Origin of the sequence: Flavobacterium terrigena (assembly GCF_900108955.1) — a bacterium.
GTDB lineage: Bacteria > Bacteroidota > Bacteroidia > Flavobacteriales > Flavobacteriaceae > Flavobacterium > Flavobacterium terrigena.
Map to the genome: position 1 here is coordinate 692,059 of NZ_FNYA01000001.1, position 44,663 is coordinate 736,721.

Annotated in this window: 39 protein-coding genes and 1 pseudogene (1 of these 40 running past the window's edge); 5 read left to right on the forward strand and 35 right to left on the reverse strand. The window is 30.8% G+C overall.

Translation table 11 applies throughout. From position 1 onward, the window contains the following. From BMX42_RS03360 to BMX42_RS03455, 21 genes and pseudogenes are all read right to left on the reverse strand, one after another. Window positions 1-168, reverse strand: the start of a protein-coding gene (locus BMX42_RS03360; protein ID WP_091308585.1) for a DegT/DnrJ/EryC1/StrS family aminotransferase. 963 nt of this gene lie to the left of the window's left edge; the window shows 168 of its 1,131 coding nt (coding positions 1-168); its start codon is at window positions 166-168; the stop codon falls past the left edge of the window. 1 nt (window position 169) lies between these two features. Beyond that, window positions 170-802 (reverse strand): acetyltransferase, encoded by a 633-nt coding sequence (locus BMX42_RS14455; protein WP_143055599.1) that lies wholly within the window; start codon window positions 800-802, stop codon window positions 170-172. Further along, window positions 791-1,378, reverse strand: a pseudogene (locus BMX42_RS14500) (sugar transferase); the annotation flags it as partial. The gene BMX42_RS14455 and the pseudogene BMX42_RS14500, both read right to left, overlap by 12 nt. A gap of 2 nt (window positions 1,379-1,380) precedes the next feature. Then, the gene (locus tag BMX42_RS03370) at window positions 1,381-2,514 is read right to left on the reverse strand and encodes a glycosyltransferase family 4 protein (protein ID WP_091308593.1); all 1,134 of its coding nucleotides are present in this window, start codon (window positions 2,512-2,514) and stop codon (window positions 1,381-1,383) included. Beyond that, window positions 2,514-3,830, reverse strand: coding sequence for a glycosyltransferase (locus BMX42_RS03375; RefSeq protein WP_091308597.1), 1,317 nt, complete (start codon window positions 3,828-3,830; stop codon window positions 2,514-2,516). Before BMX42_RS03375 ends, BMX42_RS03370 begins: the two co-directional genes overlap by 1 nt. Further along, window positions 3,827-5,338: an oligosaccharide flippase family protein gene (locus BMX42_RS03380; protein ID WP_091308600.1), complete on the reverse strand. Its 1,512-nt coding sequence runs from the start codon at window positions 5,336-5,338 to the stop codon at window positions 3,827-3,829. The genes BMX42_RS03375 and BMX42_RS03380 overlap by 4 nt, the downstream gene beginning before the upstream one ends. 3 nt (window positions 5,339-5,341) lie before the next feature. Further along, window positions 5,342-6,331 (reverse strand): acyltransferase family protein, encoded by a 990-nt coding sequence (locus BMX42_RS03385; RefSeq protein WP_091308603.1) that lies wholly within the window; start codon window positions 6,329-6,331, stop codon window positions 5,342-5,344. A 5-nt stretch (window positions 6,332-6,336) separates the two neighbouring features. After that, window positions 6,337-7,383, reverse strand: a complete 1,047-nt coding sequence (locus BMX42_RS03390) for a hemolysin activation protein (protein ID WP_143055596.1) — start codon at window positions 7,381-7,383, stop codon at window positions 6,337-6,339. A 2-nt stretch (window positions 7,384-7,385) separates the two neighbouring features. Next, a complete protein-coding gene (locus BMX42_RS03395; protein ID WP_091308615.1) occupies window positions 7,386-8,540 on the reverse strand; it encodes a glycosyltransferase family protein in 1,155 nt (384 codons plus the stop codon). Further along, window positions 8,527-9,576 (reverse strand): EpsG family protein, encoded by a 1,050-nt coding sequence (locus BMX42_RS03400; RefSeq protein WP_177169107.1) that lies wholly within the window; start codon window positions 9,574-9,576, stop codon window positions 8,527-8,529. The genes BMX42_RS03395 and BMX42_RS03400 overlap by 14 nt, the downstream gene beginning before the upstream one ends. A gap of 87 nt (window positions 9,577-9,663) precedes the next feature. Then, a complete protein-coding gene (locus BMX42_RS03405) occupies window positions 9,664-10,869 on the reverse strand; it encodes a glycosyltransferase (RefSeq protein WP_091308621.1) in 1,206 nt (401 codons plus the stop codon). 4 nt (window positions 10,870-10,873) lie between these two features. Then, window positions 10,874-12,013 (reverse strand): non-hydrolyzing UDP-N-acetylglucosamine 2-epimerase, encoded by a 1,140-nt coding sequence (gene wecB, locus BMX42_RS03410; protein ID WP_091308623.1) that lies wholly within the window; start codon window positions 12,011-12,013, stop codon window positions 10,874-10,876. A gap of 114 nt (window positions 12,014-12,127) precedes the next feature. After that, window positions 12,128-13,246 carry a polysaccharide biosynthesis C-terminal domain-containing protein gene (locus tag BMX42_RS03415; protein ID WP_091308625.1) on the reverse strand — a complete coding sequence of 373 codons (1,119 nt, stop codon included), beginning with the start codon at window positions 13,244-13,246 and terminating at the stop codon, window positions 12,128-12,130. Next, entirely contained in the window at window positions 13,246-14,289 is a 1,044-nt protein-coding gene (locus BMX42_RS03420; RefSeq protein ID WP_091308628.1) for a polysaccharide biosynthesis protein, read from the reverse strand. Before BMX42_RS03420 ends, BMX42_RS03415 begins: the two co-directional genes overlap by 1 nt. A gap of 10 nt (window positions 14,290-14,299) precedes the next feature. After that, a complete protein-coding gene (locus BMX42_RS03425) occupies window positions 14,300-15,583 on the reverse strand; it encodes a nucleotide sugar dehydrogenase (RefSeq protein ID WP_177169108.1) in 1,284 nt (427 codons plus the stop codon). A gap of 10 nt (window positions 15,584-15,593) precedes the next feature. After that, the gene (locus BMX42_RS03430) at window positions 15,594-16,982 is read right to left on the reverse strand and encodes a UDP-glucose 6-dehydrogenase (protein ID WP_091308630.1); all 1,389 of its coding nucleotides are present in this window, start codon (window positions 16,980-16,982) and stop codon (window positions 15,594-15,596) included. Window position 16,983: 1 nt separating this feature from the next. Further along, the gene (locus BMX42_RS03435) at window positions 16,984-17,976 is read right to left on the reverse strand and encodes an SDR family oxidoreductase (RefSeq protein ID WP_091308633.1); all 993 of its coding nucleotides are present in this window, start codon (window positions 17,974-17,976) and stop codon (window positions 16,984-16,986) included. A 5-nt stretch (window positions 17,977-17,981) separates the two neighbouring features. Continuing rightward, a complete protein-coding gene (locus BMX42_RS03440; protein ID WP_091308637.1) occupies window positions 17,982-20,459 on the reverse strand; it encodes an exopolysaccharide transport family protein in 2,478 nt (825 codons plus the stop codon). 9 nt (window positions 20,460-20,468) lie between these two features. Beyond that, entirely contained in the window at window positions 20,469-21,266 is a 798-nt protein-coding gene (locus tag BMX42_RS03445; protein ID WP_091308640.1) for a polysaccharide biosynthesis/export family protein, read from the reverse strand. A gap of 109 nt (window positions 21,267-21,375) precedes the next feature. Continuing rightward, a complete protein-coding gene (recR, locus tag BMX42_RS03450) occupies window positions 21,376-21,996 on the reverse strand; it encodes a recombination mediator RecR (RefSeq protein ID WP_091308644.1) in 621 nt (206 codons plus the stop codon). Between the two features lie 73 nt (window positions 21,997-22,069). Then, window positions 22,070-22,561 (reverse strand): hypothetical protein, encoded by a 492-nt coding sequence (locus tag BMX42_RS03455; RefSeq protein WP_091308647.1) that lies wholly within the window; start codon window positions 22,559-22,561, stop codon window positions 22,070-22,072. Between the two features lie 81 nt (window positions 22,562-22,642). On the opposite strand from BMX42_RS03455, the gene BMX42_RS03460 reads away from it, so the two are divergent. Next, the gene (locus BMX42_RS03460) at window positions 22,643-24,148 is read left to right on the forward strand and encodes a sodium:solute symporter (RefSeq protein WP_091308651.1); all 1,506 of its coding nucleotides are present in this window, start codon (window positions 22,643-22,645) and stop codon (window positions 24,146-24,148) included. Here BMX42_RS03460 and BMX42_RS03465 read toward each other — a convergent pair. Next, window positions 24,132-24,488 carry a CoA-binding protein gene (locus tag BMX42_RS03465; protein ID WP_091308654.1) on the reverse strand — a complete coding sequence of 119 codons (357 nt, stop codon included), beginning with the start codon at window positions 24,486-24,488 and terminating at the stop codon, window positions 24,132-24,134. The genes BMX42_RS03460 and BMX42_RS03465 overlap by 17 nt on opposite strands. Before the next feature lie 204 nt (window positions 24,489-24,692). On the opposite strand from BMX42_RS03465, the gene BMX42_RS03470 reads away from it, so the two are divergent. After that, the gene (locus BMX42_RS03470; protein ID WP_091308658.1) at window positions 24,693-25,334 is read left to right on the forward strand and encodes a MarC family NAAT transporter; all 642 of its coding nucleotides are present in this window, start codon (window positions 24,693-24,695) and stop codon (window positions 25,332-25,334) included. 96 nt (window positions 25,335-25,430) lie between these two features. Here the strand turns inward: BMX42_RS03470 and ctlX are convergent, their stop codons facing one another. Both ctlX and BMX42_RS03480 read right to left on the reverse strand, forming a co-directional pair. Beyond that, window positions 25,431-26,369, reverse strand: coding sequence for a citrulline utilization hydrolase CtlX (gene ctlX, locus BMX42_RS03475; protein WP_091308661.1), 939 nt, complete (start codon window positions 26,367-26,369; stop codon window positions 25,431-25,433). A 59-nt stretch (window positions 26,370-26,428) separates the two neighbouring features. After that, window positions 26,429-27,382 carry an arginase gene (locus BMX42_RS03480; protein ID WP_091308664.1) on the reverse strand — a complete coding sequence of 318 codons (954 nt, stop codon included), beginning with the start codon at window positions 27,380-27,382 and terminating at the stop codon, window positions 26,429-26,431. 184 nt (window positions 27,383-27,566) lie between these two features. Here BMX42_RS03480 and BMX42_RS03485 point away from each other — a divergent pair, with 184 nt between their 5' ends. Next, window positions 27,567-27,944 (forward strand): hypothetical protein, encoded by a 378-nt coding sequence (locus tag BMX42_RS03485; RefSeq protein WP_091308668.1) that lies wholly within the window; start codon window positions 27,567-27,569, stop codon window positions 27,942-27,944. Between the two features lie 39 nt (window positions 27,945-27,983). On the opposite strand, the gene BMX42_RS03490 is transcribed toward BMX42_RS03485, so the two are convergent. From BMX42_RS03490 to porU, 10 genes are all read right to left on the reverse strand, one after another. Further along, window positions 27,984-29,042 carry a mannose-1-phosphate guanylyltransferase gene (locus BMX42_RS03490; RefSeq protein WP_091308672.1) on the reverse strand — a complete coding sequence of 353 codons (1,059 nt, stop codon included), beginning with the start codon at window positions 29,040-29,042 and terminating at the stop codon, window positions 27,984-27,986. A 32-nt stretch (window positions 29,043-29,074) separates the two neighbouring features. Continuing rightward, entirely contained in the window at window positions 29,075-29,674 is a 600-nt protein-coding gene (locus BMX42_RS03495; protein WP_091308676.1) for a SprT-like domain-containing protein, read from the reverse strand. A gap of 19 nt (window positions 29,675-29,693) precedes the next feature. Next, window positions 29,694-30,050, reverse strand: a complete 357-nt coding sequence (locus BMX42_RS03500; protein WP_091308679.1) for a four helix bundle protein — start codon at window positions 30,048-30,050, stop codon at window positions 29,694-29,696. Window positions 30,051-30,077: 27 nt separating this feature from the next. Beyond that, complete coding sequence (locus BMX42_RS03505; protein WP_091308683.1) at window positions 30,078-30,761, reverse strand: SDR family NAD(P)-dependent oxidoreductase; 684 nt, start codon at window positions 30,759-30,761, stop codon at window positions 30,078-30,080. After that, the gene (locus BMX42_RS03510; protein ID WP_091308686.1) at window positions 30,751-31,731 is read right to left on the reverse strand and encodes a M28 family peptidase; all 981 of its coding nucleotides are present in this window, start codon (window positions 31,729-31,731) and stop codon (window positions 30,751-30,753) included. Before BMX42_RS03510 ends, BMX42_RS03505 begins: the two co-directional genes overlap by 11 nt. An 82-nt stretch (window positions 31,732-31,813) precedes the next feature. Further along, window positions 31,814-33,430, reverse strand: a complete 1,617-nt coding sequence (locus BMX42_RS03515) for a pyruvate dehydrogenase complex dihydrolipoamide acetyltransferase (protein WP_091308690.1) — start codon at window positions 33,428-33,430, stop codon at window positions 31,814-31,816. Window positions 33,431-33,433: 3 nt separating this feature from the next. Further along, complete coding sequence (pdhA, locus tag BMX42_RS03520; RefSeq protein WP_091308694.1) at window positions 33,434-34,435, reverse strand: pyruvate dehydrogenase (acetyl-transferring) E1 component subunit alpha; 1,002 nt, start codon at window positions 34,433-34,435, stop codon at window positions 33,434-33,436. A gap of 212 nt (window positions 34,436-34,647) precedes the next feature. After that, the gene (cdd, locus tag BMX42_RS03525) at window positions 34,648-35,130 is read right to left on the reverse strand and encodes a cytidine deaminase (RefSeq protein ID WP_091308697.1); all 483 of its coding nucleotides are present in this window, start codon (window positions 35,128-35,130) and stop codon (window positions 34,648-34,650) included. A 91-nt stretch (window positions 35,131-35,221) separates the two neighbouring features. After that, entirely contained in the window at window positions 35,222-36,418 is a 1,197-nt protein-coding gene (gene porV / locus BMX42_RS03530) for a type IX secretion system outer membrane channel protein PorV (RefSeq protein ID WP_091308700.1), read from the reverse strand. A gap of 95 nt (window positions 36,419-36,513) precedes the next feature. Next, on the reverse strand, window positions 36,514-40,401 hold the full coding sequence (porU, locus tag BMX42_RS03535; RefSeq protein WP_091308704.1) for a type IX secretion system sortase PorU: 3,888 nt from the start codon (window positions 40,399-40,401) through the stop codon (window positions 36,514-36,516). 191 nt (window positions 40,402-40,592) lie between these two features. Between porU and gldJ the strand changes: the two genes are divergently transcribed. Together gldJ and BMX42_RS03545 are read left to right on the forward strand one after the other, a co-directional pair. Continuing rightward, a complete protein-coding gene (gene gldJ / locus BMX42_RS03540; RefSeq protein WP_091308708.1) occupies window positions 40,593-42,323 on the forward strand; it encodes a gliding motility lipoprotein GldJ in 1,731 nt (576 codons plus the stop codon). A gap of 64 nt (window positions 42,324-42,387) precedes the next feature. Then, window positions 42,388-43,671 (forward strand): UDP-N-acetylmuramoyl-tripeptide--D-alanyl-D-alanine ligase, encoded by a 1,284-nt coding sequence (locus BMX42_RS03545; protein ID WP_091308711.1) that lies wholly within the window; start codon window positions 42,388-42,390, stop codon window positions 43,669-43,671. 53 nt (window positions 43,672-43,724) lie between these two features. Here BMX42_RS03545 and BMX42_RS03550 read toward each other — a convergent pair. Continuing rightward, window positions 43,725-44,663: GEVED domain-containing protein (locus BMX42_RS03550; protein ID WP_177169109.1), on the reverse strand; the 939-nt coding region annotated here is incomplete at its 5' end.

Sequence of the window (44,663 nt, forward strand, 5' to 3'; positions counted from 1 at the left end):
AGCACCAACAAAAACATCTTGAGTTAGATAGTTTTCTAAATCGGTTTCAAAATTATTCACATTCGGACCTAAAGGTGCTACCCAATTGGTATCAAACGCTTCGTTAACATATTTTTGTTCTGTTCCGCCCATATGTGGCGACGATAACCATATTTTTTCTTGTTGCATGTTATGCTTCTTTATATTTAATAATCTTGCCTGGCACTCCAACAACAACTGCATTATCCGGAATATCCTCAATAATTACAGTTCCAGCTCCAATCACCACATTTTTACCAATAGTAATACTTTGAATTACTGTTGCTCCAATTCCAACTTGAGTAAACTCACCTACTATCACATTTCCACCAAGAGTTGCATTTGGTGAAATATGAACATAATCGCCAAGTACACAATCGTGTTCAATAATTGCTCCAGTATTTATGATACAATGCTTACCTATTATAGCTTCAGGATTTACCACTGCTGTTGCCATTATTTGAGTTCCTTCTCCAATTTTTGCAAATTTAGAAACCACTGCACTTGAATGTATTGTCATAACGTAATTGGTGTTTAATCGTGAGGCAATTTTTTCTCTAATATAATTATCTCCAATAGAGATAATACATTTTTTATCTTTTAAAATATGAACATTTTCTAATTTTTCAATCGTATAAGTATATAAACTATCCGCTTTCGGATTGTCGTCTAATATTTTTCGAATACTATATTTTTTTTCACTTTCTAAAACATCAACCACAACTTTACAATGACCGCCGGCTCCAATTAAATAAATTTCAGGTAAGCTACTAAAAGGTTCAATTGTTGCAACATCTTTTGCAGAAATACCTTCACTTTTAATTACTTTTTTCACCGTTAGAAAAAGTATTTTTACATCTAACCAAAAAGAAATATTGTTGACATAATAAACATCCAATTCAAACTTTTTATCCCAAGAAATGGCATTTCTCCCGTTTACTTGCGCCCAACCTGTAATTCCTGGTTTTACATTGTGCCTTTGATTTTGAAATGCGTCATACAAATGTACATAATCCGTTAACAAAGGTCGAGGTCCAACAATGCTCATATCGCCTTTTAGCACATTTAATAATTGCGGAATTTCATCTAAAGATGTTTTTCTTACAAACTTTCCAATAGTCGTTAATCGTTCTGAATCTGGCAATAAATTACCTGAAGCATCTTTTTTATCGTTCATTGTTTTGAACTTGATAATACGGAATACTTTACAATTTTTCCCTGGTCGCGGTTGAATAAAAAACGGCTTTCCATTATTAGCAAAATACAACCCTATTGTTATAAATAAAATTATAGGCAACAAGAAAATAATTCCTATTGCAGCAAAAACAATATCAAAAAAAGGCTTAATTGTTTTATACATTTTTATTTTAAAACATGGTTGTAAATATACATTGTTTGCTTGATTAGTTTTTCTTTTTCAAAAACTTCTAATACTTTGTTTTTTCCAGCGACTTTCATTTTACTTGTTAGTTCTGAATTATCTAAAACAATTTCTATTTTATTTACAATTTCATCAATATTCGACAAATCGCAAGTAAAACCAGTTTCATTATTTAGGACCAATTCGGGCAAACCGCCTCTATTTGATGAAACAGTTGGGATTTCGAATAATAAACTTTCGAAAACGCCACCCAAATTTTCAGATTTCGACAAATATACAAAAGCATCAAAATTAGAAATTACCTCATAAACATTGGAATATTTTCCAGTAAAGATAATTTTGGATTGGCTGATTTTTTCCGCTTTTAATCTGATTTCTTGCTCGTATTTTTTATTGTTTCCAAAAGTAGCTCCTGCAATTACTAAAATCACATCGTTCCTTTTTTGAAGGATTTTGGCAAAAACTTCTAATAAAATTTCATGACCTTTTAAACCAGAATTTTCATAAAATTTTGGTGGATAAATGTATGAAGCCGTTCCAATTATTTTTGTATTCGAATCAATATCAAACTTGTTTTTAAAATCAGAACTCGTTACAGATTCTTTTGTTTCTAACAATTTTAGAACATCAATATAAGCGTAATTTAAAAATAATTTATTTGGAGAAATGTTTTTACTCAAATATTTGTTTAAAATATATTTTGAAGTGGCTATCCAATAATCGTTTTTCTGAGCGCTTTTTCTATCAAAAAAATTAAATAAAGGATTCTCTAAATGCAAAGGTCCAACTACCTGAAAAAGTCTTGGAATTTTCACATCTCTTAAAAAAAAGCGAGCGTATAAAGTCGTTTGTGTAAACCAACTATGAATAATATCTGGTTTGTCATTTAAAACAATTCTTCTAAATGCCAATCCGTTTGAAAATAAAGCAGAATTTAAAGCAAAATTAAACTCATACACATTACGACAAATTTCTTGGTATTCTTCAAAGTGTTTTCCGCCACTTGGAACAATAACACTGAAAGTTACATTTGGGTTTTGCCTCTTAACTTCTCTCATAAGATTTATTGCCCAAGATGCGCCTTCGCTTGTTTTTATTAAATGTAAAATGTGCATTATTTTCGATTTAATAAATTAATTTCCTCTTCAAAATTTCGCAAAACGATTTCTTTATTGTGTTTTTTCTGTGCGAATTTCCATGCTTCATTCCCAATTTGATTCAGTTTTCCTGGACTGGAAATAATTTCGTTTAAAACATTCTCAATTTCTTGAGTTTTATTTGCTGTAAAACCAATATTATTATCTTCTATATATTTTATAGATGCCGATTTTTCCCAACCAATGGCTAATATGGTTTTTCCTGCTTCTAAATAATCTACAATTTTTGTAGAAAAGGATAAAGCAGTTGCTTTCATTAAGTGTTTATCGAAAGATTCAACATGCAAAAGCACATCGCTATCAGATAAAATTAACGGAATTTGATCATAAGCAACTTTGCCCATTAAATGAACTGAATTGGAAGAAAGCAACTTGTTTTTGTCTTGTTCGTTAATTTCGTTTGCCGTATAAATGTACAATTCTGCTTTTGTTTCTGTTTTATTGATTTTCTTTAAAATATCAGCAAATTGAATTAAGGTATTTATTCTTCCATAAATTACATTTCCAGTATATACAATCTTTATAGGTTGATGCGTTTCAGAAATAATTGGTTCCTTTTTGAAACTTCCTGTTTTGTATAATAATTTAAATTCGGAGTTATAAATTTCGTGATATACTCTAGCTTGTTCTTCAATTATACAATAATTTAAATCGCTTAATCGAATCGTTTTGTTCATATACAATCGAAGTATAATTCTATTTATCCAATACAGTGGCGAAAAAGAATGTTGTCTAAAAGTGACTAAATCATCACAATGGAAAACCACCAATTTTGCATTGGTTTTTTTCTTTGCGTAATAGACTAATTTGTGTGTATAAAAGGAATCGTACGAAGTTGTAAAAATTACATCTGGATTAAATTCTGATAAAAAATTGTCTAGTTTTTTAGATTTCCAATTTACAATACTCCAAAGTAATTCTCTTAACCATAAAAAAAAGTGCCATCGGTATTTTCTGAAAAAATTATAGAATTTTTTTTCGCTTTCTTCGTTTTTTATTTCGCTAGTATGATTTTTTTGATTTTCTAATTCTTCGATTTTAAATGAATAACCTGCCGTATCAATTTTTCTCAACAGTTTTTTTACTAATAAACTTTCAGAAATTTTAAAGTAGTTTTTACAAATAGGATTACTAGGAATTTCATCTCTACAATAAAGGTTAGCAATACTATCAGCATCCCAATTTTGGAACATATTAGACAACGTATTACCACTATTATTTGTATCGTTCCAAGAATCTCTACTTATTACTAATACTTTTGGCTTCTTATTCATTTCAATTTATTAAGAATAGTTGCTTTTATAAAAGTTTTTTCCTCTTTATGCAATCCTAAAAACCAAATTACAAATAAATAAAAAGTGCTTAATAAAATGCCCGCAAAAATAAATAAAAACCACGAGTTTATGGTTATAAAACTGGAAATTGAATAGCCAAATAGCAATGTTAAAAACAAAGGAAAAAGAAACGAACTAAAACATTTTGTGAAAAAATGCACTATGTTAATTTTAAGTATTTTATGATAAATGACATTCATACCAATTACATGACAAAGCATGGTTGCAGTAAAAATCCCTATTCCGCAACCTAAAGCGCCGTAAGTTGGTGCTAAAACAAAAGATATAATGACACTTATTATGGAAGATGAAATAAAAATTATAGCTCTGTATTTAAGTTCATTAACCACAACCAGATACGTTTGCGCGATTTCTTGAGTTAGCGTTATAAAACCTGGTAAAACTAAGAACAACATTACTAAATAAGCATCGGAAAATTGAGTTCCCATCCAAAGTTGGATAAATGGTTTTCCTAAAGTAATGATTCCAATAAAAACCAAACCCATTAAAAACAGTTGAAATCGGCCAACTTTAATCATTAATTTGGTTACTTCTTCTACATTGTTTTCCAAGTTATGTAATTGTGTAACTTTTGGTAAAAACAATCCGTTTAAGGCGTGAGCCAATGTCCAAATGTAACCTTCAATTATAATGGCAATTGAAAAAATTGCGATTTGAGAAGTTCCAGAAACTATTCCTAAAATAACTGGTGCAATGTTTATTAATAAGCGTTGCGCAATAGCAATTACGGTTGTCCAAATCGAAAAGGAAAATATTTCTTTTAATAAAGTGGAATCAGAATAAGAAAAAGCAACTCGAATTGTTGTTTGTCTATAGAGATATGTCGTTTTAATTACAATAATTGATAAACCAACTATGGCATTTACTAGAATTAAAGCATACAATTGATACCCCATAAGAATGGCAAATATCATAAGTCCGATAGTTGCCACTTTACTAATAATTTCACAGCTTTTTAATACAATAAATTTTTCATAAGCAATTAGTACACCATCTAAAGTAAGAAAAGGAAAGGAAATTAAACTAAAAGCCCCAGCAATAAGATAAACTTCTTTAAAAAGGACAATTTCAGTAGCGTTTAGTTTGACAAAAATATTTTCTATGAAAAAGTACAACACAATTAAGATTACAAAAATTGCTGTATTTATACCTAAATATAATTTTGAAGTAATACCTAGAAGCTGATTGATTTTTGTTTGATTTTGCTCGGCTCTGTATTTGCTAATATATCTTGCGATGGCTTGACCTAAACCAAAATCCATCAGAAAATAAGAGATGAAAGAATTCACCAGAATATACAATCCGTAATTAGACATTCCGATATGGCGAATCATCCAAGGTGTATAAATAATACCAGCCAATATGTTAAAGGCTAGTGTTAAGTAAGAGATTATAGCTCCAATTTTTATTTGTTTATGGCTACTCATATCTTAACTTTTATTTTTTTTACTTCTAATTCCTAATAGCAATTCATATACATTATTAAGCTTTAAATAAGTTGCGATAATTGCTCCAATAATTAAAAAGAAGGTTATTAAACTTAATAATACCAATGGATTTATAAATTCCATTATTGGATGATTGAAAAAGAATTTTCTAAAAGGAAACACCAAAAATTGAGTTAAATAAATAGCAAAAGAAAGTTCTGAAACTTTATATACTATGGCGTTATGAAATATTTTTCGGGTTGATAATGCCAGAATTAAAACAAAACCAAACAAATCTGTAAAAAATGCTAATGAAGAAAAATAACCTCCATTTTTAGGTTCAATGTAAACCGATACTATTACAAAACAGATATAGAAAAATAATAAAATTAGCCATTTTGAACTTACAGTTTCAATCAAAATTTCCATTTTGTTTTTTAATAAAATCCCGATAGCGAAAAATCCTATCCAATTAAAAATATTGAAATAATTGTAAAAAATGAAATTCGGAAAGCAAATTTTCCAAAAGGAATCAATTAAACCAAAAGATGTCAGTAATAGTGAAACTAACGTTATTATTACCGAAAAGTATAAAAACTGTAATAATTTGAAGAAACTAAAAATAAAATAGCAACTCAACAAAACTGATAAATAATACAAATAGGTTTTATAGCCAATTATCCATAACAACCAATCTAAAAAATTAAATTTCAAACCAATTAAATACAATAACGTTCCAGTAAAAACCCAAGGAACAATAATTGTTTTTATTTTATTTTTAAAAAATAAGGTTCTTCCATATTTTTCAACATTATAATAATAACCACTAATGATTAAAAAAGTAACAACGCCAACTGCTCCAATTCGTTCTGTAAAAACACTTAAATAGTCATAAGACAGACTTCTTGAATGAGCCATAATTACAGAAATAATCGCAAAAGACCTTGCAACATTTAAAACAGCATTTGTTTCTATTTTGTCTTTTTTTATCACAATTATTACAATCCTAATCTGCGTTTCAAACCATTAAAAATACTTTTGGTTTCTCCTTTCATTAATCGATAAGAAATAGATTCTACTTGTCGGTATATTTGTACTAGTGGATAACCATTTCCCATAATTCTATCAATTCGTTTTTTATAATTTTTATCTTCAATTATATATTTTGGATGCTTTAATGGAAACTCAATTTCATAAGCTTTCATGTAAAATATTTTCTTAATTCCTTTTGGCAAAATATCCATAGAAGTTGCGCCATGCGTAGCATACGAATCGATACCAATATTAGAAATTAAATTATATTTTGGTACAATGTTTAATCTGTTATTTAATATCGCTGCTGAACCAAAAATAGATTCATAATGTGCTTTTCCGCTGTTTTTATGATCCGTACAATGTTTAATGTAGCTTTTATACAACTTCTCACCCATTTCATCTTTTATGTTTTGAAGTGCGTATGCATCGGATAAAAAATCGTAATTCTCTTCCCAAGATGCAAAAACTCTACGCCAAGATGCCCAACCAGTTATAGAACCTGAAGTGGAAAACGTATAACTATATGGCGTGTTTTCATAAACTTCCATTTGGTTCATTCCGCAAATCATGTTAATACGTTCATCGTACTTATATCTTTCTAACAATTCTTTACAATATGGAAAAAAAGCTTGCGAAGGGACATCGTCGTCTTCTAAAACAATTCCGCTTTCTTCATTTTCAAAAAACCATTTTTGTGCGATATATTCTGAAGGATCACAACCATAATTTTTCTCTTGATATTTATAAAAAACTTGGCAATCCCAATCGATATTCTCAGCTAATTCACGACATTTATTAATATTTTCAACATCATCTTGCCTACCTTCTCTTGCACCATCTTGATATAAATATAAACGAGAAGGTTTAGCAATGCGAATTTGTTCCATTACTTTTCCAAAAGGTTTTGGACGAGCAAAAAAGATAATTAAAACTGGAATATCAATTAAAAAATTATTCTTACTCATGCTTATATTATTGTCGTTTCGATGTTCGTGAATCTCTGATTTCATTATTATTTATGTAACAATATTTGAGTTAATTCTGTTTTAAAATCATCATCAAGTTCTTTCATTTTCTCAACTGATGAAGAAGTAAAACTAGTGTTTTTTATAGCTTGAGCAATACTTTCTGGAGAATCTGTAGTATAAAAAGTCACATTGTTTGCAATTTTTGATTGCGCAACAACAGAAACATAACCAGAAACTACTTGTAATCCCATACTCAAATAAGATAATATTTTACTCGGAAATGAGGTTTCCACAAAATTTCCTTCCATTTTTTGAGTGCTCAACCCTATATGACACATTTGACAATAACGAATATAATCGTCGCCAAATTTCTGGCCGTCAAAAACAATTTTGCATTTGCTTTGTGCATTTATTTCATCAATTCTCGTTTGCAATAATTCAGTTTCACCAAAACCGATAATGTGAATTTGATAATTTTCATCTAAAAACAAAGCCGTTTCAATAGCATTGAAAGCACCTAATTTTTCTGTATCGATTATTCCAGCATAAACCACATGAATTTTTCCATCGTTTAATGGTTGTTCTAATTTTGGGAAGACTTTATAATTACCATAAAAAACAGCATAAGGTTTAGTCGTCTTTATTTTTTTTGGTAAAAACTCTGTAGAAAACAAATAGGAATCGGCATTTTGAATTATTTTTTGTTCCAATTTATCAAAATATGGATGCAAAGAACTTACATCTGCATAAATCTCTTCTACATCTAAAATCAGTTGAAACTTTTTAATTTTCTTAGCTAATAAAATAGGTAAAGCCAACCAAGGAGAATGATATACCAATATTTTTTCGTTTTTTTTGGCATGCTTTATTAAAAAGAAAAACAACCAAAACAAACTAAATAAAATTTTTATATAACCAATAAATTTGTTTTTTGTTCCGAAACTAGGAGCGAAAACAAGGTTGAGTTTATTTTTAATTGAAGTTGTTTTTGAAGCTGTATATTTTGCAAAACTTGCCGAATCGTCATACCAAGATGGAGAAACGATTTTTACCTGCAAACCAATATCTAAAAGCACATTACTTACATAATCAACTTGTGAAACAGCTGCTACAGAAGAAACTCTTTTATATGATTGATTAGGAAAATCATAAAAACTGATATATAAAATATTTTCTTGCATACTTTTAATCTGATTCATAATAGTGTTCGCCTAATCGCATTTCTTGCCAAAAGAAGGCATACCGAATTGGGGCTGCGAAATTAGCTTTTAAATGCAAACTTATAAGTAAAATCATGGCGAAAATTGTGATATCGTTTTTTACTTTTCTAGAAACACTTTCAAATGAATTTAATATTTCTGGAATTAGTAAAACCATAAAAAATGAAAAGTATTGTACCAATCTTAAATACCCATGAATTTCATAAACGAAAGAAAGGAAAAAAACAGCAAATGAGAATGCAACAAAATAAAACCTCGCGTTTTTATTAGTTGCTATAATTTTATCATGTCTTAAAGCAGCCAACAAAGCAATTAATAACAAAAGGGCCACCAATGTTGTTGGTTTGTATTCATCATAATGTTCGTATTCGCTATACGATTCAGATAAACTTGTAAAAAAAGTAGTTATTCTTGCACTAAAAGTAAAGAGTATTGGAAAGGATAACAAAGAAGTCCATAATAACCATTTTGTCTTTTTAACAAGTGTAAACAAGGCAAACGGTATAAATATTAATACCGATTTATGAATAAATGATATGGCTAGAATAATGATAAAAAACCAAATAAAATGCGATTTTTTTCTTAATAAAAAGTAGGAAAACAAAACAAAAGCAGTAACAATAGTTTGTCTTATACCGGTAAAAGAATAGAAAGTATAAAACATGCAACTATAGATGATATACGCCATTACAACATCTCTTAATCTAGTCGTGTTCTTATATAAAAAATAGCCAAAAGCGCTAAAAAACAAAACGGCTATAAAGAATAAAAACACTTGATAATCATCAGAAAATATTTGAAATATCTTTTGAAAAACTAAATATCCAGGATCTTTTCCTTCATCAAACTTTAAAAAATTAAAAAATGCTTCGTAAATGTTTTTCCACGACATTTGTTTAACTTCTTCAAATCCAACGTAATATCCATACGTATCATCACCAACTGCAACATTTCTTAAACCCGATTGTAGAATAAGTGCGAAACATATAATTTTAATGTATTTTTTTCGCACCATATTGCTATTTTTCTCCGATTTATATCGATGCGAAAAAAAAAGCCCTACTAGGAAAGTAAAAAATATTATAATTAAGTTTACTACCATTTAATTTGTACTATGATATAAATTAATTGTTTTATTGATGTTGGGTTGCTTTAAAAAATTACACTTTACAAATGAAATACAATTTTGTGAATAATAATCTTTTGTGTTTGATTTAATACGATTAATACTTTCACTCATTTGCGAAATATTTTCTTTTTCCACTACATAGCCACAATTTTCTCCTACAATTTCTGGACAAGCTGTAGTGTTATAAACTATTACTGGTGTTCCGCAAGATAAGGCTTCTGCGATAACTTTTCCGAAAGTATCTTCTAAAGACAAATGCACATACACATCGGCAATATTGTACAATTCTGCCATTTTTTGTTTAGAACTGATATATCCAATTGGTATTACATTTTTAGGTATTTTGCAGTTTTTATCAATATTACCAACGATAATCAATTGAAACTCTTCAGATAAATTTGAAGCTAATTGGATTAAATTCAACCATTTTTCATCATCTTTTTGCCAATATGCACTCACAAAAAGCAAGGTGAATTTTGAAGTATTTATTTGTTTTTGAAATGAATTATCTTCTAATTTTATTGGTTTAAAAACCTCAATATCAATCCAATTATATATAGTTTTTATGTTTTTTTCTTTTAAAAACGATTGTCTAACTTGACTTTCCAACCAATTTGAAACCGTTATTATTTCAAGATTTGGCAAATTAGTTAACCATTCTTTTTTATCACGAAACATTTCTGAAGAATAATCTAAAAAAAGACTTGATGGATATTTTTGTACTTGTGGACAAGCATTACATTCCGTTTGCCATTTATAACAATTTGCAGAAGTATAATGCGCACATTTTCCTGTAAACGCCCAACAATCGTGTAAGGTATAAACGATTTTACCTTGGTAATTTCTTAAAAAAGAAAACAAAATAGGTAGGTTTAAATAATTACCATGTAAATTATGCAAATGAATTACGTCTGGTTTATATTTTTCTATAAAAGTAACAAGCTTAATTGTCCCGTTTTTAGTAAAATAGCCTTGTTTTCCGATAATTCGAGAACCTAAATTGTGTAAATGGTTTTCAATTTTTGTTCCTATTTTAAAATTATTCTTGTAAGATGCTGTTAATTGTCCGTAAGCAATATAACATTCATGACCTTCACTTTCTAAAGTAGCAGCAATTTCTTCACAGATAGAACCTGTGCTTCCATAACCAGAAACAGAATTTATTTGAAGGACTTTCATAAATTTATGCTTTTTTAGACCAAACTACACGATTTACATAATCGGTGTAACTCAAAATGATACGAACCATTTTTTCAGAAACATTTGGCATAGAATAATCGGTAACTTGGCGAAAATTACGTTCTGAACCTATTTTTTGAGTTTGTAATTGTACTAAACCTTGCATAATTCTTTCAGGCGAAAGTCCGACCATCATAACAGAAGCTTCTTCCATGGCTTCTGGTCGTTCATGTGCTTGACGAATATTTAAGGCTGGAAAATTCAAAATTGAAGATTCTTCAGAAATCGTTCCACTATCCGACAACACGGCAAAAGCATTCATTTGCAACGCATTGTAATCGTTGAAACCCATTGGTTTTAAAAACTGTACTTCCTCACGAACTTTTACATTTTGACTTTCAATCATGTTACGAGTTCGAGGATGCGTGCTCACAATAATTGGAAACTTATATTTTTCTGCAATTAAGTTTAAACTATCAATTAAGCCGTTGAAATTATCTGGATTATTGATATTTTCTTCTCTATGTGAAGAAACAACAAAATATTTTCCTTTTTCTAAATTTAAAGTGGAAAGAATTTCTGACGCTTGAATATTTGGCAAATAATGATTTAGAACTTCAAACATTGGCGAACCTGTTTTGATAATTCTATCAGCAGGTAAACCTTCACGAAGTAAATATTCTCGAGCAATATCGCTATAAGTCAAATTTACATCAGAAATATGATCTACAATTTTACGATTCGTTTCTTCGGGAACTCTTTGGTCAAAACAACGGTTTCCCGCTTCCATATGGAAAATAGGAATTTGGCGTTTTTTTGCTGGAATGGCACATAAACAACTGTTCGTATCACCTAAAACTAAAAACGCATCAGGTTGTATTTCTTCTAAAAGTGGATCGATTGCAATTAAAATTTGTCCGACTGTTTCTGTAGCCGTTTTTCCAGCTGCATTCAAAAAATGATCGGGTTTACGAATGCCTAAGTCATCAAAAAATATTTGATTTAATTCGTAATCGTAATTTTGTCCAGTATGAACAAGTATATGTTCAATAGCTTCGGAAGCGTCTAGAGCAGCCATTACTCGCGATAAACGAATAATTTCTGGTCGCGTTCCTACTACTGTTATAAGTTTTAGTTTTTTCATATCTTTTTTTTAGGGATAAGGGAAAAGTCAAAAGTAATAAGTATCATTAAAACTCCACATCTTTTTTTACTTTTTACTTGTCTCTTTTTACTTTTGCCCTGTCACTTATGGCTTTTATACTTCTTCGAAATACGTGTCAGCATCATTTGGATTGAAAAATTCATTTATCCAAAAGTTGGTGTATAAAATATCATCTCCTATGTTTTTGATATTATGCGTGTACCAAATTGGCATATCCACGTAAGCTGGTTCGTCGCCATTTAATTCGAAATTTAAAACTTCATTGGTTCCGATTTTTCGCAATTGAATTAAAGCTTTTCCTTTGATAACCGCAAAACGTTCAATTTTTCTAGTATGAAAATGATTACCCCTTGTAATGTTTGGTTTGGTTGTGGAAAAAGAAACTTGTCCGCCAACTTCTAATCGAATAATTTCTACAAAACTTCCTCTGTCGTCTGTATGCTGCGTCAGTTTCACAGGAAAATGAGTAGCAATATCCATATAACATCTAAAAGTATTGAATAAGTTTAATTCGAAAACCGATTGTAAAGTTGGAATACTTCCTTTATCTTGATATTCTGATTTATAATTTTGTAATAAAACTAAGATTTCAGAAACTTTCTTTTCAGATGTGTGTTGAATTTCTAACTTTCGCTGATTATTTTTTGTTCGAATTTGGTTGATAATTTCCTGAACCAATTCGTCTACATAAATCAGTTTTAAATTACCATCAACATCAATTTTTGGAATTTCATTATGCGAAACTTGATGACAAAATGTGGCAACAACCGAATTATAAAAAGGTTTTCCAAAAGGTCCGAAAACATTTGGAATGACTAATCCCGTAAAAGTAGCTTGTTTTTTTTCTGCCCAGTTGGCAATTACTTCTCTACCTTCTTTTTTTGATTTTCCGTATAAATTATCACGTTCTTCTTGACTTGAAGAAGAAAGTAAAACATGTGGTTTTGATTGGGTTCTTTCCAAAGAAGCGACTAATTTATGAACCAAATTCACATTCGTTTCATAAATTACTTCTTGGCTTTCGTGTCGATTCATAGCTGCTAAATGCACAATGACATCGCATTGAGAAACGAAATTATCTAAATCAGTTTCAGATTCAAAAAAATTGCGTTGAAATTCTACACGTAAAAATTCATCAGGGAATAAACCCAATGAATTATAAAGGTGTTTACCAACGAAACCATCTTGACCTGTGATTCCAACTTTGATCATTATAAATCAAAATATTTATTGATTTCTTCTCCGTAAATATCTTTTCTTATCAATGGCAATTTCAACAACAATTGTTTCATTGCTTCAACATCAAAAATCTCTGTATTATTAGAATGATATTCTTCCAATTCTGTTAATTTTATATCACCTTCAGAAAAATATTGTTCGTAATTTAAATCTCTATTATCGGCTGGAATTCTGAAATAATTCCCACAATCTTCTGCTTTAACCATATCTTCACGATTGACTAAAGTTTCGAATGTTTTTTCACCATGTCGTGTACCAATAATTTTAATTTCAGAATTAGAATTGTATAATGAGTTTAAGGCTTTTGCCAATACTTCTATTGTACAAGCTGGAGATTTCTGTACGAATAAATCGCCTTGATTTCCGTTTTCAAAAGCGTATAAAACCAAATCTACCGCGTTTTCTAATGTCATCATAAAACGCGTCATATTTGGATCGGTAATCGTAATAGGTTTACCCGATTTAATTTGTTCTACAAACAAAGGAATCACCGAACCACGTGAAGCCATTACGTTTCCGTAACGTGTGCCACAAAAAATAGTTTTAGTATCGTCTAAGTTACGAGATTTGGCCACCATCACTTTTTCCATCATTGCTTTAGACATTCCCATTGCGTTGATTGGGTAAGCCGCTTTATCTGTACTTAAAACCACTACTTTTTTTACTTCATATTTTTCAGCAATTGAAAGTACATTATCCGTTCCGATAATATTCGTTTTCACAGCTTCCATTGGGAAAAACTCACAGGAAGGCACTTGCTTTAAAGCTGCAGCGTGAAAAATATAATCGACACCTTTTATCGCTGCATCAATACTATTAACATCACGAACATCTCCAAGGTAAAATTTGACTTTATTGTTGTTGACTTTCTTACGTAAATCGTCTTGTTTTTTTTCGTCACGACTTAAAATTCGGATTTCTCTAAAATGATCGGTATGTAAAAACTGACTTAAAACCGCATTTCCAAAGGAACCCGTTCCGCCAGTAATTAATAATATTTTGTCTTTAATTTGCATAGTTTATTTGTTACAATCTTCCGTCAACTTCAGCTGTAAGAAAACCTTTTACATCATAAATGACATTATTACTTTTTGTTAACGAATTAATATCTAAAGTATTAAAAACGTCATGAGAAACGCCTAAAATTACCGCATCAAATTGAGATGTTGGTACTATTTTAGTGGTTACAATTCCGTATTCATGAAGAACTTCTTCAGGTTTTGCCCAAGGATCGTAAATCGTAATATTTATTCCGTATTCTTTTAAAGCATGAACAATATCTACAATTTTTGTATTTCTTACATCAGGGCAATTTTCTTTAAAAGTAACTCCTAGAAGTAATAATTCTGCTTTATGTAAAACGATTTCTTTTTTAATCATTAGTTTCACAACTTCAGACGCTACATATTCTCCCATGCTGTCATTCATACGGCGACCCGCTAAAATAATTTCTGGATGATAACCCGCTTCCATTGCTTTTTGAGCCAAATAATAAGGATCCACACCAATACAATGTCCGCCCACTAAACCTGGTTTAAAAGGAAGGAAATTCCATTTTGTACCGGCAGCTTCTAACACATCTTGTGTATTGATATCTAAAATGTTGAAAATTTTTGCTAATTCATTTACGAATGCAATATTGATATCACGTTGTGAGTTTTCTATAACTTTTGCCGCCTCAGCCACTCTAATTGTTGGTGCTAAATGTGTTCCAGCAGTGATGACACTATTGTATAAAGCATCTACTTTTAAACCAATTTCTGGAGTTGAACCAGCGGTAACCTTTAAAATTTTATCTACAGTATGTTCTTTATCACCTGGATTTATTCTTTCTGGAGAATAGCCAGCGAAAAAGTCGACATTAAATTTTAATCCAGATAATTTTTCTAAAACTGGTACACATTCTTCTTCCGTAACACCAGGATAAACGGTTGATTCGTAAATAACAATATCACCTTTTTTCAATACTTTCGCAACCGTTTCACTTGCTTTATAAAGTGGTGTTAAATCGGGTTTGTTGTGTTTATCAACTGGAGTTGGAACGGTAACAATGTAATAATTACAATCAGCAATGTCTTCTAATTTATTTGAACAATGCAAATAATTAGTTGTAAGTTGTGAATTGTGCGTTTTTAAAACAGATTTCAGTAAATCTTCCTCAACTTCTAAGGTTAAATCGATTCCGTCATTTAATTCGGAAATTCTTTGCTCATTAATATCAAAACCAATTACAGGATACTTTGTAGCAAACAATCTTGCTAAAGGCAAACCCACGTAACCAAGTCCAATTACAGCTATTTTTATTTCCATATTCTATTAATTACGAACCAATTGCTTGATAAATAAATCCGATTTTTTCTAATTCTGCTTTGTTTAATAAATTTCTACCGTCAAAAACGAATGCTGGTTTTAACATATTATCATATATTTTTTGCCAATCGTAAGTTTTAAATTCATCCCATTCTGTTAAAACGGCAATAGCGTGTGCATTTTTACAAGCATCGTAACCATTATTTTCGATAGAAATGTATTTTTTATTCTCAGCATCTGTACGACTTTCTAAATAATTTAAATCGAAGTGAATTTGGTCTGCTTCCACTTTCGGATCGAAAACGGCTACATTTGCCTGCTCACTAATTAAATCATTTGCAACATAAATTGCTGCAGATTCACGAGTATCGTTAGTGTCTTTTTTGAAAGCCCAACCTAAGAATGCTATTTTTTTACCTGATACTGTATTGTATAAAGTACTGATAATATTTTTTGAGAAACGACGTTTTTGGTGATCGTTCATAATAATTACTTGTTCCCAATAATCGGCCACTTCGTTTAATCCATAAGATTTTGCGATGTAAACTAAATTTAAAATATCTTTTTGGAAACATGAACCTCCAAAACCAACTGATGATTTTAAAAATTTTGAACCAATTCTACTATCCAAACCAATTGCTTTTGCTACTTCATTAACGTCAGCACCTGTTTTTTCACACAATTCGCTCATTGCGTTGATTGAAGAAACACGTTGTGCTAAGAAAGCATTTGCTGTTAATTTTGATAATTCTGAAGACCAAACATTTGTGGTTAAAATATTATCTCTCTTTACCCAATTAGCATATACCTCAACCAATTTATTAATAGCTACTTGTCCGTCTGGAGTTGTATCGCCACCAATAAGTACTCTATCTGGAGCAAATAAATCTTCAATTGCTGTTCCTTCCGCTAAAAATTCTGGGTTAGATAATATTTGGAAATTCACACCATTTCCAGTGTGATCTAAAATATCTTTAATCGCTTGAGCTGTTCTTACAGGTAAAGTAGATTTTTCAATAACAATTTTATCATTTTTAGCTACACGAGCAATTTGTCTGGCACATAACTCGATATATTTCAAATCTGCCGCCATACCTTTACCAACTCCATATGTTTTTGTTGGTGTATTTACCGAAATAAAAATCGCATCAGCTTCATCAATTGCTTTGTCTACTTCAGTTGAAAAGAATAAATTTCTTCCTCTAGCTTCTCCAACAACCGCATCTAAACCTGGTTCATAAATAGGTAATAAACTTAAATCTTCATTATTCCAAGCATTAATTCTATCTTGATTTAAATCGACTACTGTAACTTTAATATGTGGACATTTTTGAGCAATTACTGCCATTGTTGGTCCACCAACATATCCTGCGCCTATGCAACAAATATTTTTAATCATTTTATTCTGTTTTTAAATTTTTCCAATACCAATCAATTGATTCTTTCAATCCTTCTTTAATAGAATATTTTGGATTATAGCCTAATAATTCCTTCGCTTTATCAATACTTGCTAATGAATGTGGAATATCTCCACCTCTATTTGGGCCGTAAATACATGAAACATTCTCAATTTCAGAATCGTATGGTAGTAGAAATTCTTTTATATATTTTATTAATTCGTTTAGTGTTGTTCTTTCTCCAAAAGCCGTGTTATAAACTTGATTTATGGCAGCTGAATTTTGGGTTTGCAAAGCTAATTCATTCATTTGAATTACGTTGTCTATAAACGTAAAATCTCTTGAATAGTTTCCATCTCCGTTAATTATTGGACTTTCGTGATTTATAAATAATGAAATGAATTTCGGAATAACGGCAGCGTAAGCCCCATTTGGTGTTTGATGACGTCCGAAAACATTAAAATATCTTAATCCGATTGTTTCAATTCCGTATGTTTTACTAAAAACATCGGCGTATAATTCGTTTACATATTTTGTAATGGCGTAAGGCGACAATGGCTTCCCTATATTGTCTTCCACTTTTGGTAACGCTTCAGAATCACCATAAGTTGATGAACTTGCGGCATAAACAAAACGTTTCACATTCGCATCTTTAGAAGCTTGTAACATATTTAAAAACCCAGAAACATTTACTTCGTTTGAAGTTATTGGATCATTTATAGAACGTGGCACACTTCCTAAAGCGGCTTGATGCAATACATAATCGGCATTTTCAACTGCTTTTTTACAGGTTTCTAAATCTCTAATATCACCTTCTATTAAAGTGAAATTCGGATTACTTAAGAAGGCTTCAACATTATGTTTAAATCCAGTAGAAAAATTATCTAGACAAACAATTTGGTTGTTATTTTTCAAAAAATAGTCACACAAGTTAGAACCAATAAAACCGGCTCCACCTGTTATTACAATTTTTTTATTTTGAATTGAATTTTGCACTTAGATTATGAATTTTTGCTTTTAGACAAACCAAGCATATCTAAAATTTTCTCTTTTATTGTTTTTGGTCTTTTCTCCTCTTCATAATATGCTCCGTAACCATAACCATAAGCTCCATAACCATAACCGTAACCATATCCATAACCGTATTTGGCTTTGTTTTGGAAACCATTAAAAATGATACTTACGTTTTTCAACTCACCTCTCATGTGCTTTTCATTAACTACAGAAAGCATTCCGCGTTTTGTATACGCTTGTCTAACCACATATAAAGTAGCGTCTGCAAAATGGGATAATTCTAAAGCATCAGCAACTAAACCAACTGGAGGTGTATCTAAAATAATGTAATCGTATTTTGTTTTTAATTCTGCGATTAATTCACCCATAGCATCACTCATTAATAATTCTGAAGGATTTGGAGGAATTGGTCCTGAAGTGATAATATCTAAATTTGGAATGTGCGATTTATAAATAATTTCATCAACCGTTTTTTGTCCGACTAAATAATTTACAACACCTAAATTATTATTTACTTTAAAGTCACCAAAAATTTTAGGTTTTCTTAAATCTAATCCAACGATTACTGTTTTCTTTTCGCTAAGAGCAAAAACAGTCGCTAAATTTATAGAACAAAATGATTTCCCTTCTCCAGAAATGGAAGAAGTTAGCATTAAAATTTTGGTTCCTTCCACATTATGCTTCTTGGATAAGAATTGCAACGAAGAACGAATAGCTCTAAAAGATTCTGCTAGTGGTGATTTTGGTTTTTCGAATACTGATAAATTATTTTCAGTGTTTTTCTTACCAATAACTCCAATAATAGGAATTTTTGTAAGTTGTAAAATTTCTTGTGTTGTATTGATATTTGTATCTGCTAAAGCTATAATTAACACATATAAAAATGGTAGAAAGAAACCAACTATCATTGCTAAAACATAGTTAATAGTTCGTTTTGGCCCTCTGAAACCACCACCAACATCTTTTGCAGAATCGATAAATTCGATATCAGAAACACTTGCTGCTTTTACAATATCAGCTTCACTTCTTTTTTCTAAAAATGTACTATAAATTTTTTCTTTTAATTCATATTTCCTAGTAATATCAATATAATCTTGTTCCTTTTCAGGTAGTTGATTGATTGAACCCTCAGCTTTACTTATTCTTCCATTTATACTTCTTAAATCGATAGCTAAGGCATTTTTTGAACTTTCGATATTATTTAAAAGCACTTTTTTAATAGATTCCATTTGAGAATCTAATTCCTTATATAAATTTTGATTTTTAACCGTAAATGTTTTTTCAGCTCTTTCAATTGACAACTGAATTAATCTTGAAACATTTGAAATTACGTTAGGATCTTCAATTCCAGCAACTGCAGGTGCAGGCAATTTAGAATAATCTGTATTTTTCTCTAGATAACTTTTAAGAAAATTATAAAAGGCTAATTTTCGTTTTACATTATCTTGTTCTAAATCTAAACTTGTAATTTCTTCCGAAAGTTTTACACCACCGCCTTCTAATTCGTAGACATTTGTGTTTTTTCTAAAATTCTTTAAATCCGATTCTGTATTTTTAAGTTGTCCTTCAATTACATTTAAAGTACTATCAATAAATCTGATTGTGTTTACAGCAAAAAGGTTTTTACTATTTAATTCGTTTTCTCTTAATATAGTCACAGTAGAATTTAAATATTCTACTAAACGTGCTTTATTAGAACCTTGCATGTCCAATATAATAACCGAAAGTGCTTTTGCATCTGTGTTTACACCAATTCCTCTATAAGCACCTACAGCACCATTAAAATCAATAAATTGAATGTAAATATCTTCATTAAGATTCAGTGGTTTTGAAGAATCTAAAGTAATTTGACCGTTAAAAAATGGAAGATTAATTTCTTGGTTAAATTTAAATTTACTAAAAAACTTTTTTCCAGGAGTTTTTACAACACTTGTTGAATAATCACTATAATGAAACAACATGGCTTCTTTAGCTTCTCCAAAATCAACTTCAAATTCAAATTCTGTATTTGAAATTGGTTTAATTCTAATATGTGTATTCGCTAATTGACCTCTTTGTTTATTAATTACTGCCTTAAATGGAATTGTTCCATAAGCATCTGGGTAAAAATAATCTCCTTTTCTTAGATAATTAATATAGTATTGTAATTTATCAACTACTTTCTCATTATGTGTTCTGGAACGCAATGTTGTAATTACCGTTTGCACTTTATCTGAAGTTCCACCCCAATTGAAAGTTAAACTTGTATTATTAGAAAACATAGGATTACTATCATCTTTTACAACAATAGAAGCATCCATACCGTAAATACTTTCTTTTCTAATATTTACATGATATGCCCAATACATTGCAATTGACATAGAAAGCAAAAATATTTTCCAATGTCCAAGCAATTTTACTAAAAATGCTTTTACATCAAAACTTGCTCCTTCACTTATTAATTTTATATCTTTAGTATCAAACATAGTATGCTTTTATAAACTTTTTACTAGTAAGTATGTAGTTGTTATTATTCCAAACAAAGAAATTACAGTTGTCAAGGTCTGCAATCCATTTAACCCTAATCCTGTACTTTTTTGTTTTAATGGCTTCACGTAAATATAATCGTTTGGCTTTAAATAAAAATATGGTGAATTGATTACATTAGCATCTGTTAAATCTAATGTTTCTGATTGATAACCTGTAGGGATTTTTCTCATCACTACAACTTCTTTCTTATTTCCAGTAATTGGAATATCTCCAGAATTTGCAATAGCTTCCAAAATATTCAATTTATCTTGAAAGACTGTTCTAGTTCCAGTACTTCCTATTTCTCCGTTAATTGTATATCTAATTCCTGCTAATTTCACATTAACAAAAAGATTTGAAGCTGGAGTAAAATATTCTTCTAACAGCTTTTTTTCAAGCAACTTACCAACTTCTTCTACAGTTTGACCTTGAACATTTACCAATCCAATAACTGGAATTCTAATATTTCCAAAACCATCAATTTGATAACCATCAAAATACAATTGATCTTGATTAACTACACCACTATTTTTGTCTCCAGTTTTACTAAAAACCTCAACATCTTTATGATTATTAGATTTGATTTCAACAGAAAGTATATCGTCAACCTGAAGTCGGTATGGTTTGTAAGCATCTGCATTGATTTCAATATCGGCAACTTTATCTTTATTTTTTTCTAAATAAAGTGTATCTTTAAAAGGTACACAAGAGGTTAACAATTGAAAAATAAAGATTATTTTTATGGTTTTTATAAAAAATTTCATGCTCTGTATTTATAGTTTTTAATTGAAATATGACATCACATTTATTAGCAATTTCATAAATTAATTTTAGATTTTACAAATATACTTTTTCCTTGGTAATTTAAAAGAATTACATCGATTTAATTGAGGATTCAAAAGGAATTCTGTGTAATAAACTTCTACCAAGCGTAACTTCGTCAGCATATTCCAATTCGTCACCAACAGAAATACCTCTAGCAATAGTGGAAACATTGATGTTAAACTCTTTTATTTGTTTGAAAATATAAAAATTAGTAGTATCACCTTCCATTGTCGAACTCAATGCAAAAATAATTTCGGAAACCTTTTGTTGCTTCACTTTTTCAACCAAAGAAATTATATTTAATTGACTTGGAGAAATGCCTTCAATTGGAGAAATTTTACCACCTAAAACGTGATAAATTCCTTTATACATTCTAGTATTTTCAATAGCCATCACATCTCTAACATCTTCTACAACACAAACAATTGAATGGTCACGAGTGGTATTATTACAAATTTCACAGATCGTATTATCTGAAATATTATGGCAATTTTGACAATAAATTATTTCATTTCGCATTTTAGTTAACGCTTCTGTTAGCAATTGAGTTTGCTCGCTAGGTTGTTTTAACAAATGTAAAACTAAACGCATAGCCGTACGTTTACCAATTCCTGGTAACATTGCGACTTCATTTACAGCATTTTCTAATAATTTAGATGAGAATTCCATTTTGCAAATATATTAAAAAGAAAAAACCTATTTACATTTCTATAAATAGGTTTTTTAAAGATATTTTTTAGTCTTATTCGTTAACTTTAGCAGAAATTATCGCCCTTTTTGCTTCTTTACCGAATTTTTCTTTAACAGAAGGTTCGTACATTGATGTGATGACAATACATTCATTTTCATTCGAATGTTTCACTAAAACTTCCATGAAAATTTCTACATTATTTTCGACAGTAACGTTTCCAGTGTAATAAAACACTTTTTTACCCGCGTTATCAAATTCTCCCGTTTTTAAATTTTTAATTCCTTCTGGCGTTTCTTTTTTCATTTCAGCAATTAGTTCTGAATATTTTTTAGGAATAATCATACCAATTAAAGCAGCTTTCGGTTGATTTGAAAAATAAGCATTCCCTTCACTTTCAGGATATATCGATTTATTAAAATCCATATCAATTACAACATCAGGTGCCATTTCAACAACATCTTCATCATCTTGCGCAACTGCAGTAAACGAAACCACAAATAGAGCTAAAAAGTAAAATAACTTTTTCGTAAGTAAGTTTTTCATCTCAATTAAATTAAATTTTTCCAAATGTAAACAAATATGCTATGTATTTACATTATTCTGCTATTTTTGTAAAAAAAACTTATGCAACCAATTACTATATTACTATTTTTTCTTTCGTATTTTATTGTATTGTTCGGAATATCGTATTTCATGAACAAAAAATCAGGCAGCAGTAACGATACTTTCTTTAAAGCAAATAGTAAATCACCTTGGTATTTGGTCGCATTCGGAATGATTGGAACGGCACTTTCTGGTGTGACATTTATTTCTGTACCAGGTGCAGTCGAAGTCAATCAATTTGCTTATTTTCAATTCATTTTAGGAAATGCGATAGGTTTTGTAATTGTTGCAACCGTTTTATTACCTTTATATTACCGCCTAAATCTGACTTCAATTTACACGTATATTGAACAACGATTAGGTTATTTTAGTTACAAAACAGCTTCGTTTATTTTCTTATTGAGTAGAACAATTGGTTCAGCTTTCCGATTATATTTAGTCGTTTTAGTCTTGCAAAATTTTGTTTTTGATAAATTCGGAATTCCTTTTTCTGCTACGGTTTTAATTAGTTTAGGATTAATTTTCGCTTACACCTATAAAGGCGGATTGAAAACTATTATTATCACTGACACTTTACAAACCGTGTTTTTAGTAAGTTCGGTTTTCTTTACTATTTATTTCGTTTGTGATAGCTTAGATTTCGGATTAAGTGAAGCGATTGCAGAAATTGACAACTCAAAATATTCAAAAATTTTCTTTTTTGAAGATTTTATTGGTTCAGGACAACATTTTGTAAAACAAATTTTAGGTGGAATTTTCGTAACCATTGCTATGGTTGGTTTAGACCAAGATTTGATGCAGAAAAACTTGAGCTGTAAAAACATCAAAGAAGCACAAAAAAACATGTTTACTTTTACCGGAATTTTTGTGGTGATTAATTTATTTTTCTTGAGTGTTGGAGCGCTTTTATATTTATATGCAGCAAAAAACAACATTCCTGTTCCGACGTTAGATGGAGCAGTAAGAACCGATTTATTATTCCCAGAAATTGCTTTCAATCATTTTGCCTTAGTTCCGGCTGTGGTGTTTTTATTAGGATTAACTGCGGCGACTTTCGCTACAACTGATTCGGCTTTAACGGCTTTAACGACTTCTTTCTGTATTGATTTCTTAGGAATGGAAAAAAAAGAAGAAACTAAAGACACTGTCAAAACCAGACATTTGGTTCACATCGGATTTTCTTTAGCGATATTTGTCGTGATTTTGATATTTAATTCGTTAACCAATCAATCTGTTGTAAAACTAATTTTCAAAGTCGCATCATATACTTACGGACCTTTATTAGGTTTATTTGCTTTTGGAATTTTGGTTAAACATCGTTCTGTAAAAGATAAATTGGTTCCGTTTATTTGTTTGTTATCTCCAGCAATTACCTATTTAATTAGCATGAATTCTGGAATTGATCCTGAAGCGCCAAAACTAATTCCATATGCTTTTGCAGAAGAATTAATTATCGTAAACGGATTGATTACTTTTATTGGATTGTTTCTGATTAGTAAGAAAGAAATCTCTAATACTGATTCGTAGCTAACATAACCAAGATACAACCTATTTCAACTTCAATATTATTTTGTTTTAAAATTTCGTAAAAATCTGGATTTTCAGTTCCTGGATTAAAAACCACACGTCTTGGTTTTAACGAAACAATATAATCATAATATTCCTGTTGGTTTTTCGGATTAAGATATAAGGTAACTGTATCAATTCCGCTTAAAGGTATTTTTGTGGTTTCAATTTTCACATCTAAAGCCATGCCTTCTTTTGTTCCGATGGCTACAACTTGATGACTTCTATCAACTAAACTATGAATCGCTTTATAAGCATATCTATCTTTATTGGTGGTTGCGCCTAATACTAAAGTTTTCATATCTAAATATTTATTGATTTTTAAAGGTGATATGCAATCGCTTTTTTATTATTGGTGTTTGTTTGCACAAACATTTTGTTAATTGCGATTTCATTTTATCTGGTTTAATTTTTATCTAAATTACTAAATGTTTTTTAATTTACATTTATATAATTCTATTTTAAATTCTATCTTTGATTAACAAGATATATTTGCAAAAAAACTATGGACATCTTTATTTATTTATTCATCGCCTTATTTTCAGTATTAAATCCAATTGGAACTGTTCCAATATTTGTAGGATTAACACAAGGTTATACGGCTTCGGAACGTTCTAAAACTTCACTTGTCACTTCAATTAATGTATTTATCATTTTAATGATTTCGTTTTTTGTGGGACAATATGTTTTATCTTTTTTCGGAATTACGATTACTGCGTTGAGAATTGCTGGTGGAATTATTATTGCTAGTTCAGGGTTTTCTTTACTAAACGGTAATTTTAGCAAGAATAAAGGAATCAATAAAAAAGTACAAAAAGAAGCAGAAGCGCGTCAACATATTGCGCTAACACCTTTAGCTATGCCGATGTTAGCTGGTCCTGGTTCTATATCTCTATTAATTGCGTATTATCAAGAATTAGGCGAATCCGGAGGTGTAATTACAACAACAGAAATCTTATTTTCTTGTTTAGCAATTTTAGCTGTAGCGGCTTTAATTTATATCGTTTTAAGAAGTGCACATTATTTAGCAAAAATATTAGGTTCATCAGGAATTGTTGCGATTTCTCGCATCATCGGTTTCTTAACGATTGCCATCGGAATTCAGTATATTATTAGCGCTACTTTGAGTATTATTAGAGGAATTTAATTTACGATTTGTGATTTCCGATTTACGGAATTTTAAAATAAAAAAAACCGATTTCTTAATTTGAAATCGGTTTTTTTATTTTTGAACACTTTCTTATTACTCTTCTTTTGGTAAGAAAACTTCCGCCATCATACAACGTGCGCTTCCACCACCACAAGCTTCAATAGTATCTAAATTGACATGTAATATTTCGCAGTGTTTTTCAATTTTATCAATTTGAGCTTTTGTTAAACTATTAAAAGCAGAATCACTCATTACTAAGTAACGTTTATCATCCTTACCACGAACTTGTAACATATTTCCAGCGAATTTGTTTACTTGTTCTTCCGTGATTAAAATAATTTCTTTTCCATCCGCTTTTAGGTTTTCTAAAACCATTTTACGCTCTTTTTTATCGTCAATAGAATCTGCACAAACAATAGCAAAAGTTTCAGCAACACTCATCATTACATTCGTATGATAAATCACTTTTCTTTCACCATTAACCGTTTGGAACGCTTCGAAAATAATTGGCGACATGTCAAAATCTTCACAAAACTCAATGAAAATTTCTTCATCAGCTCTTGGAGAAAGTGCACAATACGCTTTGTTGAATTCTCTATCTAAAATTAAACTTCCTGTTCCTTCTAAAAATATATCATCTTCTTCTGCAGAAGTATAATCCATAATTTCAGTAATTTCGAAACCTTTATCTTCCAAAACATCTAAAATATCTTCTCTTCTTTCTAATCTTCTGTTTTCGGCAAACATAGGATATAAAGCTACATCACCAGTTTCGTGAAAAGAAATCCAATTGTTTGGAAAAATACTATCTGGCGTGTCAGGTTCTTTTTTGTCTTGAATCACAATTACGTTTACACCAACGCTTTTTAGTTTTTCTACAAAAGCATCAAATTCTTGAATGGCTTTAAAGTTTACCGTTTCTGGATTTCCATGATCTAAAACCTTTTGGTAAAAGTTGTTCACAGCCGTTTGTTCGTTCATGCGAAATGCAACTGGACGAATCATTAATATGGTGTTAGTAGTTTGTCTCATTTTTTTATTTATTAAGAATCCAAAAAATTATTTTTTAAAGCGTACTCTTTCAACTAAAATTAGTCATTTAAAGTATCAAGTACCGATTCAACTAAATTCATAGTAACTTCTGCCATTTTATTGACTTTCTCGTCTAAACACGGATTTACTTCTACAAATTCAATACACACCGTTTTTTTATTTTTTGCGAATGAAATTAAAATTTCATTTGCTTCTTCAGGACTAATTCCATTTTTAACAGGAGTTCCTGTTCCGTGAGAAGTCATTTCAGGATCCATAGAATCTACATCAAATGAAACATAAATAATATCACAATCGCTTAATTTCGTCTCAATTTCATTCATAATTACTGAAATTCCTTTTGTACGAAGTTCGGCAACTGGATAATTTTTAATTTGAAGACGATCCATGATTTTATTTTCCTGATCTTCTGTATCTCTAACGGCGATATATACGATATCTTCAGCATTTGCTTTCGGTGCAATTCCTCCAACTTGTTTTAATTTTTCCCAATACTGAATAGTTTCTTCAGATAAGTCATTCAATTTACAAGGCAAATTATCTTCATTAAGTGCAGTAGCCAAAGGCATTCCGTGCATATTTCCTGAAGGAGTTGTATATGGCGTGTGAATATCGGCATGAGCATCAACCCAAACGATACCTAATCTTTTTGCTGGAAATGCTGATTTGATTCCGGCAATAGTTCCACCAGCTGAACCGTGATCGGCAGCTAAAATTAGAGGGAATTTATTATTTAAAAGTAAGGTTGAAACTTTGTCGTTTAATGCATTGTAAACCGCTAATAATCCGTCAATTCGTTTCGCATATTTGTATTCAGTTGGACTGTCTAATAAATAATTAACATCCTTTATTTCTTCAATGAGATAGTCACCAAAAAGAGATTTTTCGTTTTTCCTGGCTGCTGTAACAATGGCGTCTGGTCCAAGAGAAGCTCCTCGTGTTCCTGCCGTAATTTCAGATCTATTTATTAAAAGTACTATATCTTTACTCATAAAATTTAAAATGTTCGATAAGTTACAAATATAGAAAAATGCAAACGATTGAAAAAGTTTGTACGTTTCTTTTACATTAATAATTTAATTGTTAACAAATTATTAATTTCCTAATACAATTTATTTTATGTTGCAAATTGATTACTAATGATTTACCTTTGAGAAAACTCAAAAATTATTTATCATGGGATTATCAAATTTTTTTAGCTCATTATTTGGAAAAGCTAAACAATCAGCAGAAACTGCTAGTGAAAATATTTCTGAATTTGCAGATTCTGCAATGGATAAAGCTACAGAAGTTGTCGCTGATGTGAAAGAAAAAGTAGGAGAAGTTGCTGAAACAGCTTCTGCAAAATTAGATGAAATGGGTGTGCCAGAACAAGTTTCTCAGCTGGTAGATTCAGCAAAAGATAAAATTGCGGAAGCAACAGATTGGGCAGAAGAAAAAGCAGCAGTTGCTAAAGAAAAAATTGCTGATGTTGTAGAATCTGTTGAAGCCAAAGTAGAAGACTTAACTGGAAACAAAACGGAAGAAACTCCGCCTACTGAAGAAGCTAAGTAATAAAAATTAAAAAGGCTCCGAAAATTTCGGAGCCTTTTTTTATAGACTTAACTTACCTACAATTTTCTTAATATCTTGTTCTTTAGATTTCGGATAAATAAAAAGTACATTTTCTTTATCTACGATAATGTAATCTCTTAAACCATCAATAACTACAAGTTTTTTACCTTCTGTTCTGATAATGTTGTGAGTTGCATTTTCTAAATACACAGTAGCATTAACAATGGCATTATTAGCTTCATCTTTGTCTAATTTATCGTATAATGAACCCCAAGTTCCTAAATCATTCCAATCAAAAGTAGCAGACAAAACAAAAACATTTTGTGCTTTTTCTAAAATAGCATAGTCAATTGAAATATTTTCTGCTAAAGGATAATTTTCAGCAATAAATGCTTTTTCATCAGGTGTATTGTAAGCGTCAAATCCATTTAAAAAGTGAGCGTACATTTCAGGTTGAAAACTTTCAAATGCTTTTAAAATTGAAGTTGCACTCCAAATAAAAATTCCAGCATTCCATAAGAAATTTCGACTTTGAATGAATTTTTGAGCCGTTTTATAATCCGGTTTTTCTCTAAATTGAACAACTTTTTTAATCAATCTAGAATCTAATTTATCGTACTCAATATAACCATAACCTGTGTTTGGAAAAGTTGGCAAAATGCCTAAAGTCATTAAGGTATCTTGTGTTTCACAATAGTTAAAAGACTGTTTTAGGTTGGCTGCAAATTGCATTTCGTCTTCAATCCAATGATCACTTGGCGCCACTAAAATTAAGGCATCTGGGTTTTGTTTTTTAATTTTTAGAGAGGCGTATAAAATACAGGGTGCAGTATTTCTCATCGCTGGTTCTAAAATAACTTGCTCTGGTTTAACAGAAGGAAGTTGTTCTAAAACGATATCGTTATAACTCTCATTTGTTAGAATTAAAATATTTTCTTTTGGAATAATTTGCGATAAACGACTAAAAGTTTTCTGAATTAGCGTTTCTCCTGTTCCTAACATATCATGAAATTGCTTCGGATATTCAGCCGTACTTACTGGCCAAAATCTCGAACCAACTCCACCCGCCATCAAGATGGCATAATAATTCTTATTCATATATTTTTAGTTTTAAAGCTATTGAATTTGCTTTAATTTGAAATCACTTCTACTTCTGCATTCGGTTGAAATAGGAACATTCTTCCTGAACTTACCTCTAAGCATTCATATCGTTTGACACGTAATGCAATCTTTTTAAATACTTTTCCATTTTTAATTCGGAACGTACTCCCGTATGGAATTTCAAAGATATAATTATTCTCTGTATTTCTTTCATCAAATTGTTTTAATGCTAAAGACAAAGTTGCATCCGTATCAGAACTCGCTTTCGGATTTCTAAAATGTCTTGCCATTAAAGGTAAAATTTGATGCGGAAAAATCTCTGGTCGAATAAATGGAATCATTAAATGTTGAAACGTAATTTTCCATTCTGTTCCGTGAGGCAAAATATTTCTACCGTATTTTTCAAACGCCACCAAATGTGCAATTTCATGAATCAACGTCATTAGAAATCGGTATTTATTCAAATTGGCATTTACTGTAATTTGATGAAAACCATCAGGATGTCTACGATAATCGCCATGACGCGTATTTCGCTCATTTACAATTTTCAAGTGAACGTGATTTTGTTTAATCAATTCGAAAACTGGTTCAACGGCATGCTCTGGCAGATATTTTTGTAATACGTTCAACTAAATTATGAGTTATAAATTATGAGTTATTCTTCTTTGTGGTTATAATAATACTTCTTAAAATCTTTAAGACTTCGTTACAACTTGGATAAATAGAATCAAAATCTTCATTTGAAATATAATTTGTTTCTTTCAAAAGCTCTAGCCAATACATTGACTCATCACATTCTTTTTGAGAAATTGAAAGTTTATGAATAAAGTCTGCTTTACTTTGAGCATTAATTGCTTCTCTAACATTTGCCCCAACTGAGGTAATTGAACGAAGTAATTGCTTACTCATTACAAATTCTTTTTTCTCATTTACTAAATTTTTATAAAAATTAACTCCCAAAATAGCTAACTCAAAACTTTTAGTTTTAATAATACTTCCACTCATAACTTTTAATTCTTAACTTATAACTAATTAAGGCGTTGAAGAGCTAACTTGCAACACTTTTCCGTTATAATATTTATTCCCTGTTAAAGCGAAATTATAAATATAATCAGCCATTTCTTTTGCAGAAATTGGCGCTTCGTAACCCGGAAAAGCTTCTTGCAACATCTCTGTGTTTACGGCTCCAAGTGCTAAAACATTAAAAGCAATTCCGTTTTCTTTGTATTCTTCCGCAAGCAATTCCGATAATGTAATTACGGCTCCTTTACTTGAACTATAAGCTGAAAGTCCAGCAAACTTCATACTTCCTTGAATTCCACCCATTGAACTTATTGTCACTACATGACTTCCTTTTTCCATAAATGGAATACAGATTTTGGTCAATTCGGCCACAGCAAAAACATTTACTTTATAGATATTTTGAAATTCTTGTGTGGTAATTTCAGTGAAATTTTTATGTAATAAACTTCCCGCATTATGAATTAAAACATCAACTTTTTTCCAAGTTTTCGAAACAAATTCGTTCACTTGTTGCAACTGATTTTCGTCTGAAATATCAATTGGCAAACACGTAATATTTTCGTGATCTATTAACTTTTGTGGTGTTCTACGAGAAATAGCTAAGACATTATGACCAGTATTTGCAAACTGCAGTGCCATTTCGTATCCAATTCCACGTGAAGTTCCTGTGATAATTATATTTTTACTTAACATTTAGTTTAATTTCTTTCGTTGGTGCATTCATCATTTTCTCTAAAACTGGAATCGTTTTATTTACGATTGTTGTAATATGAGCTGTATTCATTAATTCGAATTCATCATCTGGTTGGTGATAAAACTGGAAGTTTTCGAAATCGAATGTCGAAACCGTTTGAGCTGGCACATTAAATTCGTCATAAAACGGAAAATTATCTGAAGCTCTAAACAACATGTATTTTGTTTCAACTGGAAGATATCCTACTAATTTATCACCTGAATATTCGTTCATTTTCGCAGCCATATTACTTTTCCCGAAACCAGTAATATACATCAACATATCTCTGTTTTGCATTGGCACACCAACCATTTCATAATTAAACATAAAATATAAATTCATGTTTTGTTGTTTCAATTTAGCTGCTAAATGTTTAGAACCTAGCAAGCCTTTTTCTTCTGCAGAAAAAAACACTAACAATAAACTTCTTTTATTAGATTTTGAGTGTGCGAAGTATTTTGCAACTTCTGAAACCGAAGTTGTTCCTGCTGCGTTATCATTAGCACCATTGGCAATATTATCACCATTTACGGCAGAAATTTTACCTATATGATCGTAATGCGCACCAATAATTACAAACTCGTTTTTTAATTTTGGGTCAGTTCCTTCAATGTAACCCACGATATTATATGATGTTTTATCAAAATTTGAAAGTGTATCGCGATATGTTTTGAAATAAGGTTTGATACCATTTTCTTTCAACAAATTCTCTAAATAGATTGAAGCTTTTTCGATTCCTTTACTTCCAGAATCTCTTCCTTCTAACTCATCTGAAGTAAGAAATTTTAAGGTTTTTGAAACATCTGCTTCTTTTGCAAAAGCGATTACTTCTGTTGATTTGTTTTCTTTTACTTCAGGAGTTGATAACATTTTAGATGGTCCGCAAGACAACATCACTAATCCGAAAGCAACAATAAATATTTTGTTCATATTTTTAAATTTTAGTAAAAATAAAAAAATCCCGTCAAGTATTTACAAGACGGGATTTTTATTTATGTATTTTATGAAAAAATTACGCTAACATCGTAACTGGATTTTCAATAAATTGTTTTAATGTTTGTAAAAATTGTGCTCCAGTTGCGCCATCAATTGTTCTGTGGTCGCAAGCTAAAGATAACATCATAGTATTTCCTACCACAATTTGTCCGTCTTTAACTACTGGTTTTTCAACGATAGCTCCAACAGATAAAATTGCCGAGTTTGGTTGATTTATGATTGAATTAAATTCTGTAATTCCAAACATACCAAGATTAGAAATAGTAAAAGTACTACCTTCCATTTCTGTTGGTAATAATTTTTTAGATTTTGCTCTACCAGCTAAATCTCTAACATTTCCACCAATTTGAGATAAACTCATTTGATCTGTAAAAGGTAAAACTGGTACTACTAATCCGTCTTCAACAGCAACAGCTACTCCAATACTCACATGATGATTGATAAGAATTGAATCTTCTCTCCATTGTGAATTAATTTTTGGATGTTTTTTTAGCGCCATTGCCGAGGCTTTAATAACCATATCATTAAATGAAACTTTGGTATCTGGAACAGTATTGATTATAGCTCTAGATTTCATAGCTTCATCCATAGAAACCTCAATTACTAAATTGTAATGTGGTGCTGTAAATAATGATTCTGCTAAACGTTTCGCTATAATTTTTCGCATTTGCGAATTTTTAATTTCTTCGGTAAACTTCTCTCCTGCAGGAACAAATGGTTTAGCTTCAGCAACAGCATTTGTAGTTTCTGCAACTGCTTGAACCGGAGTACTAGCTGTAGCTGGAGTAAAGTTTTCTACATCTGATTTTGTAATTCTTCCGTTTTCACCAGAACCTTTTACTTGAGATAAGTTGATTCCTTTGTCTGAAGCAATTTTTTTAGCTAAAGGTGATGCGAAAATTCTATCATTTGAGTTAGAAGCTGGAAGCTGGGTGCTTGAAGTTGCTTCAGTTTGCGTTGATGATTTTACTTCTTCCGCTTTTGGGGCTTCTGCAGTTCCACCAACAGTATAATTTGCAGCAATAGCCGAAACATCAGTACCTGCTGGTCCTAAAATTGCTAAAATCGTATCAACTGGAGCCGTTCCACCTTCTTCTACACCTACATATAATAATGTACCGGCATTGAAAGATTCGAATTCCATTGTAGCTTTATCTGTTTCGATTTCCGCTAAAATATCACCTTCTTTAACGGTATCACCTACTTTTTTCAACCAAGTCGCAACCGTTCCTGTTGTCATTGTATCTGACAAACGAGGCATTGTTACCACTTTTACTCCCGCAGGAATTTCAGCTTTGGCTGTAGCGGCAACTGGAGTTTCAGCTTTCACTTCTGTAACTGGAGCAGCTTCCGCTTTTGGAGCACCACCAGCTAATAACGCAGAAATATCTTCACCTTGTTTACCAACAATGGCTAATAATGAATCAACTGGTGCTGATTCTCCTTCTTGAATTCCGATGTGTAATAAAACACCATCATAGAACGATTCAAATTCCATAGTAGCTTTATCTGTTTCGATTTCAGCTAAAATTTCACCTGTTTTTATTGTATCACCCACTTTTTTCAACCAAGTTGCCACAACTCCTTCAGTCATGGTATCACTTAAACGGGGCATTGTAATTACTGTTGCCATAATTTATAGTCTGTGAGGAATAAATGGATAATTTTCTTGTTCGTAAACCACATCATATAATTGTTGTGCTTCTGGAAATGGAGATTCTTCTGCGAATTTTTCACATTCTGCAACTAAATCATTCACTCTTTGATCCATAGCTTCAATTTCTGCTTCAGTAGCATACTTGTTTTCTTTAATGATATCTAAAACTTGAGTAATTGGGTCGATTTTTTTGTATTCTTCAACCTCGTCTTTCGTTCTGTAGTGTTGTGCATCTGACATTGAGTGACCTCTATATCTGTATGTTTTCATTTCTAAGAAAGTTGGTCCGTCACCTCTACGAGCTCTTTCCATTGCTTCGTGCATTGCTTCAGCCACTTTCACAGGATTCATTCCGTCAACTGGTCCACAAGGCATTTCGTACCCTAAACCTAATTTCCAAATATCTGTATGGTTAGCTGTTCTTTCAACAGAAGTTCCCATTGCATATCCATTGTTTTCACAAATAAATACGACTGGCAATTTCCATAACATAGCCATATTGAAAGCTTCGTGTAATGAACCTTGACGTGCAGCACCATCACCAAAATAAGTTAGTGTTACTCCACCAGTTTCAAAATATTTATCGGCGAAAGCCATACCAGCACCTACAGGAATTTGCGCTCCAACGATACCATGACCTCCATAAAAACCATGTTCTTTAGCAAAAATATGCATAGATCCACCCATACCTTTTGAAGTACCAGTAACCTTACCTAATAATTCTGCCATTACTGCTTTTGGATCTACACCCATACCAATTGGTTGCACGTGATTTCTGTAAGCCGTAATCATTTTATCTTTTCCGCCTAACTCCATAGCATGTAATGCACCTGCTAAAACAGCTTCTTGTCCATTATATAAATGAAGAAATCCTCTTACTTTTTGTTGTATATATAACGCAGCTAATTTGTCTTCAAACTTTCTCCAAAACTGCATTTCTTCATACCATTTTAGATATACTTCTTTTGTAATTGGTTTCATATGTTTATGTCTATTTTTTTTTAATGGTCATATGTTATCGCTTTTACAATTATGCTTATTAAAACAAAAATTTTATTAAAAGCGATTTCATATAATATTTTTTATTTTTTTTTCGAACCACAAAAATACTACAACGTATTTTATTCTAAAAATTAATTGATGCTTAAATTTAGAATTTAATCAATTTAATGTAATTTTTGATAACGAATTTGTTACAGATTGCTTTTATCGAACATGAAAGGTAATAAATTTTTCAAAGAATCAGATTTAAATACTGCTCCTTTTGCTCCCATAAAATAAATTTCGATTGGTAAATCTTGTTTAATTTCATACTCGGCAATTGCTTGACGACATGAACCACAAGGAGGAATTGGGTTTTCTGAATCTCTATCTGAAGGTGTTGCAGAAATAAACAGTTTTACAATTTTATTATTCGGATAATTGGCTCCAGCATAAAAAATAGTTACTCTTTCCGCACATAAACCAGATGGATAGGCTGCATTTTCTTGATTTGAACCTTGCAACACTATACCATTATCTAAAACAATTGCTGCTCCAACTAGAAATTTAGAATAAGGCGCATAGGCATTCTTTCTAATTTCAATAGCCTGATTCATATATTCTTTTTCCGATTGTGATAATTCGTCAAAAGATTCGAAAACTGACAATTTAGTTTCTATTTGAATTTCCTTCATAAGTTAACTCTATAATTATTTTATTTTTTTAGGAAAAAAAATCCAAATTCAAAAAAAATTGAATTTGGATTTAAGTTTATTTTTATATCTATTAATTATCTTCGTATTCGTCTCCGAAATTAAACGTTAAAGAAAAACGCAGTGTGTTTTCTAATGGGTTTCTTACTTTTGAAGCAGAGAACAAATATGATACATCTATTTTTACAACGTTATATTTAAATCCAGCACCTAAAGTAAAATACTTTCTAGCTCCCTTTTCTACACTTTCATTAAAATAACCTGTTCTAAGCGCAAATGAATCTTGGTACCAGTATTCTGCACCTAAAGCCCAAGTAAACTCTTTTAATTCTTCTGAAAAACCATCAGGCGCATCACCGAATGATTGAAAAATTCCGCTAGTCCAACTTATTTTTCTATAATTTTCGTTATTGATAGCATTTTGTTCCTCTTGAGTAACATCTTGTGGATCTGTAAAATCACCATCTTCATTACTATCAATAGGAGCATCGGCAATTTGTGGTGTTGGCACTAATAATTTTGTAACCTCACCAATAAGACTTACTTTGTTATAATCATCAAAAATAAAATCGAAACTACCTCCTAATCTTAAATTAGCTGGAAGGAAATTTTCATTTAATTGGTCATTATCATAAGAAATTTTTGGTCCTAAGTTTTGAAAATTGAAACCTGCTCTCCATCTTCCGTTAAAACTATCATAAGCTTCTTCTTCAGATTGGTATAAACCTGAGATATCAACTGCAAATGTAGAAGCTGGTTTAGAATCTGTATTCGCATCTGGAATTTTAAGGTTTGAACGAATGTAACGTCCAGCAACACCCATAGCAAATTCTGGACTCAATTTTAATGAGTAAGAACCATCTAAAGCCAATTCATTTGGACTAACCGTTCTTCCTGGATCATCAAATGAGCTTCTTAACTCAATGTCACCTAAACCAAAATAACGCAAACTTGCTGCAAAAGCACTTCTGTCGTTAATTTTATTAAAATAAGTAACTTGTCCTAAAGAAATATCGTTAGCAATACTCGTTAAATATGGAGTATAACTCACTGAAAATCCTTGTTTTTGTCTTGAAAAAGCGTATTTTGAAGGATTGTATTGTTGAGAATATGCATCAGCTGAAGAAGCTACACCCATGTCTGCCATACCAGCAGAACGTGCGTCAGCAGCAATTAATAAAAATGGCACTCCAGTAGTAATTACTCTATCTTGCGCATTTGAAAACTGAGCAATTAAAATAATTGGTAAAAATTTAATTAGATTCTTCATCTGTTTGTTTTGGTTAATACTTCTATTTATTTCAGATGTAATTTTGTTTCAATAAGATTGACTTTTTAATGTGAGTCGACAAATATACATTTTTTTTATAGGATAACAAGTTTTTCTATTTTTTCTGTTTTCTTACCAGTCATAGTCGATTTTACAGTTAATTTATAAACATAAACACCTTTACCAATACGGTCACCAAAATCATCTTTTCCATCCCATTTAATATCTCTCGAATTAAAGCCCTCATTCACAATTGTTTGATTAATTGTTTTTACTAACTTACCTGTAATGGTTAAAATTTGAACTTGCACATCTAAAGGTTCATAAGGTCTGTTATGATTGAACCAAAATTCTGTATAACTCACAAATGGATTTGGATAATTTAGTACATGTTCTAATTCTAAATCGCCATCACCAATAACAATAAATTGAATTTCTCCTGTTATCAAATTATTATAAACATCCCAAGCTTTAAATAAAATAGTATGTAAACCTGGAGCTAAATCTCTAAATTGATAAGTAACTTTTCCTTTTTTATAATTATCCGTTTCTGTTTCGTAATAATCATTTAAAATAAATGGTTTATTTTCATCACCATCTAAAATAGCCACTATATCATGACCAATTCCACTTGCCGTATTGATCCCATTTTCATCTTCTAGAAAAGCTAAAAATATTGGCGATTCATTTGTTATTCCGCCACTTACAAAATTGGTATCATTCATATATAATCTCAATTTTGGAGGTGTTGTATCTGATGGTGCTGCAATATTTACTCCACCAACTTTAATTTGAGTATTATAACCTCTTTGGTCTTCTAAAATTGGATTATTTCTTTTAGCATAAAAACTTACTCTAGCATTTCCAACAGGTATTTGAATATCTTGTGGTACAATAAAACTAAATTCGAATTTACCGTTTACTACCGACGCATTTCCTCTATAAATAACTTCACCTAAAGTAACAAAATTCAGTTTTGGGTAGTCAGTACCAAGAATAACCTCTACATTATCATTATCTAAAGTTTGTCTGTTTAAATTTTTATCATAAACTTGAACCGCTAAATCCCCATTATAATTAGCAATAAGTGCATTATTTTCATCTAAAACTTCTCCCGTTAAAGTGGCTAAAGATAAAGCTTGCAGAGAAAGAGTTGTTGTATTTATGTCTTGCCCATTTACTTTTGTAAGTACTATACTTGGTTTCGGTATGGCTAATTTCAAAGCTGGATCACCAATATAAAACACTACTCTTCTATTTGAACCACTAACAAGATTTTTAGATCTTCGTAAAACTTCAGCAATTGCTATGTAAGAATTATTTTCGATATCAAACAGATCATCATAAATATCTTCATTCATTATCCTTCCTAAACCTTGACCAATTTGTCTGGTTGTTGCCAAAAGAGAAATGGCTCCTCCTGCCTTATTCCAATACATATATTCACCACCCGTTGGGCGATTTGGATCATCAAAACGTGTAAACTCACAAGTAATTGTAATAAATAAAGGATATTTATATCTATTCGTAAGCGCCTGAGCATCTGCTTTTTCAAAAAGACGTTCAACTGCTAAACTTTCTTCATTACCATGTCCGTAATAATTTAAGACTAACGCACCTAAATTAATTGCATCAATAAACGCTTTTTTAGCTTGTGGATATCTTTCACCACCTGCACTAACTTGTTGAACATATGCATCAGCAAAAATTTTGTTAGAATTAAAAAATGGATGTGCAGCAGTTGTTTGGTCTGCCAAAATATTTAAATCTCTTTGTAATAGCCAATCACCAGCTTTATCAACTGCAGAATCAGGATCATCCGCATAATACACTAAATTATTACGCCATCTTTTATATGATTTTTCATCATGATATTCGTAAACTTTATTCACCATTTCCGATGCTTGTTCATTTGAAGAAACCAACATTCTTCCTACGGCCAAATCCATTCCACCATCTCCATTTTGCATATCACCTTCATTATCCTCCATTAGAGTAAAAAAATCATCAGACATAAATGAAGAAAATAATGAAAAATTTGTGTCGTTATGAAATACAACATGAGGATTCAAAGAACTATTTACATTAAAACCATGGAATGTTGGTACAATATTGGTATTGTTTTTAATTCTGTCTTTACAATCATAAGAAGTATCCCCAAATAAATTTAAATATTTCACCTTATTATTTGGGTAAGAAGGATTATTATAAAAAACATATTTTACAAAATTCCTGATAGCCGCCACGTCTTGTTTACCTCCACCAAATTCATTATAAATACTTGCCAAAGTCACAACTTTAACAATCATACCTGAATTATTTCTATGAAAATTAGCTAAACGTTCTGCTTGAGCTTTTAGAGATGTTGGCGTTATAATTAAATAATCAATATCTTTTGCTACTCCTAAATTATTATTAAAAATTGTTCCTTTTAAATTTTGATTAGCAACATTGGTATCCGCATCATTTAATGGAGAATACAGATCTGAATAATCAACTACAACAAATTTCCTGTCTTGACCTAATGGCAATTTAAAAGAAATTGTACTTTGTGAATTGTCTAATTTCGTAACATTATAAATATCTGTAACTTCCCAAACAGATTTAACACTTAAAGCATTAGAAATAGTAAATTGCCCTACACCAATATTTGTTTTCACTTCTTTATTAGAAAACAAAAACTGTTTCCCATAACCTTTCAATTCAGCGTTATACTTTAAAATAATATAATCTAAATATCCTTTAGAAGAAGGTACTCCATTATTATTATATTCTAAATTTATTGATACCGAATTGTTTGCAGGAGTAAAAGTGGTATTCAGAACATTTTCAACACCTAAAGCCGAACCTCCTGCGGCTCTAATTGGAACTGTTCCAATATTTACGTTATTAGCTTTTACTATAAAAGAAGTAGCAACAAAAGAAATAGCTGCAAAATCTGCGGAAAAACTGACAGCAGAACCCGCAACATAATTTGGTAAAGTAAAATCAAAATTCTGACTTACTTCTACATTAAAGTTTTCACCAAACCATCTTCTTCCAATTTTTCCAGCGTTAACTAAATCAACTTCATGATATTTATAACCGTCATAATTAGACAACAATAAAGTTGGAGACGCAGATGGTTCATTATAAGCTTGAATTCTTTTTCCCGAAGAACCAGTTGTACTTACATAATAATATGATTTATCTGCAAACAGATTAACGTGAGTTAAACTTTCATTGTTCCAAGTATCTACACCTTCAGCATAAAACAAAATATAATCATTATCATTAAAAACACCATCTTCTTCACCTAAAAACTGAATAGCATTTTCCTCTAAATCATTAGGATATGGAATACTATTTAAGAGAGGCAACATTCTACCTCCGTTTCCATAAATCTTAATATTTCTCGGGTCAACACCTACATTTACACCAATACTTTGCAGAAAACTTTTAGTAATTTTATAAACACCTGATTTTTCAACATAAAATCTACGCCAATTACCATTTGCCAAAACAGAATTCTGAATTGCATTAACTCTATTATTTGATTTATTTGAATTAGATATTGTATATTCAATTGTAAACGATTTTACTCTTTTATAACCTACTCCATCCTTAATTATTGGATTAAAATTAAAAGACAAATAAGCATCATCTCTAGACAAAGAAGAGAATGATTTAAAATCTAATTTAGAAGAAATTCCAGAAGCATTTAAAACTCCCAAAAGAGAAGCATCAATATTTTCGTAAGTAATATTACTAAGCTTAGCCCCATCTTCAGAAACCAAGCCCTCAACACGGAAAATATTAGTATATTTAATGGTTTTATTGGATTCATTAAACTCAAAATTTTCATCTGAAAATTTTGGTAAGTTATATTTTAAATCGCCAATAACAAATGAGGAATTATTTGTCCAAGCAAGCGAAAAATTCTTCGAGTTTTGAGCGAAACTCAAAAATGAAGCTAACAACAGTATTAAAAAATTCTTTTTCATTATCATAGTAACGCAAAATAAACTAAAATATTGTTAATATTAAATTTTTAAACAAATTTATACAATATTTAACAGCATAATCCGTTAATAATTAATCGAGTTAGATAATGTTTAATTTTTTTTTTATTTTTTTGTTGCATATTAATGGTTTATTACTATCTTGCGGCACTTAAATTATTACCTACAAAAGTATGAAAGTTACTAAAATTATGACTTTAAAATTGTTATTAGCGTTGTCTGTAACAATAGGTTTTACCAGCTGTAGCAAGAAAGGAAGCACTAAAGGTGGTTCTAGCGCAACTGGATGGCAAATCAACGATAAAAAAGGTGGTTTCCAATATAACACGAAATTCAAAAAGCAAGAAACTCCTCCAGGAATGACTTCTATTGAAGGTGGTGCGTTTACAATGGGAAAAGTTGAAGACGACGTAATGCACGATTGGAACAATAGTCCAACTAAGCAACACGTTCAATCTTTCTTTATGGACGAAACTGAGGTTACTAATATGATGTATGCAGAATATTTATTCTGGGTAAAATCTGTTTATCCTCCAACAGAAGATAATTACAAACACATTTACAACGGAACTATTCCGGATACTTTAGTATGGAGAAATCGTTTAGGTTATAACGAAACGATGACTAACAATTACTTAAGACACCCTGCTTACGCTAACTACCCAGTAGTTGGAGTTAACTGGATTCAGGCAACTGAATTCTGTGAGTGGAGAACTAACCGTGTAAACGAAAATATTCTTGAAAAAGAAGGTTACCTTAAAAAAGGAAACAAAATTAGTGCAGACGTAACAGCTGAATCTAATTTCGATACAGAATCTTACATTAACTCACCATCAAAAACTTTTGCTGGTAATGAAGAAATTGTATTAAAAAAACCAATGGGACAAAAAAGCGGAAGAAGACCAGCTAAAGGAGCTACTGCTGCTGATGGTTCAACTTCAGAAGCTAAAAACGTTTATGCTCAAAGAAGTTCTGGTTTAATTTTACCAGAATACAGATTACCAACTGAAGCAGAGTGGGAATATGCTGCATTAGCTTTAGTAGGAAACAGAGAATACAACATTTACAAAGGTCAAAAGAAATATCCTTGGAAAGGTCAATATACTCGTTCAGGTAAAAGACAATACAGAGGAGACCAATTGGCTAACTTCAAACAAGGTAAAGGAGATTACGGTGGAATCGCAGGATGGTCTGATGATGGTGCTGATATTACAAACTACGTAAAAGCTTACCCTCCAAACGATTTCGGTTTATACGATATGGGTGGAAATGTAGCTGAATGGGTACAAGACGTTTACAGACCTATTATTGATGATGAAGGAAATGACTTCAACTACTTTAGAGGTAACGTTTATACTAAAAATAAAATTGGTGAAGACGGAACTGTAGAAATGGTTACTGTTGACAACATTAAATATGACACTTTAAGTAACGGAAAAGTAATGGCTAGAAACTTCCCAGGATCTATCGCTCAAGTTCCAGTTGATGATAACGAAACATATTTAAGACAAAACTTCTCTACTTCTGATAACAAAAATTACAGAGATGGTGATAGACAATCAACAAGATACTTTGACTTTGGTACTTCAGAAGAAGAAAAAGAATCAGCTAATGATCCAAACAAAAGAATGTACAAAGCTCCATTACATAAAATCTCTGTAGATAGTGCTGGAAACCAAGTTAAACAATTTGACAAGGCTGACAACAGAACTACTTTAGTAGATGATAACGTAAGAGTTTATAAAGGTGGATCATGGAGAGATAGAGCTTACTGGTTAGATCCAGCTTCAAGAAGATATTTCCCACAAGATATGGCAACTGACTACATTGGATTTAGATGTGCAATGTCTAAAGTTGGACCAAAATCTAACAAGAAAACTCCAAGAGGAAACGTAAAAGGATAATAATTCTTCAAAATATTTTAAAAAAGCCCTTTAATTTTAAAGGGCTTTTTTTTATTTTAGCACTATGGAAATAGCAACAATTTACAATTACTTTTTGCAAACCACTGGTATTGCAACTGACAATAGAAAAATAAACACAGATAACTTATTTGTAGCGCTTAAAGGCGATAACTTTAACGGAAACAAATTTGCCTTAAGTGCTATTGAAAACGGTGCTAAATATGCTATTATAGATGAAGTAGAATACAAAACAGATGATAGATTCATTTTAGTAGAAGATTCCTTAACCGCTTTACAACAATTAGCAAGTTACCACAGAAATCAATTAAATATTACCATAATTGGTTTAACTGGAAGTAACGGAAAAACTACAACTAAAGAATTAATCAACGCTGTTTTATCACAAAAATTCAATACAAAAGCTACTATTGGAAATTTGAATAATCACATTGGAGTACCTTTGACTTTACTTTCTTTTGATTCAACTACAGAAATTGGTATTGTAGAAATGGGTGCCAATCATCAAAAAGAAATTGAAATGCTTTGCGAAATTTGCCAACCCGATTTTGGTTACATTACCAACTTCGGAAAAGCGCATTTAGAAGGTTTCGGCGGAACTGAAGGCGTGATAAAAGGCAAAAGCGAATTGTACCAATATTTATCTGCAAATAACAAAACGGCTTTTGTAAATACAGATGACACCATTCAAAACGAAAAAACAACGAATATTAATCGAATCACTTTCGGATTAAATAATCCTGAAAACTTCGTAAATATTACAAAGATAGAAACCAATCCAATGGTAAAAATTGAATTTGAAAACACTACAATTCAATCGCACTTAATTGGTTTGTACAATGCCAATAATATTAATGCCGCCATCACAATTGGAAAGCATTTTGGAGTTTCAAATGAGAAAATTAAATTCGGATTAGAAAATTACATTCCAAACAATAATCGTTCGCAATTATTGGAGAAGAATTCAAATAAGATAATTTTAGATGCTTACAATGCGAACCCAAGTAGCATGAATGCTGCTTTAACCAACTTCTTTCAGTTAGAAGAAAAAAACAAAGTAGCAATTTTGGGAGATATGTTCGAATTAGGAGTTGAAAGTTCATACGAACATAAAAAACTAATTGAATTTTGTTTCAATCAAGAAAACATCATCTTTCATTTTATTGGTAAGGATTTTTTCGCACATAAAAACTCCAACTCAAATATGAATTTTCACGAAACATTTGAAAATTTTAAATCCGTATTTTCTTCGAAAAAAACAGAAAATAGTTTCTTACTTATTAAAGGATCAAGAGGAATGAGTTTAGAAAGAACTTTAGAAATTATATAATACAAAAAAAGCTTTTCAAATTGAAAAGCTTTTTTTTTGCGCATAGTAATTAATTATTCTTTAATGAAACGCTTCACTCCTACTGCTGAATTATTTGTAACCTGTACAAAATAAATTCCTGTTGTAAGTGAGCTAACATTAATCATATCATTTTCAATTGTTCCTTGAGCTAATTCTTGTCCCATTTGGTTGAAAATTTTATAGCTAGAATTATTCGTTAATCCTGAAAAATACATCACTCCATCTTTAACTGGATTAGGATATAATTTATATGATAATTCTTCAACCTCATTTTTATTTGTATTCAAAGTAGCAGTTTCTTTTACCTCAACATCTACTTCTTCAGTTTCAGATTCAGTGCTTACATCACTTGTTTTAACTATACCTCCATTAACAATATTAATTGAATAATCTTCTACTTCACCTCTAGTAAACACTTCACAAGCTGAAGGATTAGCATTGTATTTCATTGACACTCTCATTCTTGTAGTCCCTGTTAATGCTGAAGTTGGAATTGTAAAACTACCACTAACAGTTGCTGCTTTTGATTTTGATTTACTATAAACCAATTCATTTGATTCAAAGCTACCATTTTTGTTATAATCAATCCAAACATTGAAAGCCTCAGCATAAGATGAATTAACCCAACCAGCAGAAATACTAATAGATACTAATGAACCTAAATTAACACTAGTTGACATTGAAGTAAAATTACCATATCCACTATTATTTCCAGACAAATTATTAATAGTACCAATTTGAACTCTATTAATAAATTCATTAGCTGTATTTCCATTTGAAATACAATAAACAACAGCCGCTGATAAAGTAGTTACATTAACTGTATTACTTGCAGCAGAAGTATTTCCTGCCGCATCATAAGCAGTTACATAAAATCCATAAGTTGTTGAAGCTGATAAACCAGAAACTACTAATGATGTAGCTGTAGTTGTTACTTTTAAAACTCCATTTTGATACACTTTGTATCCTAC

What these genes read in the sequence shown, in the direction of transcription:
- BMX42_RS03370 (WP_091308593.1), bottom strand. Translation starts at nt 2,514, where the DNA reads ATGCACATTTTACATTTAATAAAAACAAGCGAAGGCGCATCTTGGGCA.
- BMX42_RS03375 (WP_091308597.1), bottom strand. Translation starts at nt 3,830, where the DNA reads ATGAATAAGAAGCCAAAAGTATTAGTAATAAGTAGAGATTCTTGGAAC.
- BMX42_RS03380 (WP_091308600.1), bottom strand. Translation starts at nt 5,338, where the DNA reads ATGAGTAGCCATAAACAAATAAAAATTGGAGCTATAATCTCTTACTTA.
- BMX42_RS03390 (WP_143055596.1), bottom strand. Translation starts at nt 7,383, where the DNA reads ATGAAATCAGAGATTCACGAACATCGAAACGACAATAATATAAGCATG.
- BMX42_RS03395 (WP_091308615.1), bottom strand. Translation starts at nt 8,540, where the DNA reads ATGAATCAGATTAAAAGTATGCAAGAAAATATTTTATATATCAGTTTT.
- BMX42_RS03400 (WP_177169107.1), bottom strand. Translation starts at nt 9,576, where the DNA reads ATGGTGCGAAAAAAATACATTAAAATTATATGTTTCGCACTTATTCTA.
- BMX42_RS03405 (WP_091308621.1), bottom strand. Translation starts at nt 10,869, where the DNA reads ATGAAAGTCCTTCAAATAAATTCTGTTTCTGGTTATGGAAGCACAGGT.
- wecB (WP_091308623.1), bottom strand. Translation starts at nt 12,013, where the DNA reads ATGAAAAAACTAAAACTTATAACAGTAGTAGGAACGCGACCAGAAATT.
- BMX42_RS03415 (WP_091308625.1), bottom strand. Translation starts at nt 13,246, where the DNA reads ATGATCAAAGTTGGAATCACAGGTCAAGATGGTTTCGTTGGTAAACAC.
- BMX42_RS03420 (WP_091308628.1), bottom strand. Translation starts at nt 14,289, where the DNA reads ATGCAAATTAAAGACAAAATATTATTAATTACTGGCGGAACGGGTTCC.
- BMX42_RS03425 (WP_177169108.1), bottom strand. Translation starts at nt 15,583, where the DNA reads ATGGAAATAAAAATAGCTGTAATTGGACTTGGTTACGTGGGTTTGCCT.
- BMX42_RS03430 (WP_091308630.1), bottom strand. Translation starts at nt 16,982, where the DNA reads ATGATTAAAAATATTTGTTGCATAGGCGCAGGATATGTTGGTGGACCA.
- BMX42_RS03440 (WP_091308637.1), bottom strand. Translation starts at nt 20,459, where the DNA reads ATGTTTGATACTAAAGATATAAAATTAATAAGTGAAGGAGCAAGTTTT.
- BMX42_RS03445 (WP_091308640.1), bottom strand. Translation starts at nt 21,266, where the DNA reads ATGAAATTTTTTATAAAAACCATAAAAATAATCTTTATTTTTCAATTG.
- recR (WP_091308644.1), bottom strand. Translation starts at nt 21,996, where the DNA reads ATGGAATTCTCATCTAAATTATTAGAAAATGCTGTAAATGAAGTCGCA.
- BMX42_RS03455 (WP_091308647.1), bottom strand. Translation starts at nt 22,561, where the DNA reads ATGAAAAACTTACTTACGAAAAAGTTATTTTACTTTTTAGCTCTATTT.
- BMX42_RS03460 (WP_091308651.1), top strand. Translation starts at nt 22,643, where the DNA reads ATGCAACCAATTACTATATTACTATTTTTTCTTTCGTATTTTATTGTA.
- BMX42_RS03465 (WP_091308654.1), bottom strand. Translation starts at nt 24,488, where the DNA reads ATGAAAACTTTAGTATTAGGCGCAACCACCAATAAAGATAGATATGCT.
- BMX42_RS03470 (WP_091308658.1), top strand. Translation starts at nt 24,693, where the DNA reads ATGGACATCTTTATTTATTTATTCATCGCCTTATTTTCAGTATTAAAT.
- ctlX (WP_091308661.1), bottom strand. Translation starts at nt 26,369, where the DNA reads ATGAGACAAACTACTAACACCATATTAATGATTCGTCCAGTTGCATTT.
- BMX42_RS03480 (WP_091308664.1), bottom strand. Translation starts at nt 27,382, where the DNA reads ATGAGTAAAGATATAGTACTTTTAATAAATAGATCTGAAATTACGGCA.
- BMX42_RS03485 (WP_091308668.1), top strand. Translation starts at nt 27,567, where the DNA reads ATGGGATTATCAAATTTTTTTAGCTCATTATTTGGAAAAGCTAAACAA.
- BMX42_RS03490 (WP_091308672.1), bottom strand. Translation starts at nt 29,042, where the DNA reads ATGAATAAGAATTATTATGCCATCTTGATGGCGGGTGGAGTTGGTTCG.
- BMX42_RS03500 (WP_091308679.1), bottom strand. Translation starts at nt 30,050, where the DNA reads ATGAGTGGAAGTATTATTAAAACTAAAAGTTTTGAGTTAGCTATTTTG.
- BMX42_RS03505 (WP_091308683.1), bottom strand. Translation starts at nt 30,761, where the DNA reads ATGTTAAGTAAAAATATAATTATCACAGGAACTTCACGTGGAATTGGA.
- BMX42_RS03510 (WP_091308686.1), bottom strand. Translation starts at nt 31,731, where the DNA reads ATGAACAAAATATTTATTGTTGCTTTCGGATTAGTGATGTTGTCTTGC.
- BMX42_RS03515 (WP_091308690.1), bottom strand. Translation starts at nt 33,430, where the DNA reads ATGGCAACAGTAATTACAATGCCCCGTTTAAGTGATACCATGACTGAA.
- pdhA (WP_091308694.1), bottom strand. Translation starts at nt 34,435, where the DNA reads ATGAAACCAATTACAAAAGAAGTATATCTAAAATGGTATGAAGAAATG.
- cdd (WP_091308697.1), bottom strand. Translation starts at nt 35,130, where the DNA reads ATGAAGGAAATTCAAATAGAAACTAAATTGTCAGTTTTCGAATCTTTT.
- porV (WP_091308700.1), bottom strand. Translation starts at nt 36,418, where the DNA reads ATGAAGAATCTAATTAAATTTTTACCAATTATTTTAATTGCTCAGTTT.
- porU (WP_091308704.1), bottom strand. Translation starts at nt 40,401, where the DNA reads ATGAAAAAGAATTTTTTAATACTGTTGTTAGCTTCATTTTTGAGTTTC.
- gldJ (WP_091308708.1), top strand. Translation starts at nt 40,593, where the DNA reads ATGAAAGTTACTAAAATTATGACTTTAAAATTGTTATTAGCGTTGTCT.
- BMX42_RS03545 (WP_091308711.1), top strand. Translation starts at nt 42,388, where the DNA reads ATGGAAATAGCAACAATTTACAATTACTTTTTGCAAACCACTGGTATT.